Source organism: Pseudoalteromonas sp. MB47 (genome assembly GCF_011319765.1).
Lineage (GTDB): Bacteria > Pseudomonadota > Gammaproteobacteria > Enterobacterales > Alteromonadaceae > Pseudoalteromonas > Pseudoalteromonas simplex.
The window spans coordinates 1-57,671 of record NZ_VFBD01000022.1; the positions used below are offsets into that span (position 1 = coordinate 1).

Genomic DNA, 57,671 nt, shown 5'->3' on the forward strand with positions numbered 1-57,671 from the left:
CTTGGGTTCAGGGAAATGAAACAGTACTTGCTCAAAAATGAATTAACGTTACGTAGCAAAACCCCAGAGCTAGTAAAACAAGAGTTATGGGGCGTATTGCTCGCATACAATTTAGTACGATATATGATGACTAAGATGGCTTACAGCCTGAAAGGGATATGGCCTTATCAACTCAGTTACAGCAATGCTTCTGGCTATATCATCAAGGAGTTAATGATGTTGCCTCACACCTCAGCAGGAAAAGTACCGAGCGTAATAAATAAACTTATTGCAATGGCTGAAACCTTTGTGCTGCCAGAGCGAAGAGAAAGACATTATCCAAGATGTGTGAAAAAGAGACCCAGTCGGTACCCTGAACGAAAGCCCCAAAAAATGCCTGTCAGCTCTTAACTGACAGGCATTAGGCTTGCATGCCGGTTTTTTATTGCCTTGATCAAGGCGGATCAGCCATTTACTTACTCGTGCTTTTCAGGATCACTGTTTTACTAACATTCGCTTCCACGGATCATTATTTTACTAGTTGTATACTGATCATATGCTTTTCTTTGCTCAGCTTTTAAACGAAATGCTGAGTGTCTTAACATTAAATCAACAAGTTATCTTACTCTCTAAGTAAAAAACTGATCTGTGGGTGATCAACTTGGTAAAAACCTGATCTTGATCTGATAGAGTTAGTAGATCTGTGATCCGTGATTTTTATGTGAAATATAGTCACCTTGCCTTGACCAAAAGCCCTTTATGTTCGATTTTTAAGTTACTGCTTAAATTAAGGATCGCTACCATGAACAAACCTGCCATGATGTTGTCGAGCTTTGCAATATGCTTTATTTCTTTTCATAGTGTTGCCGAAGCTGTAGATGTGTATGGTCGGGCCCATTTAGGAATTGCTAATAGCGACACTGGCGATGGCAGCGAAACGTCTATTGAGAGCTACAGTTCACGTATGGGTATCAAAGGCAGTGGTGAAATAAGTGATGGATTAAAAGCTGTATATAAGTTTGAATTTGCAGTAAATGCGGCTGATCAAGATAGCGATGGTAAAACAGAAGAGAATATTACCGCTCGTAACCAATATGTTGGTCTTCAAGGCAGTTATGGGCAGGTAGTGCTTGGTCGACATGATACAGCGTTAAAAGTATCGCAGGGTAAAATTGATTTAATGAACGACTTTAATGGTGATGTTAAAGCCTTATTTAATGGCGAAAATCGCCTTGGCGATGTGGTTCATTATAGCTCGCCAATTGTCGGCAATATGCAATTTGTGGTCACCTATATTGCTGAAGATAATTCTAAACAAGACGAAGAAACCGGTATCTCTGCGGCCTTTATGTATGGTGATAGTAAATTTAAAAAAGCGCCTTACTTTGTCAGTGTTGCCCACGACAGTAAAGTAGCCGGTTATGATACAACACGGTTTACGGCGCAAGGTAAATTAGGCGATTTAACCTTAGGTGGTATGTATCAACAAAGCGAAAAAGTAGCTGGTTCTGATAAAGAAGATGGCTTTTTGGTAAGTGCATCCTACAAAATAGATAAATATAAGTTATTGGCGCAATACCAAGATACTGATGGTAACTTCGGTAAGTTAAAAGATTCGGGGAGTGGTACCTCTGTTGGCGTTGAACGAAGCCTGTCAAAACAAGCACGTATGTACATGTGGTATACGCAGTTTTCACTAGATAATAATGCTGACGAAGATCACTTGGCAGTCACTTTAAGGTATGACTTTTAATCCGAAATTTACTATTAAAGCGTAAAAAATGGCTATTTTTGCATTGATTTTTTTGCGCTTTTTGAATTACTCGTTAGACTTTCATAAAAATGTCATACTTAGTCATAATAATGAAACCAGTTCGCTAACGAAAGAGATAAATTGGAATGTCACGTAAAGTACTAGTCGTCGATGACGAAGCGCCTATCAGAGAGATGCTGGTTTTTGTTCTAGAGCAAAATGGTTTTCAAGCAATTGAAGCAGAAGATTATGACTCTGCAATTGAAGCTATGGTAGAACCATACCCAGATATGGTTTTATTAGATTGGATGTTACCAGGTGGTAGCGGTATTCAAATTGCGAAAAAATTTAAGCAAAACGAATACACTCGTCAAATTCCTATCATCATGCTAACAGCTCGCGGTGAAGAAGAAGACAAAGTACGCGGTCTTGAAGTAGGTGCTGATGATTACGTAACAAAACCATTTTCTCCTAAAGAATTAATGGCGCGCATTAAAGCGGTTATTCGCCGTGTTTCACCAACCTCATTAGAAGAAGCCATTGAAGTTCATGGTTTACGCCTTGATCCAATCTCACACCGTGTAACATCAGAAGGGAGTGAATTAGATATGGGTCCTACTGAATTTAGATTACTCCATTTCTTCATGACACATCCAGAACGTGTTTACAGCCGTGAACAATTACTTGATCATGTATGGGGAACAAATGTATATGTAGAAGACCGTACAGTTGATGTACATATTCGTCGTCTACGTAAAGCGATTGCACCATTAGGGCATGACCGTTTAGTACAAACCGTTCGCGGTGCAGGCTATCGTTTTTCAAGTAAATTATAAGTGTCATAGCAATGACCTTAACAAGCTAATTTACATACTTAAGGTAAAGTGAGTGTATGTATCGAGTAGTGAATAAACAGGCGTTAGCAAAACGCCTGTTTATGTATTTCTTACCCTTGTTATTAGTTGGCGTACTTGTAGGTGCGCCTTTTTTGCTTTTATTTTTAGGCTCTTTTGCACTGCTAATTTGGCATTATCATCAATTATATCGCCTCAGCGATTGGCTTCTTAATCAACGTAGTTTCAACCCACCCGAAGGGGAGGGAGCGTGGGAGCAAGTCTTTGAAGGGATCTATCACTTACAACATCGAAACCGTAAAAAACGTAATGAACTTGCAGACTTAATACGCCGCTTTCGTGATGGCGCCGAGGCTGTGCCTGATGCGGTAGTGGTTTTACAAAAAGATCTCAGCATCATTTGGTGTAACCAATTGGCTTTAAAGGTTTTAGGGTTACAGTGGCCTACCGATCATGGGCAACGCTTAGATAATCTTATTCGCGATCCTAAGTTTGCAAAGTACATGAATAAAGCCTGTTTCGATGAACCGCTCGAGCTTGATGGTGGCCACAGCTACGATCAAACCTTAGAGTTTCGTGTTATGCCCTATGCAAGTTCACAGTTGATGATGGTGGTGCGTGATGTTACTCGCTTAAAGCAACTTGAGCAGATGCGTAAAGATTTTGTGGCCAATGTTTCTCATGAGCTGAGAACACCACTTACAGTGGTAACCGGTTACTTAGAAATGCTTGATTCAGATAGCTTACCACCTCCTGCAATGTGGCAAAAAGCGCAAACTACCATGCTTGAACAATGTAAGCGCATGGACAGTCTGGTTAATCAATTATTGTCGTTGTCGCGTATTGAAGGGGCACGTCGTCAAGATAACGATAAGCCGGTTAATGTGCCGCAGTTACTTACCTATATTCAAACCGAAGCACAGTCATTAAACCAAGACAAAGGCCATGAGCTTATCTTTAATGTTGATGCGAGCTTAGACATTAAAGGGGCCGAAGATGAATTACGAAGTGCCTTTTCTAACCTTGTGTTTAACGCCATTCATTACACCAAGCCCGGTGGCAAGATTGTGGTTGATTGGCAGCTTAAAAATAACCAAGCCGCGTTTAGTGTGACCGATAATGGTGATGGTATTGCTGCTGAACATATTAACCGTTTAACGGAACGTTTTTATCGTGTTGATAAGGCTCGTAGCCGCACTACAGGTGGGTCTGGATTAGGTTTAGCGATTACAAAACATGTACTTACAAGGCATGACAGTCGTTTAGATATCAGCAGTAAATTAGGCCAAGGCTCGACCTTTGCGTTTGCATTTGGTAGCGAAAAAGTCGTGCGTTTAACAGATAATATTAAAAAAACTGCAAAGTCATAAAAATGTCATTTAAGGGTAATCTAACTGTCATCTAGTATCATTAGAGTAGACCGCAGTTAGGAAATGGGACGAACAAATCGGAGTAACCCCTATGAAATTCAAAAATCTCGTTGCCGCAATGGGTGTGGCTGTAACAACATTTGTATCAGCACAAGCAGCTGCAGTTGATAAAGATATGCCTGAGTACACTAAAGTAAGTGGTATCTCTGGTAACTTCTCATCTGTAGGTTCTGACACACTTGCAAACATGATGACGTTCTGGGCAGAAGAGTACAAGCGCTTCTATCCAAACGTAAACATTCAAATCCAAGCAGCGGGTTCTTCAACTGCTCCTCCAGCATTAACTGAAGGGACAGCAAACTTCGGCCCAATGAGCCGTCGTATGAAGTCAAAAGAAATTGAAGCATTCGAAAAGCGTTACGGCTACAAGCCAACTGAAGTACGCGTTGCAATCGATGCTCTTGCTGTATTCGTACACAAAGATAACCCAATCAAAGGTTTACGTATTGACCAAGTTGATGCGATTTTCTCTTCAACACGTAAATGTGGTGCTGATGCACAGGTTAATCGTTGGAGCGAAGTAGGTCTTGAGGGCGATTGGGCAGCAAAAGATATCCAGCTTTACGGTCGTAACTCAGTATCGGGTACTTACGGTTACTTCAAGAAGAAAGCACTTTGTAAAGGTGACTTCCGTAACAACGTAAACGAACAACCTGGTTCTGCATCTGTAGTACAGTCAATCTCTTCTTCAGTGAACGCGATTGGTTACTCAGGTATCGGTTATAAAACATCAGGTGTACGTACGGTTCCACTTTCTAAGAAAGGCGACAACTTTGTTGATGCAACATTAGAAAACGTAGCAACAGGTAAATACCCACTATCTCGTTTCTTATACGTTTACGTGAACAAGCACCCTAACAAGCCGCTTTCACCAATCGATGCAGAGTTCTTAAAAATGGTTCTTTCTGTAGACGGTCAAAAAATTGTTGAGAAAGATGGTTATGTGCCACTTTCAGGTAAAATGGCAATGGCTGAACTTAAAAAGCTAGGCCTTCTGTAACAACCATACAGACATAGACGAAAAAACCGCTCAGTGAGCGGTTTTTTTTCGTTTAGCTTTTAGCAAATAATTTTGCCTTAATGCGTTGCTGAGCAAGACGTACTTGCTTACGCTTTTTACCCGAGGGAGCCTTAAAGCTTTGAATTGGCATTACCGTTGGGTATTCATTAGGTAGTGCAGGTACACTAAAGTCAGCGTGCTCATCCTTAGGTAAACCAATTTCTTGTTGATGTACACGAAGTGCCGCTAAGGTATCATCGTTTTCAACTTCACTTGGACATAAGAATAAGCCCATTTTACGCATTTTCACACCTAAGCCGATGCTGCTTGAGTAACGTACAATTGGCGCTGCTAAAATAAGGCCCACTAAAATAGGTGATAACCACCAAAAGAAGGTCGGTGTGTAATAGTAAGCAACCGAGCCCCAAATAATCGCGGTAATAGTCGAAAATAACGTATAACCAATCGCTTCCTTCCACGGTACCATTCTACCTTCACGAGGCTGTGCATCCCAGCTCACTTTTTTGCCTAAAAATACGCACACGACAAAATAGCTATGAAACACCATCATTAGCGGCGCAATTACAATGGCAAAAACCGTTTCGATGAGTGAACCTGCAATTAGCTTCATCGTGCCACCAAAGGCTTTATTACGGTGTACTAAAGTCACAATAATACCCATTAATTTAGGTAGTAACAGTAATACGGCAGTAATGAATAACAACGAATCAATTAGATCCGTTTTGGCAATTTGCCAGGTTGGGAAAAGCTGATAAGCATGGTTAAAGTATACGTCGCTATTAAGAGCACGAGTCACTGCATCTAAGGTACTTAATGCCAGCATAGATAACCAAATTAACGATGAAATATACGCTGTGGCACCAAATAAAAAGTGCATTTTACTCATTAGCTTAAGGCCAGATTTAGGCAATAAACCTAAATGCTGGATATTTCCTTGCACCCATCGTCTATCTCGAATTGCGTAATCGAGAATGTTACTTGGCACTTCTTCGTAGCTACCTTCAACATCACTCAGCAGTAACACATCCCAGCCACTACGGTGTAGCAGTGAGGCTTCAACAAAGTCATGACTTAAGATTTCACCGCCAAATGGGGCATTGCCTTTTAAAACTGGCAGGCCGCAGCATTTTGTAAATGCTTCAACGCGAATAATTGCATTGTGACCCCAGTAGTTTGCTTGGTTTGTTTGCCAAAAAGCAGAACCAGTTGCCAACATTGGGCTATATAAAATCGATGCAAACTGTAAAAAGCGACCAAAAAACGTGTCTTGGCGAACCGGAATAGGGATCGTCTGGATCAAACCTGATTTTGGATTGCTGATCATGCTAGAAGTCAGTTCAAGCATACATTGACCCGTCATAATGCTATCGGCATCAAGCACAATCATATGATCGTATTGGCTGCCCCAACGTTCACAAAAATCAGTTAAGTTACCTACTTTACGGTGTTTGTTGTCTTCACGGCGACGATAAAAAGTATGCGCAGCTAAATCACCTAAACGCTTAGTGAGAGCATTCCATGCTTTTAGTTCATTACGTGCGATTTCAGGGTCTTGCGTATCACTAAGTAAGTAAAAATCGTAATGTGGCATTTGTCCTGTTTTGGCCAGCGAGCGAAGGCTAACCTCAAAACCGGCAATTACACGCTCTGTATCTTCGTTGTAGATAGGCATAACAATGGCTGTTTTCGTTTGGCTCAAGGCATGCTGATTAATCTCGATTGGCTTTTGACGTTTTAAGGTCAACGGGTCAATACGAAATAATTGCAAGATAAAGCCCATACAGCCACTACAAAAGGCTGTAACAATCCACGCGAAGGTGACTGTAAATAATGCCAGTAAAGCGTACTCAAGCGGTGTCATGCCGTTAGAATTTAAAATATCGAACATGATCCACACGCCATAGGCGGTAATGCTGAGCGCTAGGCTCGAAAAAAGCCAAGCGCGGGTTTTCTTAAATGGCATTGCTGTTGCTTCTAACGCTTTACTATTGGACGTCGTTTGGATACCAGACATAGCTCCATACCTCGCTGATTTCTTTATCACGTAGTTTTAACGATAAGCGCATATCAACTGGCTTATCTCCCTCTGGCGCCACTTTAAAGGCTACGCGCCATCCTTGATTGTTTGGTAACTGCTGTACCGTTTTATCGCTTATTTGCCCAGCAGAGAGTGTAAGATCCGCTTGCATGGCAAAATTAGCAGATAGTTGATTAATGGTTTCGCCACTAAAATCAACGGTAAATTGGCGGTGGCTTTTTGGTGGTGGATTGTCTTCACCAGGTAATGCTGCACTACCAATTCGAGTTCTTAACACACTCGCTTTATCTTGAGTTGCAAGCGTGGCATTGAAAGTCGAAAGCTTGTAACTAAAGCTTAAGCTGTCACCGGCTTTCATTGGCTGCTCTGGCACCCAGTAGCTAACAATATTGTCGTTGGTTTCTGTATCTGTTGGGATCTCTACTAACTCAACGCGCCCTTTACCCCAATTACCTTCTGGCTCAATCCACATACTCGGACGGTTGTGATAATGTGCTTCGGTATCAAGGTAGTTATTAAAGTCACGGTCTCGCTGTGCAAGACCAAAGCCTTTCGGGTTCTCGTAGCTAAACGAAGTGACACTTAGCTTCTTCGGGTTATTCAGTGCGCGCCAAACCCATTGACCTTGTTCTGATTGCATTAGAAGGCCGTCAGAGTCATGTACTTCAGGGCGGTAGTCGTCGAAGAACTTTGTACTGTTTTCACCGTGGTAGAACATACTTGTTAGCGGGGCAATACCAAGCTTTTTGATGTCTTTGCGGGCGAAAATTTGCATTTGAGTTTTCACTTCAGTGTTGGTCGAAGGTGTTAATTCAAAACGATAGGCGCCCGACACAGACGGGCTATCTAATAATGCGTAGAGCACGATAGTGGTATCTTCGGGTGCTGGTTTTACTAACCAGAACTCTTTGAATACAGGGAATTCTTCACCTGAACTAAGAGCAGTATCCACCGCAAGTCCACGGGCTGACAGACCATATACTTGGTGCGGACCAACTAAACGAAAATATGAAGCACCTTGGAACACAGCCACTTCATCTTTGTACTGGTTGTTGTTCAGTGGAAAATGCAAACGAAAACCTGCATGGCCAAGTTGTGTATTGGCAATCGCAGTACTGATCTCTTGCTCTAACGGGGCAGCAGTTGCATCATAACGATAGTAATCTGTTTTAAAAGGTAAACTTTTTACTTCAGCGTTTTGTTCAAGAGTATTAATTGCAACCGGTGAACGATATAAAAAGCCTGGGTGGAACAACTGCACTTCATAAAGGCTTTGATCTTTCCAAATCGCTTGCTCAGTACGAAAACGGATTGCACGGTAGTCTTGGTAATTGATGCTTGTGAGCGCCTCAAGTTCAAGATCTTTCGGGGCTACATAAGGCTCTGAAGCGAGTTTTTTAGCACGCGCAGTGATAACATCAAATAGCTTTTCTTGCGGAATAGTGATCATCTCAGGCTTAAGCTCAACAGCAGCCTTTTCCTTTGAGGCCAGTTTTTCATTTTCGGCTGCTTGAACTTTAACGGCTGTTTGTTCTGTTTTAGTTACGTTTGATTGCTCTTGTTCTTCAATTGCGTATGTATGACCTGCGCTCATGGCTAATAATACGCCCAATAAGGTCTTCTTTTTAGCAGCACTGAAGAGCTTGGTTCGAGTTTCTGGTCTCATTCAATTTTCCTTTAGCCGTAAATCACGTTAATTCATTCATATCCCTTAGCAATTACTGAACCCAAAATAAAAACTAATAATCTCAATGACTTTGAGTTGGTGCAGTTAAATGCGAAGAGTAAAATTTTGAAATTAGTGAGAAACAATTACATGGTTGCAGTTGTTTATTCGTCACCAATATAGAGAAGTTTAATGAACGAAAGCTTGCCCTAATATGAATAGATTAAAGGGTAAACAAAAATATGAACAAAATTACCAGAGGCTTAATTATGGAAATGAAATTGTAATCGAGAAGAGAAGTGCAGGCACCGAACAGGGTTCAGTGCCCTAATAAGCGAGCTAAAAGTGAGTATTATTTAACTTCACCTAATTTTTCGGCATTAGCTTTACATTGATTATAAGCTTCAATGCACTTGTTACTACACACCTTATGAACTAAGCCATCAGCAGTGCTTTGTTGTTCACAGCTTGCCTCGCATTGGTAGTTTTGTTGAGCACATTGTTGCATTTCTGGGTTTTCAATTTTATTTGAGCAAGCAGACAGTAATGTCATAGCAAATAATGTTGCTGCAATTGCAGGTAGTTTTTTCATGCTTATCCCTAGTTTATGTCTTTTCTTTGCAATCCATCTTACCCAGATTATTGCTATTTAATCCAGCTCAACTTGTAAATTGTCAATTAAACGTACTGAGCCTAAATAAGCAGCAGCTAAAATAACAAGTTGTTTATCAGCCGTTGTTGCCGGCTTTAATGTTGAGCGCTCTGCTACCGCATAATAGTCAGGTTTAAGGCCTGCACTTTCAAGCTGTGCTTTTGCATCAGCCTCAAGTGTAGCAATGTCTGCATTGCCTTGCTTCAGTGCTGTTGCTGTATTATTTAACGTGGCAAACAGTACTTTTGCAGTGTCTTTTTGCTCATCAGATAAATAGCCATTACGAGAGCTCATTGCTAACCCAGAGATTTCACGGCAAGTAGGTACGCCAATTATCTCTACAGGGATAGATAAATCGCGTGTCATGGTTTTAATCACCTGCAGCTGCTGAAAGTCTTTTTCGCCAAAACAGGCAAAATCAGGCTGTACTAAATTAAATAACTTAGTGACAACGGTTGCGACGCCTTTGAAGTGACCAGGGCGCGAGCCGCCACAGTAACCCATAGAAACACCCGGCACATCGACAAAGCTTTGCTCGCCTAAACCATTTGGGTAAATCGTTTCAACGGAGGGTGTAAACACGATATCAGTACCGAGTTCAGCTAAACCTTGTTTATCTTCGTTAAGTGTACGTGGGTAGCTATCAAGATCTTCGTTAGCCCCAAACTGCATTGGGTTCACAAAGATACTCACAACCACTTTATCAGCCAAGGTTTTGGCTTTTTCAACCAGTGAAAAGTGACCTTGGTGTAAATTGCCCATAGTAGGCACTAGTGCAATGCTCAGGCCTGCTTGACGCCAAGCTTTGATTTGGCTGCGTAACGATTTGATTTCAGTGATTGATTGCATTTATTTAAACTCGTGTTCGGTACTTGGGAAAGCACCACTTTTTACATCTTCACAATACTTTTGCACTGCTGCTGGCATATTGCCGGTTTCTAATAAAAAATTCTTTGAAAACTTAGGAATATAGCCTGCTGAAATACCAACTAAGTCGTGCATAACTAAGATTTGCCCATCAGTTTGATTACCTGCACCAATACCAATGGTAGGAATGTTCAGCTCATCAGTAATACGTTTAGCAAGCTCACTTGGAATACATTCTAAAACAAGTAACTGCGCACCTGCCGCCTCAAGTGCTTTCGCATCGCTAACCATTTTATCGGCTTGAGATTGCTCACGACCTTGAATTTTAAAGCCACCAAATACATGCACTGACTGAGGTGTTAAGCCTAGGTGGCCACATACTGGAATACCTTGTTGGGTCATCGCACGAATGCTGTCGTGCAGCCATTCGCCACCTTCAAGCTTGATCATGTTTGCCCCAGCACGCATCAGCTCTGCAGCATTTTTACAGGCATCAGTTGGGTTGGCATAGGTCATAAAGGGTAAGTCAGCAATTACAAATAATTCGCGGCTACCAGCACGTACGCAGCGTGTATGATAAGCAATCTCTGTGTTGGTTACTGCTAATGTGTCATCAGCACCTTGCAATACCATCCCTAAAGAGTCACCAACTAAAATCACCTCGACGCCATTATCATGAAACAATTTAGCAAAACTGGCATCGTAAGCTGTTAATGCGGTGATTTTTTGTTGTTCTTGTTTCATTTTATTCAAGGTTGAAACGGTGATTTTAGACATAATTTCCTCTAAGGCTTAGCCTTGGTTGATTACTGCTGAGGGAGTTGTTGTAAATCGTTTAAAGGCAACGTTTTTGTTATATCAGCAAGTGATTGATTATTCGGTAGTACAAGTGTTGGTGCAATTTCCAACAAGGGGTAAACAACAAACTCTCGCTCTGTTAGGCCATAATGAGGCACGGTTAAGCGAGGGGTGTCTATTACGTCATTACCGAACAATAAAATATCTATATCAAGGGTACGCGGACCCCAGCGCTGTTCTTTTCTAACACGGCCATGCTCAAGCTCAATGGCTTGCGTTAAATCAAGCAACTGCTCTGGCATAAGTGCAGTTTTAACACATGCGACCGCATTTACATAATCGGGTTGATCTTGTGGCCCCATGGGTTTGCTTGCGTAATCATGGGATACACAAACAAACTCAACATCTTCTAATGCTTTTAGGGCAGCGACAGCAGCATGAATTTGTTTACGTGGCGCGTTTAAATTGGCACCTAAACCTAAATAAACGGTATGCATACTTAGTCTACTTTTTTCTTGCGTGGGCGACGACGGCGCTTAGGGCCACCTTGGTGTCCTAAATTTTTAACCATCTCTTTTTGGCCGTTGATGTCTTGGCTTAGATAGGTTGTCCACCAATCAGCAAGCTCTTTTTGCTGCTCTTCGCCAGCTTGCACACGCAAAAGTAAGAAATCATAGGCTGCCTTGAAGCGAGGCTGTTGAGTCAGCCTATAAGCACGTTGACCACCTCGTTTATCAAGACGTTGCTGAATATGCCAAATATCGCGTGCACCCAGTGTGAAGCGTTTTGGTACTGCTACATGTTGTGCGTTTTCACTCAGTACTTTGTTCATCGCTTGTGCAAATGCATCGTACTCTGAAAGTTGATCGCGTTGTTGTAATTTTTTAGCAATGCTCAGTAATGGGAACCACAAAAGGGCTGCAAAAATAAAGGCTGGAGTGACTTTTTTATCAGCATTAATACGTTTATCGGTGTTTTTAAACATTTGCAGGATAAATGTATGTTCAAAGCCTTCAGGGGTGGCATCTAAGATCTTATCAAGCGCAGGGAATAATGCTTTGAATAAACCATACTGGCGAAGCATTAAGTAGTTTTCTTCTGCTTTGCCGTTTAAGAACAACTTGAGTGATTCTTCAAACAAACGAGCTGGCGGAATATGGTCGAGTAAATTAGCAAGGCCTTTAATTGGCTTTTCGGTGCCAGGTGCAATGATCATTCCTAGTTTGGTGGCAAAACGCACTGCGCGTAACATGCGCACAGGGTCTTCACGGTAACGTGTTTCTGGGTCGCCAATCAGCTCAATTTGTTTTGCTTTTATCGCGCTAATGCCATTGGCATAGTCATAAATACAAAAGTCGTTAATTGAGTAGTAAAGTGCATTAATCGAAAAGTCACGGCGCTCGGCATCTTCTTCGATGCTGCCATAGACATTGTCGCGCAGGAGTTGGCCGTGCTCGCTTGATTGGCTAATTTGATTTTTGCTTTCTTCGGCTTCGTGATGGCCGCGCATGGTCGCCACTTCAATAATTTCTCGACCAAACACGATATGGGCTAAACGAAAACGACGACCAATTAGACGACAGTTACGAAATAGCTTTTTGATTTGCTCAGGGGTTGCGTTTGTTACAACGTCGAAGTCTTTTGGTTGTTGGCCTAACAATATATCTCGAATACAACCACCTACAAGGTAGGCATCAAAACCACCTTCTTTAAGGCGGTACAATACTTTGATTGCATTTGGGCTAAATTGTTTGCGCGAAATACCATGTTCACTGCGCTCGATCACCAAAGGTAACTCGCTCGTTGGCAAAGCATCACTTGATGTCGTGGCATTTGGGCCAATAATCTGCCGACAAAATTGAAAAAGCTTAGAAATAATAATCTGTCTCCTACGACGCGGACTTTGCGACTCATCAAGTATAGCGTTTGTTTGATACTTCGCCGATGTGAGATTGACGTGTAATCAGTGTGTTTTAAATGGCGCTAAATTAAGGTGTTGATGATTCGCACACTTTGGGTCGCTATCATATACCAGCAGGGCTGAAAAATTAAGTTACTCGGCCTTTAAAATTGGCAATTTATTTTTCAATAGTAACAAAGTTACAAAAAGGAGAGTTAGGATCCTCGCTAACTTGTATTTCTTGCACCTTTGGTATGTGTTCAAGGCGGTAAGTTTCAACAGCCCAAGCTAACATCTGTTCGGTACTTAACGATAATAGTGAACTTTCTGGCTTTAAACCTAAAAAGCGCAAGGCATCGAACAACGCGGGCTTTGGATTTGATTTTGCTATTGCGGGGGCGTAATTTTGCTTTGATAACTTAAAACCAGGTTTAGCTACCGCTAAAGGAAGGTGGGCGTATTCTGGGGCCGGTTTATTTAGTTGCTTAAACAAACTGAGTTGTCGTGCAGTCGGCTCGAGTAAATCAGCGCCGCGAACGACTCTTGTAATACCTTGTGCGATATCATCGGCGACTACGACCAGTTGGTAAGCAAATAAACCATCGCTGCGCTTTATTAAGTAATCTTCTTTGGCAAGTTGGCTATCAACATACACTTCACCTTGAATTAAATCATGGTAGTGACTGGTTGCAAATTGCTGGGTTAAACGTAGCGCTGAATCAGTTAAAGCGTGGTTTTTATACCGGCAGTGGCCTTGGTATATTCCACCGATTGCTTTAATTTCTTTGCGCGTGCAATGACATGCATAAACAAGGTTTTGCGAAATTAACTCGTCAACAATGGCTTGGTATTGCTCATGACGCTGGGTTTGGTATATGACAGGCTCGTCCCAGTAAAGACCGTAAGCCTCTAAGGTATGTAATATATCGTCGCTAGCACCGCTTACAACACGCGTTGTGTCGATATCTTCAATGCGTACTAACCATTTTCCTTGATTTGCTTTTGCATCAAGGAAGCTACCCACAGCCGCTATAAGTGAGCCAAAATGTAATGGCCCTGAAGGGGATGGCGCAAAGCGGCCACGATATTCACGCATTGGCGTGTTAACGGCTGTGGTAGACATGGGCTAATTAAAGGATATTAACCGCGTCCAGATTGCTTTTCTTTAATTTCCGCAAGCGTTTTACAGTCTACACATAAATCAGCTGTAGGACGCGCTTCTAGGCGGCGGATACCAATTTCGATACCACATGATTCACAGAAACCAAAGTCATCTTCTTTGATTAATTGAATCGTTTTTTCAATTTTCTTGATCAGTTTACGCTCACGGTCACGAGTACGAAGTTCTAATGAGAATTCTTCTTCTTGTGCTGCACGGTCTACTGGATCCGGAAAGTTAGCTGCTTCGTCTTGCATATGCGATTTAGTACGGTCTACTTCGTTACGTAAATCGTTACGCCAAGCTTCTAAAATTGTTTTGAAATGAGCACGTTGTGCTTCATTCATGTACTCTTCACCTGGCTGTTCTTGGTATGGTTCCAACCCGGCCTGAGCCAATAACCCTAGTCTTTTTTGGTCTGGCATAACTTTCTCCTAAATCCTTAATATTTTGCCCAGCGTTAGCCGGCGGCTATAAATAGCAGAATCATTAGACTGAGGCAAATTTATTTTTAATTAATCCTCTTGACCTTGCACTAATGATTGCTCAAATAATTATGGGCGGTTTGGTAAGCCCTTAACTACTCGTCATTTTTTTAAATTTGCTAAGTTATATGGGCAAAAAAAAATAATACAACTTAAATAGTATATAAAGCTAAAAACTTTTTTGGCGTGGTTTTGTACCAACGCTTAAAGGCGCGTTGTAGAGCGCTTTGTTCAGAAAAGCCTAACTTGTTGCTAATTTCCAGTGCAGATAGGCCTTTTAGAAGCATCTCTTTTGCAAGCAGTTTTCGTTGCTGATCAATGAGTTTAGAAAAACTAAGTTGCTGATTTGAAAGGTGACGTTGTAAAGTGCGTTTTTTAATATTGAGTTGAATTGATGCTTGCTCAAGGGTCGGTATTTGAGGCAATTGGGTATTAATGAAAGTAACTAACTGCGAGGCATAATCATGCTGTGATACAGCTGTATCGACTTGAGATAATAAAATGTTTTCAAGCTCGGGGTTAGGAGATTGCAATCGACATTTAAGAATCGATTTACTAAAAATAAGAGAGTTTGAGTTAGCTGAAAACTCAATAGGGCAATTAAAAACCTGTTTATAAACAGTTAAACTTTCTGGGGTTGGGGTGGGTCTAGTCAACTGTACTTTTTCAAGGCTAACGTCGGTATGATTGTGACAACAGTGCTTAGCAAATGAAAGCCAACTGCTAAATAATTCATCTACCATGTAATGCTGTATGTTACTTTGAGCATGCCAGCTTAGACGACAAAACTCATCTTCAGAAACGAGTTCAATGTGACCAATATTTCGTATTGTTTTGCTTAATCTCTGTGCATGCTCCAGTGCTTTTTCTAAGTTTTTACTCACTAATGCAACATGACCTAGTAGCCCCCAATTTTGTGCTTTTAAAGAGTTGCCAAACTCCAGCCCAATATGCTCTTGTTGTAATATTTTATCGCCATAGTGCATGAGTGACTCGTAGTCAGCGATAGGAAAGCGGGCGCTTACATCGTCCAAATCTTTCAGTCGTTCACCGAGCAAAGCTTCAATTTGTTTGCTACACATGCCTTGGCGTTCTAAAAAAAATACAAGTGAGCGAATTATCTGGCAACTGATATAAAACATAGGTCATTCATAGTTATTATTATTTTAATAGAAGTAACGCTGCATTAGTTGGCGCACAAAGTCAATTTTTTGCGTGAAAGGTCAAGATTTAGCCTACTATTTAAGGCAAGCTGGGGGGTGGACATACAATCATAATAAGGATCCACAATGAAACTCAATCCCCTGCTAATTGGTATTGCTGCGGCTTTGCTCGTCGGCTGTAATTCAGATAAAGATAACAATGACACCACAGCTCCCGTTGTTACCCCTGACCCAGATCCAGTTGTAAAAGTAGATATTCCTGCATTTTCCGAAGACAATACGTTACAAGCGAATGTGCGATGGACAACCTATGGTGTACCCCATATCACAGCAGCAAATTTAGAGAGTTTGGCGTTTGGAGCAGGGTTTGCATATGCAAAAGATCATGCTTGCTTATTAATGGACCAAATTATTAAAGTGCGAGGCGAACGCTCAAAATACTATGGCCCAGATAAGGTTGCTGGAAGTGGAGATTCACAGCACTTAATATCAGACTTTGGTTATAAAGCATTAGGAGTGAATGAGTACGCACTGCAACATTATGATGAACTCAATGAAGACAGTCGCGCCCACTACGAGGGGTTTGTACAGGGGTTTAATAAATACGTAACAGACACCGGTGTTGAAAACCTTGCTCCAGAGTGTGCATCGCAACCTTGGGTTACCCAACTAACAGCACAAGATATGCTTGCCTATTCAATGGCTACCGTGCAGTTAGCCAGTTCAGCTAATTTTTTAGAGTTAGCTTTTTTTGCCAACCCTGGGGATAGCAATGAATATTTACCTGTACCAATGAGCGGTGCTCCTTCAGCTGTTTCTAGTATCACTAACAACATTGCTCAGCAAGCTGCGCAATTTAAACTTGAAAAAAAATATAAACATTTGGGTTCAAACGGTTGGGGCCTAGGTAAAGACATGATGGCCAATGGCAAAGGAGGATTACTCGCTAATCCACACTTTCCTTATGAGGGAAATTTGCGGTTTTGGCAGTCTCATTTGACCATACCTGGTGCTATGGATGTAATGGGGGGGAGTCTTCAGGGAATGCCGGGCGTTATTAATATTGGCTTTAACGAGCATGTAGCTTGGACGCATACTTTTTCGACTGCGCGTCACTTTTTAATTTATCAATTGGCTTTAAATGAAAATGATAGAATGAGCTATCGCGTTGAAGATGAGCAGTACTCAATTACTGAAAAAGTCGTTACTGTTGAAGTGGCTACTGGTGCTGGCAGCACAATTGAGTTGAGCAAGCCCTTTTATTATAGCCATCATGGATTAATGCTCGAAACACCTGTAGAAAATGGCTTAGGTTGGAGTGATACTCAAGCATTTACGATAAAAGATGCTAACGAATTTAATATGGATGTCGTTGCTCAGTGGTCGGCTTTAAACCAAGCTGTAAGCCTTGAAGATATGAAAGCAGCCTTTGCTGAGTTTGATGGTGTTTCTTTCAATAACACCATGGCAGCAGACAAAGAAGGTAATGTCTTTTATGTTGACGATAGCACGGTTTTAAAGCTTGACGATCAAGCGAACTTAGCCATTCGATTACAACCAGAGCTTGTTGCTTTGAGAGAGTCCGTCGGCTTTGACATTGTTCCTGGCAATATGAAGCTATTTGAAAGCCAAGGCAAAGTACCATTTAACGAAGCGCCGCAATTAACACGCACAGATTATGTACAAAATTCTAATGACAGCTATTGGGTTACTAATCTTAACGAGCCACTCATCGGCTTTGCGGCTCAATATGGTGATGTGCATAAACCCCTATCACTAAGAACAAGAATGGGATTGAAGCTTCTTCAGCAAGGAGGAGGCGAAGATGCTAAATTTACCTTGGATGAGTTAGAGCAGGCATTAGTTGGTAATCACTTTTACCTTGAGAGTTTAGTGTTTGAAGAGCTGGCATTACAATGTTTTGCACAAGGGGACTTACCAATTGAATTAAGTAACGGTACGCAAGTTGATATCAGCCAAGCATGTGATTTATTAGCTAATGCCGATGGTAAAATGAACATAGATACGCAAGGTGCTGCTTTATTTCGCGAGTTTGCGCACTTATTTAACGCAAAAGAGCACCTTTATGACAATTTTGATGTGACTAACCCTGCTAATACGCCAAATACATTACGCAAAGATAAAGTTGCTTTAACTGCATTGGCACATGCTGTTTATAATTTACAAGCAAATAATGTTGCACTGGATAGTCGCTTAGATGAATTACAATTTGTCGAAAAATCACTTGCCGGTGGCAGTGGCTCAGGTGAAAAGCTACCTTGGGCTGGTCCTATGCATGTGGAAGGTGGGTTTAACGTGTTCAGATATGATCGCAGTAACTTAACGCGTTCGACACTGATCCCTTACACGGATTATGCTGTTCTAAATGATGCTGTGACGGGTAAACCTCTTGCATCAAACTTAACGCCGCAGGGATACCCTGTTAACTATGGCTCTAGTTGGATGTTTGTAATGAACTTTACAGAAAATGGCCCTGAGGCAAAAGGTTTGTTAACCATGTCACAAAGTTCAGACTCACATTCAGAACATTTTGATGATCAAAGTCGCTATTATTCTCAGTCGGCTAAGCTTAGACCTTTACTTTTTAAAGATGAAGATATTGAGCTTAACCTGATTGATGAAGTCGACCTGTCAATGACTAAGCAATAAAAGGTACTTTTTCAGCCAGTCTGATCTGGCTGGCTGAAATTTCTGCTTTATAAGCAATCACTTCAACCCCTTTTTTTATAGCTTCAGTCAAAAGCTGGGCATATTTCGGATCGATATGTTCTGCTGCACTTACTTGATTGATACCGTCGTGTAAAACTGCAAAAAGCAGAACGGCACGATGCCCTTGCTGTACCATTTCTACTAATTCCCTGACATGTTTTTGGCCACGTTCAGTTTTTGCATCCGGAAAATACCCTTGTCCGGAGTGTGGTTCTGTTTGTGAAAGTAATGTCACAGATTTTACTTCTACATAGCAATGGGGTTTATGTTCATCTGTTAGTAAAAAGTCGATACGGCTATTTTCTTGGCCGTATTTTACTTCTGCAGCAATGGTTTGATAGTCAACAAGTTCAGCAATCGCGCCTGTATTTAAAGCTTCTAGCACAACCTGGTTTGCAATAGCGGTATTAACACAAATTAAGTGATTAAATTGGTTCTGAGTTAATTGCAAGGATTGAGGGTACTTACGTTTAGCATTATCACTGGTTGAATAAAAAGCCTTAAACCCAGGCTCTGCACAGCCCGTCATTTTGCCTGTATTAGCACAGTGAGCTGTAAACTCTGCGCCATCGGCAGTTTTTAAGTCGGCTAAAAAGCGCTTGTAGCGCTTAATTAAGGTGGCTGATTGTAATGCAGGAGTAAACTTCATGACTTTACCTGATTGGTTTTTCTTTATTGTAAGTGATTCATTACGCGGATTAAACCACACTTCATAACGCTATTTATCGCAAGCTGTTGGGAACTGACGTTGGCTGTAGTAAACTCAATCAACATTTTTAGCGCAAAGAGTATTCTAACATGTCAGAAAAATTTCTAGTTCAACTTAGCGAGCAGGGCGCTGCCGCACATTGGGGCGAAAAAGCCGCTCTTTCTTTTACTGAACAAGGCGCAACTGTTCATTTAACTGAGCAAGATACACTTAAAAACGTACAAAAAGCAGCACGTACGTTAGCTAATCAAGGCTTAAAAAATATTGCCTTAGTAGGCGATGTTTGGTGCACAGAAACACAGTGGGCTTTTTATCAAGGTTTTGTATCACCAAAGAATTTAGACGCAATTGAGTTTGTTGAAAATGCAAAAACAGACAGCAAAGAGCTGACTTCGTTAAAGCAAGCTGCGACGTGGGCTCGTCAAATGATCAATGGCACTGCGGATGATATTTTCCCAGAGAGCCTAGCTGGTAAAGCTGCTGAGTTTATTCAGTCATTAGCGCCTGAGCACGTAAGCTACCAAATCATTAAAGGCGATGCTTTATTAGAACAACAATGGATTGGTATTCACGCGGTAGGCCGTGGTAGTGAGCGTCCACCGGTATTATTGGCATTAGATTACAACCCAACGGGCGACGAAAACGCACCTGTTGCGGCCGCTTTAGTTGGTAAAGGCATTACCTTTGACTCAGGTGGTTACTCAATCAAAGCAAGTGAAGGCATGTTAGGCATGAAGTGCGACATGGGCGGTGCTGCTACAGTAACAGCTGGCTTAGCACTTGCTATTAGCCGTGGTATCAACAAACGTATTAAATTGTTCTTATGTTGTGCTGAAAACTTAATTTCAGGTCATGCCTACAAACTTGGTGATATCTTAACGTATAAAAATGGCACTACAGTTGAAATCGTTAATACCGACGCTGAAGGCCGTTTAGTCCTAGCTGATGGCTTAATGGCTGCAGGTGAGTCTGGCGCGCCATTAATCATTGATGCGGCAACACTAACAGGCGCTGCGCTTGTTGCTGTTGGTCAAGAGTACAATGCATTGTTCGGTCTTGATAAAGAGCTTGTACGTGACGTACAAGACTTTGCAGAGCAAGAAATGGAAGCTGCATGGCCATTACCACTTGAAAAATGGCATCAACAAAATTGCCCGTCGCCATATGCAGATACCGCAAATAGCCGTCCGCAAAAAGGTGGTGGCTACGGTGGTGCTTCTAATGCGGCTGGTTTCTTATCACGCTTTGTACCAAATGAAGGCAAAGGTTGGGTGCACATTGACCTTGCTGCTGCATTTAACATGGGTAGCACAAGCGAGTGGGCTGCAGGCGCAACAACACAAGGTATGCGTACCGTTGCAAGAACTTTACTAGAAAAAGCATAAGCAATTTACTTTTTCTGTAGCTAATTAAAAGCCCCTTAACTTTATCTAAGTTAAGGGGCTTTTTTGATCTAAAGGGGAATTTTACAAACTGATACAAGCTTTTTTGAGTAAATTAGTATAAAATCCCGCCCCACATTTTCTCATCCTGTGGTTAGTTTTTATTAAATTAGCTACACTAGAATGATCATTTCACACTGGGGTCTCTATTTATGTCAGATAAGTGCTATATCACTGCGCAGCAGCTTCTTGAAGATTCATTTCGTGTTGCGGCACAAGTTTATGAAGATGGTTTCCGTCCTGATTTCATCATTGGTATTTGGCGTGGTGGTGCTCCAATTGGTATCGCAGTTCAAGAATATTACGATTACAAAGGTATAGAAACTGACCATATCGCAGTGCGTACTTCTTCGTATTACGGTATTAACCAGCAATCTAAAGAGATTAAAGTTCACGGTTTGCATTACATCATTGAAAATGCCAATGCAGACAATTCATTACTAATCGTTGATGATGTGTTCGATTCTGGCCGCAGTATTTTTGCATTAAAAGAAAAGCTTTCTGAATTAATGCGCTTAAATCTACCACGTGATATTCGCGTTGCTTGCCCATACTACAAGCCAAAGAACTCAAAGGTAGACATGGTGCCAGACTACTTCATTCATGAGTCTGAAGAGTGGTTAGTGTTCCCTCATGAGCTTTCAGGCCTAACGCCAGACGAAATTATCGAAGGTAAGTCAGATTTAGCTAATATTCATGATTTACTTTTAGAAAAGTAAGTTTGAATACCCTTGCAGTTATGAGTGTGTCCTACACTTATAACTGCGCAAAACTATCGACGTAATCACTAAGCTTGTCGATATCTACTACTTGTAAACCTTGATTACTTCGCTGCACTAAGCCTTTTTCAACTAACTCTGTAACGACGCGTCTATATGCTCTTTCGGTGGTAGCAAAGCGCTCAGCTTCAGCATTGACGGTAGGGTAGGCACGCAGTAACGTTGGGTTGCTGTTTTCAGCTCTTAATAAGCAATCTTTAGCTATATTGTAGCTAAGAGGTAATAGCAGCTTATCTAAGTTTATTTTTTGGTTTTCTTGGAATTTAGCGGCAATTGTTTGCGCTGTGTACAAGCTTAACTCTGGCTTTTCTAACAGAAGGGCGCGCCAATGCTTGAGCTCTATTAGGTTATAGCTTACATCGCTAAAGCACGTAACTGTATAAATACACGGATAGTTATTCAGAGCTTCAATTTCACCTATCAGTGTGTTGTTACAATCAAGCTGGCCTAAAAGAAGGCGTCGGCCATTACCCACGTCATAGCTGAACGACACTGTGCCGCTTCTCACTAATACGAGTTTTGACAAGGGTTGATCTTGGTGGATCAGCACCTCTTTTTTAGCTTGTTGAAAACTGCTGCCAGCAAATGTCAGTAATTGGTCAACAAGGTAGCTTGAAAAATGATATTGAAACATTAACGCCGCTCTTCGGACAATTGTCCTATTTATTACATCTTAATGACGTTAGCATTAAGATTCTAAGAATTTACGCTAACTTGCTAGTAAGGTGTTTCACGTTACTGATACCTTCATTTCCCGTGTAATGATTTTAAAGCCAAGGTTATTCTTAAGCTTTACAAGGTTTTTAGTAAGTTAGCTTTTTTATTTTATTGTCAAAATAGCACAGAGTGCGTCAAAAAAAATGACAAGCTCCAATGCTAACCTAAAGCCTAGGAGAGAACAATTGAGTTGGGAATATTTAGGCTATTTAGCGTCAGCACTGTTGGTTGCTTCTTTGACAATGAGCGATGTAGTAAAACTACGTTGGCTTAACTTAGCAGGGTGTATTGCATTTACCTTCTACGGATTAGCAATAGGAGCCGTGCCCGTTGCCTTCACTAATGGCTTACTGGCGTTTGTGAATATTTACCACATCGTTAAATTAAAGCGTCAGCAAAAAGCTGACGCCGAGTAATATTATTCCTCTTTTTTATATTTCAGCTCGCCCGCAATCCAAGTTTGCGTCACATTTATATCGTGGATCTCTGAGATTGGCGCTTTGTAATAGTCTTTATCAATCAAAATAAAGTCAGCCCATTTACCTTGCTCTAAACTGCCTACCTTAAACTCTTGATGTGCAGCATAAGCACCACCTAAAGTAAATGCACGCAAAGCCTCATCACGCGATAGCAGCTCTTGTGGTCGCCAGCCGCCTTCTGGTAATTGATTATGATCCATTCGGGTGATGGCCGAATATAAACCATCAAATGGGTTAGCAAGCTCCACTGGAAAGTCAGAACCCGCTGCAATCACTGAGCCTTGTGCTAAAAAGGTCTTCCAAGCATACGCCCCTTCAAGCTGTTTTTCAGTCAGGCGCTGCTCTGCCATATGCATATCAGAGGTTGCATGAACAGGCTGCATTGATGGAATAATTTTTAATGTTTTAAAACGAGGAATATCTTCAGGAGTCACAATTTGTGCATGTTCAATTCGGTTACGAAGTAAAATCCCACCGGTTTTTTTGAACACATTTTCATACGCATCGAGTACTACGTGATTGGCTTTATCACCAATTGCATGAGTGTTTGCACTAAAGCCATGGGAAAAGCTTAGGTTAAATAGCTGCTCAAGCTTTTCTTGAGTTTCAAGCATTAAGCCATGATGATTTTTACGATCAGCGTACTCTTCAATGAGGGCTGCGCCTCGGCTTCCCAAAGCGCCATCCGCATACACTTTGACACTGCGAATCGACAGCATGTCATTCATGTCTTTATATTTACCCGCTTTGAGCATGGTTTCTAATTGAGGATCGGCAGCACTTAGCATGGCTACGATTCTGACAGGAAGAGTACTTTGCTCAGAGCGCTGCTTGTATACTTGCCACGTGTCGTAATCGATACCGGCATCATGGGTTGATGTGATGCCTAAACTTAGTAGATGTTTACCTGCATTATCTAAGGCTGTATTTATGCTGGCATGGCTTACTTTTGGTACATGCTGAGTAATAAGCGTTTCGGCTTTATCAATGAATACCCCTGAAGGTAAGCCAGAATCTAGCTTTAAAATTTCACCGCCAGCAGGAGAGGGAGTTTGTTTGGCAATACCTGCAAGTTCCATGGCTTTTGAGTTAACCCACACAGCATGACCATCAACGCGAGAAAGCACCACAGGTTTGTCTTTTACGTATTTGTCTAAATCAGCTGCAGTTGGAAACTCACCGCCAGGCCATTGCTCTTGGTTCCAACCGCGACCAATGATCCAACTTTGTTTATCTTTGGCAAACTCAGCCAGCATTTTGCCAACCTCATCTGCCGAGCGCGTATTCCTTACATCAAGTTGTGAAAGGTTATTTCCTAAACCAATCACATGGCCATGAGCATCGACTAAGCCTGGTAATAATGTGGCTTGCTTGCCATCAATTGCGGTGGCATCAGGGAAGCTATTTTTAATTGAGTCATTGCCTGTTTTTACGATTTTACCGTCTTTAAAAACCAGTGCAGAAAAGTGTTGGGTTTCGCCTTTATAGGTAGGCGTATAGCCATTTACATTATAAATAACAGTGGTGTTGGCAAAGCAGCTAAGTGAAGCTGTTGCGAGTAAGCTGATGATGAGTTTCATAATCTTCTAATAGTTTTTATTGATTTATGAAAACAGTATCAGAGTTGCAGTAAACTGCAACTCAGCAGAGATTAATAATTAACTATAACTCTTTATTTGCTCGCATAAATCTTAAACTCACTGAGGGATAATTTATTATCTTTATCACTGTCGTAATTTTTAAATCGCGACCACAGAGCTGGGTCTCTCGCAGACTCTGAGCGAGTCAGGTAACCATCGTCATTACGATCAAGTTGTTTAAATTTTTCACCAATACTATCTGCAGCAAAACTCATTGTGCTAAATGCACAACTTAAAACTAGGCTGGCAAAGGTTAATTTTGACATTACTTTAACTCTTGTTTGTTAAATAGTGTTTAAACTCAAGGAGCGAGATTTGTTGATCTTTATCTGTATCCCATTGCGCTATGCGTTTTTGCAAGTGCGGTTGCGATGACAGTTCCTGCTCAGATAAAAAGCCATTTTTATCTTTATCTAGGTGATCAAAGCGTTGTTTTACGTCCAATGCTAAGCTATTGAAGCTTATAGTAATTAAGGTGCATGGAGCAAGCCAGAAAATTCTCATAATTGCCTCCTAAATAAAAGTGCTTGCCATAATTTAACTCCCAAAATTTAAATCCGTTTACACATTCCCTCTGGGATTATGGCAAGCACTTTAAGCCGTTAAGGTTTGAATTTTTCAAACTCTTGTTCAGACAAAACCTGATCGCCGTTTTCATCCAGATCGGCAAATTGCTTAAGTAAGTTATCGTGTTTGGTTGCTTCAGTTAATGAAATCTCGCCATCGGCGTTTGTATCAAATTTAGCAAATCGAACATCCATTTGTGATGCTAAAACGGTGGCGCTGATAACTAAAAACATCAGCGAGAATGCAGCTAAAAGTTGTTTCATTACAATCTCCTATTGAATAAACGACTGAAACTCAGAAAATGAAATTTGGCCATTTTGATTACTATCAATTTGCGTAAAGTTGCCGTGCAACAAGGCATCTTCAGATGCTTCTGCCTCACTCAAAAAACCATTGCTGTCTTTATCTAGCTCATTAAATGTTGTCTGCAAATCAAGTGCGTAACTATGAACTGAGAACAGACTTATAAGCAGGGTGGCTACCGGGGCCGTTACTTTCATTTTGTGTCCTAAATAACTAATTTGCTTAGTACTAATCAAAATCAGTGCCAATATTAAAAGTTATTAATTATCAGTTAGTTATGGTTTTTGTGTGGTTTTGAATGCGAAATAGTTACAGGGTGTTGTGTCTTTTTTGCAACGATTTTCAGGTGTTAAAAGTTTATCTATTTTATTTCAATGAGTTAGTTTGTTGCCAAATAGCAACTTTGTATCGGTTTTTGGGGGAAAATCAGTACTTTTTAAGGTCGGATTCAGCGAGTGTCTAAGTTTGTTCGCTAATAATCAGCATCTGCAATTATGTTGAGAGTGAATATGCAAAATACAGTAGCGATAAAAATAAAACAGTTACTCAATTGGCGACCTAGTCTTATTGGCCAGTTCGTCTGTAGCATTTTGCTGTCTTTACTACCGTTATCTTTGGTGGTGATTTTATTTTTAAATGCGCTCAATAAGCAGCTTGCAGTGACTCAAGAAATCGTCGGTGACAATTACGAGATTACTAAAGCATTTAACAACCTCAAACAAGACTTAAATAGCCTTGAACGAGCAACTCGACAAAACTGGGTGCTTAAAAGTGAATCCCTCGATAGCTTGATTGCCAACAAGTGGCAATCGTCATTGCAAAGTGTCGATGAGCTCATTTTCTTAAGCCCAACCGCTGATTATGTCTCGCAGTGGCGGCAATTGGCTGAGGTGTTACAATTTGCGCATCAGCATTTATTAATAGAACAAAAGCAAGATGGTGAGCTGTTTGCACCCGCTAGTAAGCTTATCAGTGAGCAAACAAATTGGCTCAAAGAGCAAAATGAATTGCGCATCACAAAAAATCAGCAGCAATTAAAAGCGCTTCAAGCTTCATTTATTAATTGGTTAGTTGCGTTAATTCCACTCACGTTATTGGTCGGGGGCGGCTTTCTTTGGCGGATCAGCGGGCGGCTCAGAGAACTCACACATGTGATTGATAAACTTGGACAAGGTCACTGGCAGCAAAAAATTCAAGTTCGCGGCTCGTCAGAGTTAGTTGAATTAGGTAATAAATTAGAGTGGGTTCAAGCGCAGTTACATATGCTTGAGCAGCAAAAAGATACGTTTTTACGCCATGTGACACATGAATTAAAAACGCCCCTAGCTTCGATGGTTGAAGGCACAGACTTACTCGCAGATGAAATTGTTGGTCCTATCAATAGCGAGCAACAAGCCGTTCTTGAGCTAATAACGCAAAGTATGGTGCGACTCAGAGCCATGATTGAAAGCTTATTGAGTTACAACGCCATTCGCACCAGTAAGCAAAGCCTAAGCGAGCTTAACTTTAATTTGATGATGAACAAAATTGAGCGTCATTTTGAGCACCGATTATCAGCGCGTGACTTATCCATTGTGTGGGTGAATGAATTACCAAATAAAGCTTTGTTTATCTCAATTGAGCTACTTGAAATGGTGCTTATTCAGCTTACCTCAAATGCGTTAAAGTTTTCGCCAGAACATGAGTCAGTGACAATAAAAGCAAGCTTAAAGCAGGGACAGTTAATTTTGAGTGTCAGCGACTTAGGAATAGGCATAGAAGATACTGAAAAAGCCGCCGTGTTTGGGGCTTTTTACCAAGGTAAGAATGCAAAACAACATACTGAAATGGGCAGCGGGCTTGGTTTAACCATAGTTAAAGAAACCGTTGAACAATTAAACGGTAAGCTCTCTATTACTGATAATGACCCGCAAGGATGTGTATTTACAGCCATTTTACCAATTCAATTAACCCAAGGAGTTAACTGATATGGGCTTAGCGAATAAAGCCAGTTTTATGCTTGTTATAGGCACACTTTTTATAACAGGGTGCACGATCACGCAAAAGCATGTTGAGGCAGAGCAAATAGAGCCGGCAGCAGAAGTGAAACCTCAAGGGCAACCTAACCCCAAGCCTCGGCCGAAAAGTGAGCCGTTATATCCGCCTGCAAGTACAGTCATTGCTTGGCATGCTGCCAAGTGCGGTGGCTTTAAAGCAAGCTCTGATAAAGCAAATTATGTTGGCGAAAATGAGCTAAAGCGTCTGTTTGAGTCGATTTGTTTACTCGGTGCTTCAGAGCCAGAAAAAGCTCTTAGTCAGCTTGAAAAAAGTGACCATGCTTTTTATTGGCCAGATGATATTAAGCAGTATCTATGGTTACAAAAGCAATATTTACAACAGAATTTAGCGGCAAAACAAGCTAAGCAAGCACTGAGTGATGAAATGGAAAAAACCTTATCGTCGCTTGCGACTATCGAACAACAACTTCTGCTACGTGAAGAGACCAAGGAGCAGTAACCATGAATGAAGTAACAAAACCACGGGTTTTATTAGTAGATGACGATGCGAGTTTATTAAAGTTACTAGCGATTAGAATTGAGTCTAAAGGCTATTTGGTAAACACAGTTGAAAGTGGCATTGAGGCATTACAAACACTAAAAAACCAAACCTATGATGCGGTGATCACTGACTTAAGAATGGATGAAATGGACGGCATGGCTCTACATCGCCAGTTACAAAGTCGTTACCCTTCAATGCCGGTGATTATGATGACAGCACATGGTTCGATACCTGATGCAGTGGAAGCGACGAAGCAAGGTATTTTTGCATTTATTACCAAACCAGTTGATAAAGATGAGCTGTTCGACAGCCTTGCTAAAGCTATTGAGATCCATGGTGTACACGGTGATGAAACACCGACACAAACAAATATTGTCACCCGTAGCGGCGCGATGTTGCATTTACTTGAGCAAGTTAAATTGCTTGGTCCAACGCAAGTGAATGTGTTGATCTCCGGTGCTAGCGGCACAGGTAAAGAGCTGCTTGCACAAGCGATACATCAACATAGCCATGTTAGTGATGGGCCATTTGTGGCAATTAACTGTGGCGCTGTGCCGGGGGAGCTTTTAGAGTCTGAATTGTTTGGGCATAAAAAAGGCGCGTTTACAGGCGCAGTAAAAGACCATCAAGGTTTGTTTCAACAAGCTCAAGGTGGGACCCTTTTTCTGGACGAAATAGGTGATATGCCGCTAAATTTACAAGTAAAGCTGCTGAGGGTTTTACAAGAGAAAACCATTCGTCCTGTAGGCTTTCAAGAAGAAATCCCAATTGATGTGCGGGTGGTGTCAGCGACTCATAAGAACCTCCCAGAGGCAATCAATAATCAGCAGTTCCGTGAAGATTTATATTACCGATTAAATGTGGTGAACTTAAAACTGCCTCCGCTTTGTGAACGCCGAGAAGATATTAGTTTGCTAGCACAGCATTTTGCAGGTCTAATTGCTAAACGTATGGGGCAAGAGCAAAAGCAGTTTGCCAATGATGCGATGCATGCTTTGGTGCGCTATGATTGGCCGGGTAATATCCGTCAATTACAAAATGTGATAGAGCAGGTAGTAGCCCTTACACCTGGTAAAGTGATAGCTGCTCAGTTAGTTGAGAGTGCATTAAATAGTAATGTTAGTATTGCTGAGCCACTTTCGTTAAATGATGCAAAAAAAGAATTTGAGCGAGATTATTTAATTAATACGCTGAAAATGTCAGCGGGTAATGTTGCAGAAGCCGCAAAGCTTGCGAAACGTAATCGCTCAGATTTTTATAAATTAATCAAAAAGCACAACATTAATGTTGAAAGCTTAATATAAGGAAAAACATGGCGCTTTTTTTAGTCTATCTGGGCGGTCGTATTCAAGGTTGCCACATTGAAATGCACGACGTTCGATTTGTCGTAGGCGATAGCATTGAGCAAACCTACTCAAAACTAAAAGCACAATGGGTGGGTGATAAAAGCAACGTACACATGGATAGCTACATGCAAATTCAGCACATTGATGGTTATCAGGTCGAAGTGGTTGATAGTGCGCATCACCAAGCCGAAAAACTGTATTTTGTGAATTTGGGTGCTTACCGAGCTGATAGCCTTGCAGAGCAGCATGATTTTGCATTGTACGTTGCGCGTAGCAGTGAAGAAGCAAAGCAACGCGCTAAAGAGTCTTTATTGGCGGGAATGACTCATCTTCATAAAGATGACTTACACGATGTAGACGATTGTTTTGCGATTGATTTGTTAGATAGCAACTTATCAATCAAATTAACGCCAAGCGGGCAAGCTCAAGCAATGAAGCCCGATTGGTTTGGCTATCACGTGTTGTGATCTATTCTTGGTTATCGTTTTTACTGGCAACTTTAAAGGCGATAATCACCAATCCAAACAAGGCAAATGGCAGTGCAGCGAGTAAATACTCAACGGTATGGCTGTCTTGGTAGTTAGGCTGGAGTAGGAAGTGACCTGCAACACAAAGTAAAATAGCCACGAATAAAACGGGCAGTAAAATCAGTTCTTTTTTAGGTGAGTGTTTTTTCATTACAAGGCGTTATATTCCAAAGGTGCGCCATTGTAATGATCTCAGCTTACTCAGGTCAAATAAGTTGCTTTGTAGTTTGCTTTATATTGCGCTGTATCAACTTTTTTAGTGTCAGCTTTTACAGGCTGCTTTTTTGGAGCCGCTGGTTTATCGGTTGCTTCATTATAGCTAAACAGCCCCATAATGAATTCAATCTCTTCACGTTGTAATCCAGATCGCATGATGCCCTCCAAAGAATAATTTGCCTTTTGTATTACAAATATTACGTCCTGTAATCTGAATTATCGGTGAATACCCAGTCATTAAACTGTAATCATATGTAACGCAAATATGCTTATTTAATAGGCAGCTCCACAGTAAACACAACACCTGTGCCATCAGCTAAATTTTCGGCCAATACTTTACCGTGATGGTAATCGCAAATAAGCCTTACAATATAAAGACCTAAACCCAAGTGGGGCTGCTGCTGATGTTGCTGACTTCTCACCGAGACCATTGAGTCGAAAATGTGTTCAACTAAACCGTCAGGGAGCAGAGGTCCTTGGTTGCTGATTGTTAATAATGCATGGTGCTCTTGCTTGGTTAAGCTGACTGAAATTGTGCTTTGCGAGGTTTTAAACTCAAGTGCGTTGTTGATGAGCTTATCGAGTAATTGGGCAATAAATTCTGGTGCGCCACTAACATTTAACGGCTCTTTACAAAGCGACAATGTAAATAGGCTTTCACCATAGGTTATTTGATAGCCCTGCATGCAGCCGGTGATCACCTTGGTCAGGTCAAACTCTTCTGCCTCGGCACTTTGAATACTTTGTTCAAGGCGCGTTGCTTCACTCATGGTGGTAATAATTTTACCTAACCGCTCAACCCCTTCACTAGCACGGTCGAGGTATTTTTGACTCAGTTCAGATTGCGGCTGCATTTGTAAATTTTCAAGCGATGAGCGCACAACAGCCACGGGCGTACGAAGTTCATGGGAGAGTCGTGATGACATATTTTCTAAGTAATCAGTATAACCACTTAAACGGCTAACAATGTTGGCAAAGCTGCGAGAAAGATCGCCAATTTCGTCATTCGAATCGGCATAAGTAATTTTGCCGGTGATCCGCCCTTGAGCATCAATGGCTTGTTCGGCGTTGTCACGTAAGCGGCGAATACGGCTGGAAATTCTTGAAGCAAAAAAGAACAGTGTCACAGTACCAACAAGCATCACCGCTAAAATGACATTAAATAGCTTTTCTAACGATTTATTACGCAGAGTACGCACGCCGTTGGTGGTTTCTTCTGCGATTACTGCACCTATTACTTTGTCTTGGATCCAAATAGGGTAGGCCGCCGATAAAATAACGGCTTTGTTATCTGGGGTTAAGCGCCATGATGATGCGGGTTTACCATTTAAAGCGCTGGCTATGTGAGTACCTTGCATCGCTGCGACATCATGTAAGGTATCAATAAACTCATTTTCTGGGCGAGTTAAAATTTTATAGTAAAGTGGGTGTAAGTAATCTTGCTCAAAGCGTTGCCACCAGGTTGTTGCGGGCGCATCTTTTAGGCCGTCTGCCCAAACGCCATCGGCATGATGAATTGAGCCAGATTGTGCAAGTACACGATGATGGTTATCGACGACCCAAATTCGGCTGCCACTGTGGCCCATGCCTTTCAAGATACGGTTAATTTCTGGCGAAGGCACTAAAACAGAGCCGATATCATTGGGGTTTTGTAGATTTGAGGTCGACATAAGCTGAGGCTCAACCTTGTCTTCATCCCAATCTTCAATAGCAAAACCAAGCTTATTACCTAGCATCGAAAGTGGAAAACGCAGCTCTATGTTGTAACCCGCGTTGGTGCTTTTAAAATAGCCTTGGATTTTAGTGACCGGCTCTTGTGTAGCAGCATCAAAGGCATTAACCCAACCATCTTGGCGGGCGGCCACCACATAACGTTTAAATTCACCTTCAGGTGTTTTTAACATGATCTGTAAGTGATCATTACGGGTAAAGCTAAGCACATTTTTAGCACGATACACCAGTGAGCTGTCAGTGACTTTAAAAGCCGCATAGAGGTAGTTTTCGTATTTGCCCACCATATGATCAAAACTTAGATCACTATCATGATGCTCATGGCTTAACCCCTGTAAATAGCGCTCGTCGTAATGCCAAAATAGGTTTTGATAAGGCTGCCACTCTGACAATTTACCATCAAGTTGAATCGGGTTATTTAGGTTATAGGCATATAAATCTCGGCCTTTTACAACTTGATCTAAAAAGTTGGTTTGCGAGTCAAACAAAGCAGGGCGCTCATGTAATGCGGTTGCGAGTGCGCGGGTGGTGCCCACTAAGGTTTTTTCTTGCCCTTGTCTTAAGAACTTTTCCATTTCCCAAACATACTCATAGCCAAGCCAAGGCAATAAAAATAAAAAGCAGGATAAGAAAATGAACTTTGTTCTAAGCCCCAAACGCAGCATTAAGCTTGCTCCCAGCGATAACCCATACCGTAAACGGTATCAATGCAGTCAAATGCACCATCTAAAGCAATAAACTTTTTACGAATGCGTTTTACGTGTGAAGTAATAGTGCTGTCATCAACATAAATTTTCGCATCACTCATTAATTCGTTGCGGCTTTTTACATGGCCTGGACGCTGTGCAAGTGAATGTACCATCCAAAATTCTGTCACAGTTAAATCAACCAGTTGCTCTTGCCAAAAAACCTGCATGCGCTGGGTATCTAACTTTAACGGGCCACGATGCAAAAGAGCAGTTTGATCGGCGGGTTGATCGAAAGCATCAAGGCGTCTAAACAAGGCACCAATGCGAGCAGCAAGATGCGCCATACTGATGTCTTTGGTTAAGTAATCGTCAGCACCCATGCGCAGGCCACATACGGTATCAATTTCACTATCGCGGGCGGTTAAAAATATAATCGGTAAGGTTTTAGAAAGACCGCGTAATGTTTGGCAAAGTAAAAAACCACCATCTACTTCATGGCCAAGGCCAATATCAACAATGGCTAAATCTGGTAAAGATTGACTAAATGCCAGTTCAGCACTGGCTCTGTCAGCAAAGCCTACAACCTGATAGCCCTGAGCGCTGAGCATTTCTGTGTAGTTTTCGCGGATTGCTGTTTCATCTTCAACGATTGCTATTTTCTTCATTGTTAATACTTACTTAAATTCTTTCTATAGCGAACTATACCTAATTTTTTGCCTTGCGTACTGGCAAAAACGCGATTGCCATTTTTCTGCCACAATTGCTCAGCAGTTTGCCTTTTTTGATCCCCTTTATTGCCATTTCGACTTGTTTTAATAGCTCCATACCAAGTTCGCAACACCAACCAATGTTGCCAAGCAATTAAGTAGAAAAAGGATTAAACCATGAAAAAATTAATTATTGCCGCTGTTATCACGTCTGCTGTATCTGTAGCCCCTTTTGCAGACGCTGCGAGTCAAGCTAAACAAGAAACACCAAAAGAAACAGCCATTGGCTTAGGTGCAGGTGCCGTTGTTGGCGGCCTAGTCGGCGGCCCAGTGGGTGCATTTATTGGCGCGTTTGCTGGTGGCTTAATTGGCGAAAAAGAAGCGGCAGACAACACCATTGATGAACAAGCACACGCATTAGTTGTAATGAAAGAGCAAACCGCTGATTACCAACAAGTGATTGCCGATAACGCCGCCTTAAGTGAGCAGCTTGAATTATTAGCTGACGAAAAAGAGCAGTTACTACAAGCCCAATTGAACACCTTATTGGCCATGACGGTACAGTTTAAAACTGGCTCTAGCGAAATTGCCCCACACTTTGCTAACCAGCTTAATAAAGTCGCACAGTTACTTATTGCTCAGCCAAATCTGGCTATCGACTTAAATGGCTTTGCAGATCAGCGTGGTGATGAGTTGGCTAATTTAATGCTCTCAAAACAGCGTGTAAATGCAGTGCAAAGCTACTTAATTAAACAAGGTGTGCCTCATACGCGCTTAACCGCTACCGCCTTTGGTGAGCAGCAAAGTGTTGCCGATTCAAATAACTACGAAGACAACGTGTTTGACCGCCGCGTAACCTTAACGACACGCCCTGTTTCACAAAGCAGCTTACGCACAGCACAAAGTAACCACTAATTCATCGGTCGATGGAGTGACATATTATGTTGAGTAACCGTACCAAAAGGCTCCTTTTTGGGAGCCTTTTTATCCTCTTATTAGGTTATGCAGTTAACCCTGCATTTGCAGCCAATGCCAGTGCCGAACTACGTTTTTATGATGATTCTAATAGCCAAGTGTCGTCGGGCTTATTAGTGAAAAACGATGTCACTATGACGCTCACTGGGCTTATTAATCATGTTGTTGTTAAACAGCGTTATCAAAACCCGCACCCGTTTGCGGTTAATGCCCGATATGTGTTTCCGTTACCAGATGAAAGCGCAGTTCATGCCATGCAAATGCAAATTGGTGAGCGCATTATCACCGGTAATATTGCCCTTAAGCAGCAGGCTGAACAGCAATTTGAGCAAGCCCAAAAACAGGGTAAACGCGCCGCTTTAGTACGTCAGCAACGCGCGAACATTTTCTCTACTGATGTAGCAAACCTTGGAGCAGGGGAAGAGATTGAAATTACCTTGCAATACCAAGAGATAATCGGTTTTCGAGATGGTGTGTTTTCACTGCGTTTTCCAACCACTATTACTCCGCGCTACGAACCTTTAACGGCAGAACTGCAGCAAAAAGTGAATCTAGAAACAAAAGGCACAGAACAACAGAGCGACGCAACAGCTGATACAGCGCAATTGGCATCAGCGTGGCTAAAGCCTGTTTTTCATCGTGCACAAAGCCAAGAGTCTGATGCGAGCCTAAACCTTGCTATTTCGATGGATATAGGCCTTGAGCTGAGTGATATCAGCGCTAATTTAGCGGGCATGCAAATCGATAACCCAAGCTTTGGTCGGTACCAGTTATCACTTAATCGTGATGTTCCAATGGATAGAGACTTTGAGCTGACATTTAAGCCCCTTGATAAAGCCCACTCTCAGGCTGCATTTTTTACCGAAACAGTAGCAGGGCAAGAATATGGTTTACTGATGTTAGTACCGCCAAGCGATCACTTTACTTCGCAAGCTCGTCTGCCTCGCGAAATGGTGTTTGTTGTAGATACCTCTGGCTCAATGCATAGCCAATCAATGGAGCAGGCTAAACAAGCCTTGTTTTATGCCCTTTCATTATTGGATGAAAATGACAGTTTTAACATCATAGGCTTTGATAATGAAGTGTCGGTATTAAGTGACACGCCAATGATTGCCAATGACTTTAACATTCGCCGTGCAGAGCGCTTTATTTATGGCTTACAAGCCGATGGCGGCACCGAAATAGCAAAAGCACTGACTCAGGTACTTGATGGTAAACAGCATGATGGCTTTGTACGCCAAGTGGTGTTTTTAACCGATGGCAGTGTGGGTAACGAAACGCAGCTATTTAAACAAATTCAAACAGATTTAGGTGACAGCCGACTCTTTACCGTCGGTATTGGTAGCGCACCTAATAGCTTTTTTATGACCAGAGCTGCTGATATTGGCCGTGGTACATTCACTTTTATAAGTAGCACCAGCCAAGTACAGCCCAAAATGCAGCTGCTATTTGATAAATTAGCGCATCCCGCGGTTACAGAACTTGCACTTGAAGGTGATAAAGCAGTCCTTGAGTATTGGCCATCGCCATTACCTGATTTGTATTTTTCAGAGCCGGTTTTGGTTGCCATAAAGCTTGATGGCAGTCAGCACTTAACATTAAAGGGGCAAACAAACACAGGGCCAATGACGATTAATTTAGCAACGGCCAATGCTGCAAACGGCGAAGGTATCGCTAGACTCTGGGCAAGACAAAAAATTAAGTCACTACTGCTTTATAATGAAAAGGATGCGGTACGCGCAGAAGTCGAGACATTAGCACTTCAGCATCATTTACTTAGCCCTTTTACAGCCTTTATTGCAGTTGATAACTATGCGGATAATGAGATTGCAGAGCGTTCAATGCAAGTACGCAACAAACTTCCTAACGGCATGACGCTACCGCAAACCGACGGACAAAGCCGGGTGTTTATGTTACTAGGATTGTTGCTGCTTTCATTCTCGTGGTTATGGCAATGGCGACGCTAAAAAAAGCGCTGCCAGTTTGCAGCGCCTTACTTGGCATCGCATTGTTTGTGAATGGTGGCTATATGCAGGCGAAAGCTTGGCTGGCTCAGGCTCTGATTGAATCTGCTTGGCAGCAAGCTTTGCAAAGTCCTAATCAGCAAGTAAGGCCTTGGTTTTACGCCGATGGTTATGTCACTGCACACATAAATTGGCCAAGCCAGCAGCAAGAGTTGACTGTACTTGCTGGTGCATCGGGGCGAAACCTCGCGTTTGCCCCGGGGCATTTTTTGCCAAGCGGTGAACTAGGCAGCTCAAAAGGGGTGTTAATAGCTGGCCATAACGACACCCACTTTGCATTTCTAAAACATGTCGCAGTGGGGGAGCAGTTCAGTATGCAGTTGCAAAGTGGCCAGATTGAGCACTATCAAGTTCGTAGCATTGATGTTATTCATCAAAGCGAACAGGGCTTTTTAGCACAATCAGGCCTTTATTTATTAACCTGTTACCCTTTTGACTCGTTAGCTTCTGGGACTGATTTTAGATTATTGGTGTCGGCTGATAAATTATCGTCTACGTCAACTTTCAGTTCTTGATGACGTTGGCTAACAATAACACCGGCAAATACCACCGCAATACTCACCCATTGCCAAAGTGTCAGAACTTCGCCAAGTAAAATGGCAGACAAAATCAACGCAAAAATTGGAATGAGGTTTGAGTAAGCGGCAGCGGTTAATACCGACACCTTACTGATGGCGTAATTGTACATGCCATAGCCGCCTAAAGTGACACATGAGCCTAAATATAAAATGCTCAGTAGGGCACTTAAATCGTGCTGGTTTTCGCTGGGTAGTTCGATGAAAAATAAAAAAGGCGCGAAGAACAAGCTACCACTAAACCCTTGAATTGCTATTAAGGTCAGCGGTGAGTAACGAGCGACTAAGTGTTTTACGCTCACGGTATAAAACGCGGCGCATACCATCGCCATCAACTCTAAAAAGTTACCAAGCAGTGGGTTAGGGGCTTGCTCTGTGCTTGGTGATAATAGCGTTAATAAAATACTGCCACCAATACATAAGGTAAAGCCAACGACGATGGCTTTACTGATGTACTCTTTTAATATTAAGAACGCCAAAATAGCGACGATAATTGGTAAACAAGAGACAATTACCCCAGCTTGCGATGCTGAAGTGTATTCAAGAGCATGCCCTTCAAATAAATAATAGAAACAAGGCTCAGCCAGTGACATACCAATTAAGTACTTCCAGTCGCCTGGTTTGAACTCAAAGCGGATTATATAGCGCCATAAACATAAGCTAATCAATAGGGTGGTTAGCATTCTTAAAAAAATCACTAACACAGGATCATAAACATTGATTGCATGCTTTAAAGCAATGTAAGAGCTACCCCATAAAAAGGTCGCAATAATTAAGCATAAACTGGCTGGCATAGGTGTCGCTATTGAGTAAAAAAACGAGAGCGCGATCCTAGCATGAATTTTTTTAACTTGTTCAAAAACTGTTAGCTGGTATAAATATACCCAAACTACCTCAATATGCGAGTTTCAGTTGGAATTAAAAGCGATTTAGGCAAGGCATTGATTGCAAATAATAGTGGTTCTATTGTTAAAATCAAGAACGCAGTATAAATCGCTTTTAAACCAACCCTTTGGGCGCTTCACAGGCACTTACTCTCATCGTTGTTACTTCTTAAAAGGGACTGCCATTCTTGCAAAGTAACGCCTTGATATTAAATACCTGTGAAACGCTGAATTCTGCATATTGAGGTAGCTTGGGTATAATCTTTCTACTTTAATTACAGAATATAAGAATCAAATGCAAAGGCCACACGTCGTTGTTGTAAAGCTGGGCACAAGCGTGCTGACAGGCGGTACCGACAAATTAGATAAAGCACACATGGTTGAACTTGTTCGCCAATGTTGTGAATTAAAAAAACAGGGTTATCAGGTTGTTTTAGTATCAAGCGGCGCGGTTGCTGCAGGTCGCGAGCAACTCATTACCCCCTGTGGTCGCTCTTTGATTGAAAAACAAATGCTTGCCGCAATTGGCCAAGGGCAGCTTATTCATATTTGGCAGAGTCTGTTTGCTTTGTATGGTGTGAATGTAGGGCAAATGCTACTGACCCGCGCCGATGTAGAAGACCGTGAACGTTACTTAAATGCTCGCGATACTTTAAATGCACTACTCGCTCACAATGTGGTGCCAATTATCAACGAGAACGACGCTGTAGCCACCGCCGAAATTAAAGTCGGTGATAACGATAACTTATCTGCTTTAGTCGCAATATTAGCGAATGCTGAAAAGCTGTTATTGTTAACTGACCAAGAAGGCTTATTTACAGGCGATCCTCGCTCTGATGCCAATGCAACACTTATCAATGAAGTTGAGCATATTAATGATGAGCTCAGAGAGCTCGCTGGTGGCAGTGGCACCACCCTAGGTACCGGTGGTATGGCAACCAAACTGCAAGCAGCCGATATTGCACGTCGCGCCGGTGTTGAGGTAATTATTGCCAAAGGCGCAGGCAAAAATGTGATTTTAAATTGCATGGCCGACAAGCTCCCTGGTACACGCTTTTTAAAACTCACCGCACCAAAAGATGGCCGCAAAAAGTGGTTACTTGCAGGACCTAAAAGTACGGGGCAATTAGTAATTGATGATGGCGCAAGCCTTGCGCTTAGAGAACGTGGCGCAAGCTTACTGGCAAAAGGCGTAAAGACTGTGAAAGGGCAGTTTGAGCGTGGTGATGTGATTGAAGTGGTGACCTGCCAAGGGCAATGTATTGCTAAAGGCCTTGTTAACTTTAACCATCAAGAAATTGATCAAATTAAAGGCTGTCATTCATCGCAAATAACTGAGTTGCTTGTATTTGCACCAAGCAGTGAAGTCATTCACCGAGATGATATGATTTTGTTATAGTTTTTTAGTAATTCTAGCAAACTTAACTAAACTAAAGTTATGTTTTATTTTGGGGGCTTCTAAATGGCTTCTAATGCTTGCGGGCATGACTGGGTAGTCACTATAACGCAACAGGAAGAAGAGCCTGAGTTAGACAGTGCACTGATAAATGCTGTTGCTGAATTAGGTGAGTTTACACGTTTTGCAATCTATATTAATAAAACCTTTAATATTGGTCTTCCCGCACGGCTGTTAAATAAGAACACAGCCATTGAGGAGCTTAGCGAGCAAGAAGTCCTAGACTTATTGGCAAAAGTCAGTCGCAATAAAATTCGGATTAGCCGTGATTGTGGGGTGATATCGACATATGTGCCAATTTATTACACTGGCAATGTTGTCGGTATACTTGTTGTTGAATCTGATAAAGAGTTAACCGAGCGCTGCAGTATGCTAGCTATTTATATGCTGAATATCTATGCGAATCAGCTCTCTTTATTACATAAATCACAGCAGGATCCACTTACTGAACTTCTTAACAGGCAAACATTTGATAAAAAAGTGATTGAGATAGCTGCCAATACAGCGGTCGAGCATGACTCTAAGCAGTGTCATTGGTTCCTTGCTATGGTTGATATTGATCATTTTAAACGTGTTAATGATAACTATGGTCATGTAATTGGTGATGAGGTTATTTTACTTGTGGCACAGCTTTTAAAAAATAACTTTCGTATTGAAGATTACGTTTTTCGCTACGGCGGCGAAGAGTTTTCTGTGTTATTTCAAGCAAGTGACGAGTTAGATGCACGAAATGCACTTAATCGTTTTCGCTCCTGTGTTGCTCAATACCCATTTCCTCAAGTAGGCAACTTAACAGTGAGTAGTGGTTTTATGCCAATCTACGAGTTTGAAATGGTTGCCAGCCTTGTGCAAAAAGCCGACCAGGCCTTATACCATTCTAAAAACAGCGGTCGTAATTGTGTCACTGCCTATTCCGAACTAGATATTCAACAAAGCCAACCTCAAGATGATTCAATTGAGCTGTTTTAAGGTGTTGCAGCGCGCTTAGCTGTGTTAAAATTGCCCACTATTTTTTTGAACCCTATGAGAAGGTAAGATGAAGTTTGTTCGTTGGTTGTTAGGCCGCATCATTTTGTTTTTTGATTTTGTATTCACGCCACGTAGTAAAAAGCGCCCAGCAGCAGAGCAAGCCGCGCTTGATTCAGTGACATCACAATTTAAACTATATCAATTTAAAGCCTGTCCATTTTGCGTGAAAGTACGCCGTGCCATTAAACGTCAAGGCCTTTCAGTTGAAACCCGTGATGCCAAAGATAACGAGCAATTTCGCCAAGAGCTATTAGAGCAGGGCGGAAAAGTAAAAGTTCCTTGTTTACGCATTGAAGAAAACGGCCAAGTGACTTGGTTGTATGAATCAAACGATATCATTGCTTATTTAGATAAAGTCGCGGCATAAAGCGGCTTTTCACTTCGATTATAGCCCGTGCTGTGCTAGCATTTGGGCAAATTTTTTAATTGTCTTTTGAGAGATATAACCATGACAATTCGCACCCGTGTTGCTCCGTCACCGACTGGCGACCCGCACCTAGGTACTGCATATATCGCATTATTTAACTACTGTTTTGCTAAGCAGCAAGGCGGTGAGTTTGTGTTACGTATTGAAGATACAGACCAAGTTCGTAGTACGCCAGAATCAGAGCAAGCTATTATGGATAGCTTACAATGGTTAGGCTTAAACTGGGATCACGGTCCAGATGTAGGCGGTGAGTTTGGCCCATACCGTCAATCTGAGCGTAGCGATTTATATAAAAAATTCGCGCATCAGTTAGTTGAACAGGGTAAAGCTTTTTACTGTTTTGCTACGAGCGAAGAACTAGACCAAATGCGTGAAGAGCAAATGGCCGAAGGTCTACGCCCTAAATACGATGGTCGTGGTTTAAATCTTTCTGAAGATGAAATTAAAGCAAACCTTGAAGCGGGTAAGCCTTACGTAATCCGTATGAAGATCCCAAGCGAAGGCACGTTTAAGTTTAACGACTACCTACGTGGCGAAATTGAGATCCCATGGGAAAATGTAGACATGCAAGTGCTACTTAAAGCAGATGGTTTCCCAACTTACTTCCTTGCCAACGTTGTTGATGATCATCACATGCAAATTAGCCACATTTTCCGTGGTGAAGAGTGGATCAATTCAGCGCCTAAGCTATTAAAATTATATGAAGACTTCGGTTGGGAAGCGCCAGTACTAGGTCACTTACCGTTACTGCGTAACCCAGATAAGTCAAAATTATCGAAGCGTAAAAACCCAACTTCAATCAACTACTATAAAGAAATGGGTTACCTTCCAGAGGCACTATTAAACTATTTAGGCCGTATGGGTTGGTCAATGCCAGACGAGCGTGAAAAGTTCACCTTAGCAGAGATGATTGAACACTTTGATATGAAACGAGTGTCGCTTGGCGGCCCAATTTTCGATATCGATAAGCTTAGTTGGTTAAACGGTATGTGGATCCGTGAAAACTTATCTGATGCAGAGCTAATGCAGCGTTTTGTTGATTGGAAATTTAATACCGAGCTATTCGCTAAAGTATTGCCAGAAGCTAAAACACGTATTAATACGCTTTCTGACATGGTTGACCTTGCGGGCCACTTTGTAGGTGGTATTCCAAGTTATGATCCTGCGCTATTAACAGCAGGTAAAGCTGATGAAGATGTAATCCGTCAAGCATTACAGTTCTTCATCTGGCAATTAGAAGGTTTACGTAGTTGGGAAAAACCAGCGATTTTTGCTATCGCAAAAGAAGTGGCGACTTTCCATGAGTTGAAGATTAAAGACTTCCTAGAGCCAATCTTTGTGGCTATCACAGGTAAGACATCTTCAACATCAGTACTTGATGCGATGGAAATTTTAGGCTCTGACTTATCGCGTGCTCGTTTACGTGTTGCTTTAGCACATCTTGGTGTGTCTAAAAAGCAAGCGAAAAAAATTGAGCGTGCATACCGCGATTATCCGCAAGCTTAATCATCCCTTAGTTTTATAAACCGAGCTTTATGCTCGGTTTTTTTATATTTAAATCAAAGTTACCCCATATTTAACTTGTAAATAGGGACTGCTCTAATAGTATTAAACATGCACAATTTATCACTTGTATGAATATCTTAAGAAAGCAGTATAAGGTGACTGCAAGCGAGGGATTTTTGAAGCTAAGGCAAATGCTTTAGTCAGTTTTCAAGGAGAAAGTGATGTTTAAATACATACTGGCCTGTGTGGCCATTTTAGGCTTAAGTTTACCAAGTGTCGCTGCAGAAAAACCCAATGTACTTGTTATTTGGGGCGATGATGTTGGTATGTGGAATATTAGTGCTTACCATCGAGGTATGATGGGAGGCAGTACACCGAACATTGATAGCATTGCGAATGATGGCATGATATTTATGGATCATTACGCACAGGCCTCGTGCACTGCTGGCCGCGCTGCATTTATTACTGGTCAGTATCCTATGCGTACAGGTCTCAGTACAGTAGGTCTTCCTGGCGCACCACAAGGTTTGCAAGAGAAAGATCCAACCTTAGCAACCATGCTCAAATCAAAAGGTTACGTTACAGGCCAATTCGGTAAAAATCACTTAGGTGATCGTGATGAACACTTACCTACAAATCATGGCTTTGATGAATTTTTTGGTATCTTATATCACCTCAATGCAGGTGAGTATCCAGAGCAGCAAGATTATCCTCAAGACACTAAAACGCAAGAAAAGTTAGGCTTAAAAATGCGTGGAGTCATTCATTCAAAAGCGCTTGGAAATGGCAAACAAGAGATTAAAGATCTTGGCCCATTTGGGAAAGAGCGTCAGCGTAATTTAGACCAAGAAGTACTTGTAGAGTCAAAACGCTTTATTCGTGATGCAGTAAAACAGAATAAACCTTTCTTCGTGTGGCATAACACAACTCGAATGCATTACCAAACTAACCTTAATAAAGCTTATGACGGTAAAACTGGCTTTGGTTTATATGCTGATGGTATGACCGAAATGGATGATGATGTAGGTGAGTTACTTAACTTACTTGATGAACTTAAAGTCGCTGATAACACAATAGTGATGTTTTCTACCGACAACGGTGCCGCATCAAACTCATGGCCAGATGGTGGTAATCAGCCATTTCATGGTGAAAAAGGCGTTGGTGGCTGGGAAGGTGGCTTCAGAGTACCTATGGTTGTTAAATGGCCGGACCATATTCCTAAAGGTGTGAGCACAGGTGAGTTCATGACAATGGAAGATTGGATGCCAACGATTATGTCGTGGGTTGGCGATAAAGATTTAAAAGCTAATTTATTAAAAGGTACCAAAATCAATGGTCAAAAGTATAAGGTTCATTTAGATGGTTTCGATCAAAGTGATATCTTACTGAACAATGGTAAAACAAAGCGTAAAGAGTTCTATTACTTCACCGAAACTACCTTTCATGGAATGCGTTACGGTGACTGGAAGTTAATCTTTACAGAACAAAATCATTGGTTTAGGTCTACACAGCAAGCTCTTACTTCACCTTACATTATTAACTTAAAAATGGATCCATTTGAGCGTTTCATTGATGCTAGGGGTTATGATGAGTGGGCTGAAAACCGTAGTTGGATTTTAGGCCCTGCAGGTAATCAAATTTCAGAGTTTGTAAAAACCTTTAAGGCATTTCCGCCTAGTCAAGAGAGTATGTCAGTACAAGTGGGTAGTGTTGCTGAAATGATTTCTCAGCAAGCGTTAAACCGCTAAAAACGATAGGCTTTACCAGAACACAATGTTGCAAAATGACAGTTTTGCTCATCGCTGGTAAAGCCTTTACTGCTTCGAATTTGAAAACCATGAGCCAGCTCAAGTAATAGTTGCATAAGAATTATGCAATTTACCACTGCATAATCATAATTAATTGATTAATAAATAAATTTTATCTTCATTTCTTACCTAAATAAAATATGCTACTTCTATTTTGTACTCAGAGATATTGTATATAGAAACGCTATATTAGCCCACCTTTGGTAACTTTAATGTTAACAGTGTGTACAAAACGCTACACGAATGTACGTCATTTTTGATTCTCCCTGTGGTTATATTGTTACTACAAGCGTTGAAATGGAAATTCAAAAAGCTTGAATAACTATTCAAACTAACTATCCAGGGGATACTTTATGAAAGTCAAAACACTTTCGATCGCTGTTGCTGCAGCTCTCTATAGTGCTAGTGCTGCACATGCAGTCGGTGTTGAGAACAATCAAGTTAAGCACCAATTAAAAGCACCAAATATTACATTTGAAGAAGTGAAAGCATTTTCCAAAGAGTTCGAGCAAGGTAACTCTTCAAGCATGCTACAAAACGATGGTTTAAATGTTCAATTAAATAGCCAAGCAAGCAAATTTAAAGAAGAAGGTCTGGGTGGCGAACATATTTATATTATTCGTTTACGTGATAACTCTGTTGCTCTTGAAGCTAGAGACTTAACTTCGTCTTTATCAAAATCTATGCAAGCTCAAGGTATTACCAAAGTTTTTGAAAAAGGTCAGGCTGCAATTTCAGCCGTTACAGAATATCAAAACAAGCTTTATTCGAAACAACGTGCTGTTATGCAAAACGTAACGGCAGTTACAGGGCGTACAGAGATGCGCCGTCAATTCACTAAAGCGCTAAATGGTTTCTCTGTAAAAATGACAGAGCAAGAGGCATTACAGGTCGCTTCGCTTGGCTCTGTTGTATCAGTAATGCGTTCTAAAAATTATGATTTACTTTCAGATGAAGGCCCTAAGCACATCGGTGCTGATCAAATTTGGGATGGAACAAGTGTTCCAAGTGGGATCAAGGGCAAAGGTGAAGGCCAAATCATAGGTATTATTGATACAGGTATTAACTCAGATCACCCGTCATTTGCAGCTGTGGGTGCTGATGGTTATGAGCATGAAAACCCATTTGGTGCGGGCGTTTATGTTGGTGACTGTGTTGAAGAGCCAGAAGAGATTCAATGTAATAACAAACTAATTGGTGTACGTTCTTACGATGTGATCACAGATGCGTTTGATGCCATGATCCCAGGCTGGCCAGCGATTGGTGAAGATTATCAAGGTCATGGTTCGCATGTTGCGTCAACTGCGGCAGGTAACGTAGTCAAAGACGTTCCATATATGCTACCTAGTTTTGGTGAAAATACTGATGGCAATATCTTGAAAGAGGGTTTATTCCCTGAAATCTCAGGTGTTGCACCGCATGCAAATATTATTTCTTATCAAGTATGTTACCCATCAAGTGAAGAATATGCAGGTTGTCCTGGTGAAGCGTTAGTTGCTGGTATTGAAGATGCAATTTCTGATGGGGTTGATGTAATCAACTTCTCAATTGGTGGAGCCGATTCAAACGTTTGGGCCGATCCAGTACAACTTGCATTCTTAGCAGCGCGTGAAGCGGGCATCAACGTTGCCGCGGCAGCAGGTAACAGCGGTCAGGGGTGTGGCGCAGCTGAATGTTTTGGCTATTTAGATAACTCGTCGCCGTGGCTTGCGCAAGTTGCAGCAACAACACATGGTCGTACTGTTGTCGTTGAAACTGCTGTTGAATATGCGGGCTTTGCTGATGAAACGATGGGTTCTGAAGTACCAAGTTGGTCAGATATGGGGTTAGTTGGCGGTGCCATTAATAGCGAAGAAATTACCGGCGTTGTTGTCTGGGCTAAAGACTATGAAGACGTCAATGGCTTTAAAGACTCTGATGGATACTGTACTGCCGATTATCCTGAAAATACGTTTAATTTCTACAAAGATGGGACAGAAATAGCTGGTGCGGCTGATGGCAGCACGAATGTTATTGTAATCTGTCAACGTCACTCAGCTACAGATACAGCTGCCAATGCCCGTACCGCAAAAGTAGATCATGTAAAAGCCGGTGGCGCTGATGGTTTCATTATGTTCAACCGTGACAGTGATCAAGCTACAGTACCTGAGGCTTACTCATTACCAGGCGTTCATTTTACCTATGATCAATGGAATGGTGTGTGGCCCGATGACGGTTTAGAAGATTGGGTTGATAGCACATCAGAGAAAGGTCATATGATCACTATTAAGCCAACAGTGATTGAGCGCCGTGTTGATGCTGAAGATGCTGATTGGTTAGCAACCTTCTCATCGCGTGGTCCATCTTATTCGAATGTTGAAGTACTAGCTCCAACACTTGCAGCTCCTGGTGTTGATATTTATGCGGCATACTCTGATGAGCATCCTTTTGTGGCACCACATGGTCAAGATTATGCAGCGATTAGCGGCACGTCTATGGCATCACCTCATGTTGCCGGTGCAATGGCATTACTGCGTCAGATTCATCCTGAGTGGAGTGCGGCCGAGATTCAATCTGCACTATCAATGACTGCCGAAAACGTAGTTAAGTACCATCGTTTAAACAGTGAAAATGATGTTGTTGCTGATGCTAAAATTTACCGTGCTGGTGCAGGTCGAATCAATGTTGCATTAGCAGCTGAAGCAGGTTTTGTTATGGACGAAACAGCCGACAACTTCTTAGCGGCTGATCCATATAATGGCGGTACACCTCACAAACTTAACTTACCAAATTTGGTTAACTTTTCTTGTGCACCAGAGTGTCAATGGGTTCGAACTATCAAAGCAACAGAAGATGGAACCTGGACTGTAAGCCATGAAGATGTTGAAAACTGGGCATTTGATGTTAATTCACAAACCGCTCAAAATGGTGTGAATATTGATATCTTCCCGAAAACTTTCACACTGAAAAAAGGTGAAACGCAAACAATCATTGTTAAAGCATCAATCATGGATACCCAAGATTGGTTTAGTAACTCAGAAGTTGAGCTTCATACCAACCTTGTGTTCCAAGCTGAAGAAGCTGGTATCCCAGATGCACATTGGCCAGTAGCGTTTAAATATGACCGCGGTAATTTACCATCTTCATTAGAAACAACTGCTCATTCAAATGTAGGCACTTATGTTGCTAAAGGTATTGTATTACCGAGTGTTGAAGCACCTGTTGCACGCGCATATGAGCCGGTTAAAGCAGATATCACTACAGTAACTTTGCCAAAAGATGATGAGCGTACTTTCCCGTGGGCTATGAATCGAACAGAAGAAGTTGATGCTAGTGATATTCTAGATGAAGCAACATTTACTAAGTTTGTTACTGTGCCTGCGAACGCAAAACGTTTTATTGCTGAAAGCGTAGGTGTTGAATCCGAGTTAGAAGGTACTTTAAAAGTCGGTAATGCTATCGTCTATGTAGGTAAAGATTATAACGGTGATGGTATTGTTCAGCCGCAAGACGAGATCTTATGTGTATCTAACCATATCATTTACAATAACTTCTGTAATATTAACAACCCAGAAGAAGGTGAATACTGGGTTGTAATTTACAACTCAAATGAATCATCGGTTGGTGCGTTAGAAGAAACCTTTAAACTTGCCACAGCCGTTGTGTCTGACCAAGAGGCGTCAGGAATGACAGCCAGCCTTCCTAGCAGTGATGGCCAAAACACTGTTGAAATGACTGTTAATTGGGATATGGAATTTGATTCAGACAGCGTTTACTACTCTTTGCTTGATGTGGGCACATCGGCCGTAAATCATGGCAACCTAGGCTCTATTCCATTTAAGCTTAACCGTGGCAATGATGTTGCTCACCTTGATGCGCCATATACAGGTGCAAAAGTGGGCGATATGGTGCCTTACACATTTGAAGTATTAGCGAATAACTCAGGTATAGATCGTGAGTTCTCACTAGAACTTGATATTCCTGCTGGTCTTGATATCAAAGCAGAAAATGTAATGGTTTCAACAGCATCTGAAATCAACGTTGAAATTGCTGACGGTAAAGTGATTGTAACGGGCACACAAGCGGATACCCGAGATGTAGAGCCAGATTACATCGTCACTGATAACATCACTGATGAAATGTGTCGTACACCTGATTTTGGTAACTCAAACCCAGGCGGTTATGTCGACTTATCTGAGTTTGGCATTATGCCTATGCTTTCAGGCTTCGATGAAAGTAATCTATATAATTCACGAAGTGGTTATTCGTTACCAATAGCAAGCTTTTACAATGGTGCATTTGACACATTCAGTCTGTATAACAATGCTGATAATACAAATATCCAAAACTCGATAATTCAAATTCGTGGTATGGGGACAGTGAATACAGGCGGTAGTCGTTACTTCTTCCCAGTGCATAATCCGTTTCCTTATGAAACATTCCCTTATGAGAATATGGGTCCATTATGGCGTGGTTGGGAGTTTGCAGAGAGCGGCTTATTACGTTCAGTAATGTCAGTGGGTTTATCGTCTAACGAAGGGATCTCACTTGCAAGTACAACAACAGGTTGGGGTATTATTGAGTGGGATAACGCGTCAGATTACGACAACCCTGTTTATGATCGTGAAACGGGTCAATACACTTACACTAAACGTGATAACTCATTTGACTTCCAAGTGCTGTTTAATGCCAATACGCGCTTTGGTAAAGGCGAGCATGAAATTTACTATGCATACGATAATTTAGATTTTGGTACTACTCGTCCTGCTGGAAGTATCGGTTTACAAGGTTTCCGCGGTGCACAATATCAATACGGTCCTCTTGAAAGCTATCGCGGTATTCAGATTGCTTATAACAACTTAGATGAAGTAATCAGCGATGGATACGTAGTATGTATGGACTATGTTGGTCCAGAGTCATCACAATTTGAAGTCACCGCATGGGCCGAAGTTATGCCAACCGCTACAGGTCAAACACTTGAAGTTGCGGCTAAAGCAGCAATCTCGGGTCTGAATGACATGACTTCAACTGCAACACTGGCGATCCCTGGTAACATCACAGTGATTGCACTTGATGATATGGTGACAACTGAGGAAACACCGATTAGCTTCGACGTTCATCACATTGATGAAAAGAACTCGAAGAATGAAATCTCGGTAATTTCTGATGATGTAAGCTACGAAGTTGATGGCGATACAGTAACTATTACACCAAATGAAAACTTCTCTGGTGAGACAGAAGTAACTGTAAAGGTGTCTGATATTGAATACCCATCAGACGCAGCAAGCACAACCTTTATGTTAACAGTCGAGGCAGTAAACGACGCACCTGTTGTGGTTGTTGAAGCAAGTTCTCAGCAAGTCACTGAAGGCAGCGTTATTACCCTAGATGCCTCAGCATCTCATGATTTAGATAACGATGAGTTAACTTTCTCATGGCAAGGCCCAGGTACTATCGCAAGTCCAACATCAGCAATCACTGAAGTATCAGGTCTAACGGCTGGTGAGCATCAGTTTACCGTATTGGTAAGTGATGGAATAGAAGCGATGGAACTAGGAGTTGCTGTGACAGTAACGGCTGAAGAAACAACGGTCGTTCCTGAAGAAGCGCAATCAAGCTCTGGCTCAAGCGGCTCTTTAGCATGGATAACAGTGTTATTAGCTGGTTTTGCCGGTCTTCGTCGCCGTATGAAACGAGACTAAACACTCCCTAAGTGTGTTATGTAGCAAAGGGCCTTCGGGCCCTTTTTTTGTCATTGAGTAAATTAAATAATGGAATTTAATAACTAAAACTGAAAACCTATGTAGCAAAATGTACAAGCTATTTAATATTTCTTTCAGTATGTTAGTTTGACGATAGTAGATAAAATAAGTCATTTTACTGCGTTGTGTGGCAAAAAAATTATACAAAAATGTATGCAAACGCTATGATCGCCCCAGCACAGAAAGGGCTAAAAGAGTTTTAGTTTATTAAGTTAGTATAGTAGTCGTTTATTTCGGCATTAAGGTGAGTTACGTTAATGAAAAGGTTGTTTGGTTCAATGTGTTGCTTAGCTGCATCAACTGCATTTGCGCAGGATGATGTTAAGCAGCCGCAATTGATTAAAAAGTCTACTTTTCATGCAAGCGTTACGCTAGGCTACGGTGGTATTGAGAACCCAGTACTTGATGCCGATGATGTTATTTCGCCAATTCTGCCAAGCTTGGCTTATTATGGTGATAGCTGGTATTTCGATGATTTTTCTATTGGTTACAGCTTATTTGAATCTGAGAAATTTTATATTGATTTACTGGGGCGCTTTAATGATGATGGCTTTTTCTTTGAGTTAGATGGGGTAGATAAACTCTACGCGACAGGTGTGGTACGTTCTAGTTCAGGTCGACCTACAATTCCAAGTGCTTCACCAATTAACTTAACACCGATAGAGCGTAACCTTTCTTATATGGCTGGCTTTTCATCAGCTTTAAATGTTTATGACGACATTTGGTTGAGTGCGGCATACGTGCACGATATAACCAATGTTCATAATGGCTATGAAATCTTATTCAATGGCTACCAAGCATTTACACTGTTTTCCGGTATTGCTGGCATTGAGGCTGGTATAAACTACAAAAATGAAGAGTTAATTGACTATTACTACACGGTTAGCCCCACTGAGAGCAAAACTCGCTTATTAAGTTATAATTTAGAAAGTGCCACCAATTACTATTTAAAAGTAAGCTACGAGTATCCGATCAGTGATAATTTTAGTGTTGATTTCAAACTAAAGCACACTTGGCTTGATAGCAATTTAGCTAACTCACATATGATTAATAAAAATGGCTATTTCTCAGGTTTTACTGGCATTACATACCATTTTTAGGCCAGCTGATTGAAATTTGAGCACCGCCCGTTTCGAGGTTATTGGCTAAACCAATTTTACCGCCATGCCAGCTAGCAATACGATGCACGATATAAAGTCCTAATCCATAACCACTCGCCAATTTATCTCCTTCACCTTGTTTGAATGGTTCAATTAACGCATCAGCATTTATAGGCAACCCTGGTCCATCATCTGTGACGCTTATCAAGTAATTACCTGCTTTCTCTTCAGTGCTTATATAAATAGTGTGTTTTGCGTATTTTGTGGCGTTGATCAGTAAGTTTTGTACCGCGATTGCCATAAAGCTTGTTTCGCAAAAAGCAGCGTCAACCCCAAGAGTTGGAATAAATTTGAGTTCTTTGTATAAATCAAATTTAGCTATTTCCGTGTTGATCAGTTTAGTTAAGTTAACTTTCTCCTGATTAAACACACTTTGTTGATGCTCTAAACGAGCAAACGATAAATATTGTTCTAAGCGCAATTCAATCTCATCTATATCACGCTCTATTTGGCTACTTTCTAACGAATCTAGTTCTGCGATTGATAACGCAAATCGCATACGCGAGAGTGGGGTACGAATTTCATGAGAAATAATGCGGGATAAATCGCTATGAAGCTGCACAAATTTGTTGATACGCTCTGACATATCAGTAAAGGTGTTTGCAAGCGGTGCAATGGATGAATTTGGCTTTATATCGAGCTCTATTCGTTGCGGTTTTTTGCTGAAGCGGTAGGCTGCACGTTGCAATAAGCTCAAATCACGAAACACTGGGCGTATAAACAATAAAATCATCACACCAAGCAAAAAATAAAAGGCGAAAAAAGCAAACCAGTCAGTTTTTGCGTGTGAAATCAGGTTAATGGGGCCAACTTTTTGAATGCTACCATTACTGCCCTTGAGATATATAAATTGCTGATTATGCTCAGTGACACTGATAATACCGTCTTGATTAAACGTGTCGAGCAAAGAATCAGGCAATGCAATTTCACTTATGCTTAGGCTACTGATCCGCGAGTCTTTTTGCTCTGCTATTTGCGTAAGTTCAGCAACACTAATTTGTATACTCGGCACATGCTTAGAAAAAAACTCATTATAAAGCTGACCAAACGCAAGAACTAAAGCAATTAAGCTTACTGTGATAATCAGGTAAAGCTTAAAAAATTGCTGCTTCATAGTTTTGAAATATCCAAACTGTAGCCTTTGCCTCGCACCGATTTAATATCCAACGAATTTTTGTGGCTGCTTATCGTATCTTTGAGTTTTTTACGTAATCGGCTCACTTTTAAATCTATAGCGCGGTCTAGTCCGTCATACTCACGGCCAATGACATGTTTAAACAGCACTTCGCGAGAGACTGGCTGCGGCATATTCTTCGCTAGATAGGCGATAATATCAAATTCACTCTCATTTAGGTTCAGAGCAGTATTATGAAAGTAGATATCACGCTTTTTACTGTCTATGCGTAAACAGTCGCTGTGATCTGAAAAGTTATCTTGGTTTACAGTGTGGGCGATGATTGTTTTAATTTTCGCTAATAATAGCTCAGGTTTAATGGGCTTTATTAAGTAGTCGTAAGCACCTAAGTTTAGGCCTTTAATTTGTGATTGCACTGAGTCTAAAGCTGTTAAAAAAATAACAGGACAGGTGTATTTTTCTTTTAGTTGTGAAATTAATTCAAAACCATTGCCATCAGGTAACATCACATCACAGATAATCAATGAGGGAATAAAGGTAATTTCACTACTACGGTAATCTTCAGCTGTATTAAATACATCAATGGTATAGCCGTGTTTTAATAAAAATGTTTGAATTAAATTGGCTAGTTTCACATCATCTTCAATTAAAAAAATATGCTGCATCATAAACTCCAGCCAAAGCGCCGCTTTATACGGTAATCTTTGGCTTCATAGCTAACTATTGAGAGACGCTGCTGTTTAACAACGTTGCTGCTCAAAGGGTTAATTAACTTAACGGTAAGAGGGTATTCTGTTTTGATTAAAAACTGTTTGGCTATTAATCCTGTTTGCGTGTAGCACTGAGTGTAATGAGGGCGTTGGGTTACTTCTAAACAAAGTTCTTCATAAGGAGCAACTCGAAAATGAACTTGCACATTAAACTCGCAGGCTTTTTGTTTTGCTTCTGTCACACAGACTGTTGGTGAAACTTTAAAAAAGACCTGTTCAGCTTTATCTTCAGCTTGAGAGTAGCAGCAAAAACAAAAAAGCAGAGCCGCCCAGCTTAATCGGTTTATCATTTAACCAAGTCCCTGAGCGATTGGTCGTCTAAATTTCAAAGCAATATTTACCATTAAAAACAGATGAAACCATTCAAAATCATAGTGAGTATTCATTTATTTACCGCTTATTATCATTATTATTTATGCAGTCTATATGAGTTATTTCATGATAAAAAAGCGCGCTTATCATACCTCATTTATTTCATTAGCTACAAATTGCCTTACATTAAAGCTTGTGTTTCAGAGTTTTTTGTAGTGCCTCGTTCAGATCTTTATTAGCTTGTTGTTTTAAAAGATAAAGTGAATTTATATTTGTTTTTATGTAATAATTTTTCACTATATAAATGCGCTATTAGTTTTTACTATTCACGCTTATTTGTTAATTGTTTCGTACAAATTGATACAATTTGGTGCGCGCTCTGAAAGTAATTAGTCTTTCACAAAGTTAATATAGAAAATGATACTCAACAGATTCGACCTCTGTGTGCTTTTTTTTCTGATAGTATAGATAGGTTATAAGTAGTTTAAGCAGTGAACAAATATGTTAAGTCCTTATTATCAGCAGCATGCTGATTACGTTTCTATCTCACGCGAGCAAGGCTGTCGCTTTGCTAAGTTAGTGGCGGATGATTTCAATCCGTTACACGATAAAGATGCTAAAAAGTTTTGTGTGCCGGGCGATTTACTTTTTTCGCTGGTTTTAAACCGCTATGGTATTAGTGAAAAAATGGAGTTCACTTTTGCCGGTATGGTTGATGAAAATTCAAAGCTGACTTTTCCTGAAGGTGCTGATGAGTTTGCTATCACCGATGGCGAAAAAGTGATGCTAAAAGTAAAGCGTGAAGGGGCTGTTAGCCAATGTCCTGAGTTAACAAATAGCTTAATAAAAAACTATGTTGAGTTTTCTGGTACTACCTTCCCACATGTCATCATTCCATTAATGGGCAAGCAAGATGTGATGATCAACCCAGCCCGCCCAATGGTGATTTACGAATCAATGTTGATTAACCTTGACCGCCTTGATATCAGTGCACCTGAATTAGAGTTTGCTGAGCCTGATTTTGAGTTTACTGGCAAACGCGGAAAAATTACGCTTCGCTTCAACCTGTTAGAAAATGGCGAAAAAGTAGGGGCGGGTGAAAAGCACATGCTTGTATCTGGCATTCGTGATTATTGCCAAACAACGGTTGATGACCTAATTAGTTTTTATAATCACCGTAAAGAGTCACTTAAACCGGCGTAATCTTTACAATTACGACAAAGGGCGCTTATTGCGCCTTTTTTGTTGCTGATGTTCCGCGTACAATAGCGTTTTTATAGCTAAATATACTTCAGACTATGTCAGTAGCGACCTTTTCAGAGTTAAATCTTGCACCTGCATTGCTAACAGCCTTGCAAGAAGAGAATTATCACACACCCACAGCAATTCAAGCGCAAACCATCCCACTTATTTTAGCGGGTGCAGATGTAATGGGCAGCGCACAAACTGGTACGGGTAAAACTGCTGCCTTTGTTTTACCACTACTGCACAATTTGTTATCTGCTGAAGTACTCCCTGATGCTGTTAAAGTCCTAATTTTAACGCCAACCCGAGAGCTCGCACAGCAAGTCTTTGCAAGTGTAGAGCGTTATGCTGCGCATACTGAAATAAAAGCGGCATTGGCTTATGGCGGCGCTAGTATTGGGCCACAAATTAAAGCCATAAAAGGGGCGCAGGTTGTTGTTGCAACTCCGGGGCGTTTACTTGATCATCTGATCAAAGGCAGTATTAAACTTTCTAGAATAAATGCCTTGGTATTTGATGAAGCTGATCGCATGCTTGATATGGGGTTTATTGACGAGATAAAACGTATCTTGCGTCATGTGCCGAAAGAACGCCAAACCTTACTTTTTTCAGCCACATTTGATGACAGTATCTTTAAGCTTAGTAAGCAGTTACTAGATGATCCTAAACTAGTTGAAGTGAATAAACGCAACTCGGCAGCGGTTGAAGTTGAGCAGCTAGTTTATGCGGTTGATGAAGACCGTAAACGTGAGCTGGTGTCACACATGATTGGCATGAAAAATTGGCAGCAAGTACTGATATTTACCCGAACTAAACAAACTGCTGATGTGCTTGCTAAAGAAATGTCTAAAGATGGCTTAAAAACCGAATCAATTCATGGTGATAAAAGCCAAGGGGCGCGAGATAAAGCATTACAAAACTTTAAATCTGGTGTAACTCGGGTATTAGTCGCGACTGATGTGGCCGCTCGCGGCCTTGATATTGCCTCTTTAAAATATGTCATTAACTATGAGCTACCTTATGTGGCTGAAGATTATGTGCATCGAATAGGTCGTACAGGTCGTGCAGGCGAAAAAGGGTTAGCGTTGTCGCTAGTTAGCATTGATGAACAATGGTTATTAGATGAAATAGACATTTTACTGGGCACCAGACTTACTCCTCAGTGGTTACCGGGGTATGAGCCAGATTTAACGAAAGAGCCTAAAAATATAAGAAAAAACACTAATAAAGCTCGTCGCTCGCGAGATAAAAAGCGTATTTTGGGTCAAAAAAGTATGAGACACCGTAAAAAGTGACGTATATTTATACTATCCACTGACTAAAATAAGTGTGTAGTATGTTAGAAGTTAATAAATGGTCATTTTGTCAGCCTGACAACCAGTTTTCTTTGCAAAAATGGCAAAAAACAGTCGATTTAATGACCGAGTTATTCTCAGCGCCTGCAGGCTTTATTGTTCATAAGACAGATGAAGCATACCGCATAATTGTTTCTAGCGAACAACGAGAAAACCCTTACCATGCTGGAATCGAGTTAGCCATTGACGACAATATCTTTTGCAAAAAGGTATTAAAAGATATGGCTCCTTTATACATTCCACAAGTTAGTCTAGATAATCAATGGGATGATTGTCCACTTACTGTCGATGGCGTTGAATCCTATTTAGGTGTGCCTATAACTTGGCCGAGCGGGGAACCGTTTGGTACTTTTTGTGTAATGGATTTTAAGAAAACTGATTATCAGCATAGTCTTTTAGAACTCATCGAACAGCTTAGGGATATGGTGGAAGATGATTTAGCTCTACTTGATAATTTCACCCAAATGCGTGAAATTGCGATGCTAGACCCCCTCACAAATATTTATAATCGCCGCGCACTCAATTTACTTTGTCAACATAAATTAAATCTTGCCGCCCGGTTGGGCTTTAATATCTGTTGTTTGTTTATCGATATAGATAACTTTAAACCACTCAATGATAAGCATGGTCACGAAGTAGGAGATAAAGCACTGATATGTCTGGCTGATACATTGAAGCAATATCTCCGAGAGGCTGATATTATTGGCCGCTTAGGAGGAGATGAATTTATTGCGGTTCTGCAAGTGAAAAGTAACGACTGTATCGAAGCGATTAGCTACAAACTTAATGAAGCGTTTAAAGAAAACCTTAAACATATGGCAATACCTGAACTTAATTTGAGTATAGGTTCAGGTATTGTAGCTCAACCTAAAGAAACATTTGCTGAGCTATTAAAGCGGGCTGATGAAGATATGTATGAGAAAAAGCAAGCCTCTAAACTTGCCCGCTAAGCTATTTGCTTTTCAGCTAGGTTTAATTCCATGGTTGCTTTAAGTAGACGGTAAAGGTTAATTGACGCATCAATTTCTTCTTTACGGTTAGTTAAGCTCTCAATATTTAAACCTAGCGGTACATCTAAATGCGCACAGCTTTGTAAAATTAAATCGAGATTCTCACGGCAAATACGCACTGATTCACTCAATGTATTTGCAGAATCTAACATGCGGTACTTAGTTGCTTCTGGTACTGAAATACCTAGCCACTCCATAAACTCTAAGGTTTTTTCACCACCACATGGGGTAAACGTTAGAATAATGCGTTTTGGTGCTGTGCCTTGTGCTTTACAGCTACGTGCATAGCTGGTGATCAAATCAATCGTCGCTTGCGCATTATAAACCGCTTGCGAGATGAAAAACTTACAACCTTGTGCTGTTTTTTCAACTAAGCGCTCATGTTCATTGCGTTTGCTAGCGTGACGTTCGGCAATGGTAACGCCACCTAAAAACACATCACTGCTTTGCTTTGCAAGCGTTTTATATGCATCAGGAAGGCTTAGTTTGATATCGCCATGAGATGATGGACTACCCACTAACACTAAGTTTTTTAATTCGAAGTCGTTACGTGTTTCGTTTAGCCATTCGGTAAACTCAGCTTCACCTCGTTGCGCTACGCTTTTGTATGTGATCACATCTAGTTGTGACAAGCTGCGCAGTAATTGACTGTATTCACGTGGATCCACTGTTTCTTTAAATGGGAAAGGACGAGGCTTTGCAATGCGGCTACTTTCATCTTGAATGTCGTAAATAATCACGCCATCGTATTCAATTTCGTGTAAACGACCAAGTAGCTTTTGGGCAATGGTTTCAAGCTGTGCTTTATCAGTCCCTGACTTTGGAGGTGTGGTACCGATCAGGTAGACGCCTTGGTTGGTGTCTTCAATTTTCTCTTGTAATGATAAAGCCATAATCCTCATTCCAGCTCGTGCTAATGTTTATGACAAATAATATAGCAGCCACTTAGACGTCTAGATAGATTTTTTTCATGAAAGTTTTTCAATGACTATGAATTTTACTCAAGTTTAAAGCTGAGCGTTTAGTTAAATTGACACACCTGTTTACATAAATTATTGCGCTGACCCTCATATTTTCTGGCGCTTTGATGCATAATCAAGCAGCAATGATTATGAGAAAAATAACTAACAAGGGAACATTATGAAATTTAGATTATTAGCAACCAGTGTTGCTGTAACACTGGCGCTGAGTGGCTGCGCAAGTAACTCACATTCAACTATGGTTAAAGAAGTCGAAATTGAGCAGCGAGTCAGCCAAGGTGATAACCGTGTATTTAGCCAAGATTACCTATTAGAAGAGCTTGAGAATGGCCTTCGCGTGATGGTCGTTAAAACGGATTACCCAGATGTTGTGTCACTGCAAATTCCGGTATCG

General features: G+C 41.2%; 52 protein-coding genes and 1 pseudogene (1 of these 53 running past the window's edge). 27 read left to right on the top strand and 26 right to left on the bottom strand.

Annotation, left to right across the window (positions count from 1 at the left end):
• From IMPJCBKJ_RS12620 to IMPJCBKJ_RS12640, 5 genes and pseudogenes are all read left to right on the top strand, one after another.
• Window positions 1–390 (top strand): annotated as a pseudogene (locus IMPJCBKJ_RS12620) (IS4 family transposase); the annotation flags it as partial.
• A gap of 391 nt (window positions 391–781) precedes the next feature.
• On the top strand, window positions 782–1,732 hold the full coding sequence (locus tag IMPJCBKJ_RS12625) for a porin (protein WP_166340619.1): 951 nt from the start codon (window positions 782–784) through the stop codon (window positions 1,730–1,732).
• Between the two features lie 146 nt (window positions 1,733–1,878).
• Window positions 1,879–2,568 (top strand): phosphate regulon transcriptional regulator PhoB, encoded by a 690-nt coding sequence (gene phoB / locus IMPJCBKJ_RS12630; RefSeq protein ID WP_054551169.1) that lies wholly within the window; start codon window positions 1,879–1,881, stop codon window positions 2,566–2,568.
• Window positions 2,569–2,624: 56 nt separating this feature from the next.
• Entirely contained in the window at window positions 2,625–3,956 is a 1,332-nt protein-coding gene (phoR, locus tag IMPJCBKJ_RS12635; RefSeq protein WP_054551170.1) for a phosphate regulon sensor histidine kinase PhoR, read from the top strand.
• Between the two features lie 91 nt (window positions 3,957–4,047).
• Window positions 4,048–5,016, top strand: a complete 969-nt coding sequence (locus tag IMPJCBKJ_RS12640) for a phosphate ABC transporter substrate-binding protein PstS family protein (protein WP_054551171.1) — start codon at window positions 4,048–4,050, stop codon at window positions 5,014–5,016.
• Between the two features lie 52 nt (window positions 5,017–5,068).
• Here the strand turns inward: IMPJCBKJ_RS12640 and mdoH are convergent, their stop codons facing one another.
• The 10 genes from mdoH to IMPJCBKJ_RS12690 all read right to left on the bottom strand — a co-directional run bounded on the left by mdoH (window position 5,069) and on the right by IMPJCBKJ_RS12690 (window position 15,744).
• Window positions 5,069–7,051, bottom strand: a complete 1,983-nt coding sequence (mdoH, locus tag IMPJCBKJ_RS12645) for a glucans biosynthesis glucosyltransferase MdoH (RefSeq protein ID WP_138599593.1) — start codon at window positions 7,049–7,051, stop codon at window positions 5,069–5,071.
• Window positions 7,023–8,741, bottom strand: coding sequence for a glucan biosynthesis protein G (locus IMPJCBKJ_RS12650; RefSeq protein ID WP_054551173.1), 1,719 nt, complete (start codon window positions 8,739–8,741; stop codon window positions 7,023–7,025). Before IMPJCBKJ_RS12650 ends, mdoH begins: the two co-directional genes overlap by 29 nt.
• A 352-nt stretch (window positions 8,742–9,093) precedes the next feature.
• Window positions 9,094–9,333 carry a hypothetical protein gene (locus tag IMPJCBKJ_RS12655; RefSeq protein WP_054551174.1) on the bottom strand — a complete coding sequence of 80 codons (240 nt, stop codon included), beginning with the start codon at window positions 9,331–9,333 and terminating at the stop codon, window positions 9,094–9,096.
• A 57-nt stretch (window positions 9,334–9,390) separates the two neighbouring features.
• Window positions 9,391–10,242: a pantoate--beta-alanine ligase gene (panC, locus tag IMPJCBKJ_RS12660; protein WP_054551175.1), complete on the bottom strand. Its 852-nt coding sequence runs from the start codon at window positions 10,240–10,242 to the stop codon at window positions 9,391–9,393.
• The gene (gene panB / locus IMPJCBKJ_RS12665) at window positions 10,243–11,037 is read right to left on the bottom strand and encodes a 3-methyl-2-oxobutanoate hydroxymethyltransferase (protein ID WP_054551176.1); all 795 of its coding nucleotides are present in this window, start codon (window positions 11,035–11,037) and stop codon (window positions 10,243–10,245) included.
• 29 nt (window positions 11,038–11,066) lie between these two features.
• Window positions 11,067–11,555, bottom strand: coding sequence for a 2-amino-4-hydroxy-6-hydroxymethyldihydropteridine diphosphokinase (folK, locus tag IMPJCBKJ_RS12670; protein ID WP_054551177.1), 489 nt, complete (start codon window positions 11,553–11,555; stop codon window positions 11,067–11,069).
• A 2-nt stretch (window positions 11,556–11,557) separates the two neighbouring features.
• A complete protein-coding gene (gene pcnB / locus IMPJCBKJ_RS12675; protein ID WP_346774163.1) occupies window positions 11,558–12,844 on the bottom strand; it encodes a polynucleotide adenylyltransferase PcnB in 1,287 nt (428 codons plus the stop codon).
• A gap of 292 nt (window positions 12,845–13,136) precedes the next feature.
• Window positions 13,137–14,081: a tRNA glutamyl-Q(34) synthetase GluQRS gene (gene gluQRS, locus IMPJCBKJ_RS12680; protein ID WP_138599596.1), complete on the bottom strand. Its 945-nt coding sequence runs from the start codon at window positions 14,079–14,081 to the stop codon at window positions 13,137–13,139.
• Window positions 14,082–14,098: 17 nt separating this feature from the next.
• Window positions 14,099–14,542 (bottom strand): RNA polymerase-binding protein DksA, encoded by a 444-nt coding sequence (gene dksA / locus IMPJCBKJ_RS12685; protein ID WP_054551179.1) that lies wholly within the window; start codon window positions 14,540–14,542, stop codon window positions 14,099–14,101.
• Window positions 14,543–14,754: 212 nt separating this feature from the next.
• A complete protein-coding gene (locus tag IMPJCBKJ_RS12690) occupies window positions 14,755–15,744 on the bottom strand; it encodes an AraC family transcriptional regulator (RefSeq protein WP_166340620.1) in 990 nt (329 codons plus the stop codon).
• A gap of 147 nt (window positions 15,745–15,891) precedes the next feature.
• Between IMPJCBKJ_RS12690 and IMPJCBKJ_RS12695 the strand changes: the two genes are divergently transcribed.
• Entirely contained in the window at window positions 15,892–18,435 is a 2,544-nt protein-coding gene (locus IMPJCBKJ_RS12695; RefSeq protein WP_166340621.1) for a penicillin acylase family protein, read from the top strand.
• Here IMPJCBKJ_RS12695 and sfsA read toward each other — a convergent pair.
• Window positions 18,425–19,144, bottom strand: coding sequence for a DNA/RNA nuclease SfsA (sfsA, locus tag IMPJCBKJ_RS12700; protein WP_166340622.1), 720 nt, complete (start codon window positions 19,142–19,144; stop codon window positions 18,425–18,427). The genes IMPJCBKJ_RS12695 and sfsA overlap by 11 nt on opposite strands.
• Window positions 19,145–19,293: 149 nt before the next feature.
• Here sfsA and pepB point away from each other — a divergent pair, with 149 nt between their 5' ends.
• Window positions 19,294–20,589: an aminopeptidase PepB gene (gene pepB / locus IMPJCBKJ_RS12705; protein ID WP_054551182.1), complete on the top strand. Its 1,296-nt coding sequence runs from the start codon at window positions 19,294–19,296 to the stop codon at window positions 20,587–20,589.
• 209 nt (window positions 20,590–20,798) lie between these two features.
• The gene (locus tag IMPJCBKJ_RS12710; protein WP_138616378.1) at window positions 20,799–21,365 is read left to right on the top strand and encodes a phosphoribosyltransferase family protein; all 567 of its coding nucleotides are present in this window, start codon (window positions 20,799–20,801) and stop codon (window positions 21,363–21,365) included.
• Window positions 21,366–21,402: 37 nt separating this feature from the next.
• On the opposite strand, the gene IMPJCBKJ_RS12715 is transcribed toward IMPJCBKJ_RS12710, so the two are convergent.
• Window positions 21,403–22,059, bottom strand: a complete 657-nt coding sequence (locus tag IMPJCBKJ_RS12715) for a Crp/Fnr family transcriptional regulator (protein ID WP_054551184.1) — start codon at window positions 22,057–22,059, stop codon at window positions 21,403–21,405.
• Between the two features lie 268 nt (window positions 22,060–22,327).
• Between IMPJCBKJ_RS12715 and IMPJCBKJ_RS12720 the strand changes: the two genes are divergently transcribed.
• Entirely contained in the window at window positions 22,328–22,558 is a 231-nt protein-coding gene (locus IMPJCBKJ_RS12720; protein WP_054551185.1) for a YgjV family protein, read from the top strand.
• 2 nt (window positions 22,559–22,560) lie between these two features.
• Here IMPJCBKJ_RS12720 and IMPJCBKJ_RS12725 read toward each other — a convergent pair whose 3' ends face one another.
• The 5 genes from IMPJCBKJ_RS12725 to IMPJCBKJ_RS12745 all read right to left on the bottom strand — a co-directional run bounded on the left by IMPJCBKJ_RS12725 (window position 22,561) and on the right by IMPJCBKJ_RS12745 (window position 25,328).
• Window positions 22,561–24,201 (bottom strand): amidohydrolase, encoded by a 1,641-nt coding sequence (locus tag IMPJCBKJ_RS12725; RefSeq protein ID WP_166340623.1) that lies wholly within the window; start codon window positions 24,199–24,201, stop codon window positions 22,561–22,563.
• Window positions 24,202–24,293: 92 nt separating this feature from the next.
• Window positions 24,294–24,527: an EF-hand domain-containing protein gene (locus tag IMPJCBKJ_RS12730; RefSeq protein WP_054551187.1), complete on the bottom strand. Its 234-nt coding sequence runs from the start codon at window positions 24,525–24,527 to the stop codon at window positions 24,294–24,296.
• Window positions 24,528–24,531: 4 nt separating this feature from the next.
• Window positions 24,532–24,765 carry an EF-hand domain-containing protein gene (locus IMPJCBKJ_RS12735; protein WP_054551188.1) on the bottom strand — a complete coding sequence of 78 codons (234 nt, stop codon included), beginning with the start codon at window positions 24,763–24,765 and terminating at the stop codon, window positions 24,532–24,534.
• Between the two features lie 98 nt (window positions 24,766–24,863).
• Window positions 24,864–25,091: a hypothetical protein gene (locus tag IMPJCBKJ_RS12740; RefSeq protein ID WP_054551189.1), complete on the bottom strand. Its 228-nt coding sequence runs from the start codon at window positions 25,089–25,091 to the stop codon at window positions 24,864–24,866.
• Window positions 25,092–25,100: 9 nt separating this feature from the next.
• A complete protein-coding gene (locus tag IMPJCBKJ_RS12745; protein WP_054551190.1) occupies window positions 25,101–25,328 on the bottom strand; it encodes a cag pathogenicity island protein Cag25 in 228 nt (75 codons plus the stop codon).
• Window positions 25,329–25,640: 312 nt separating this feature from the next.
• Between IMPJCBKJ_RS12745 and IMPJCBKJ_RS12750 the strand changes: the two genes are divergently transcribed.
• From IMPJCBKJ_RS12750 to IMPJCBKJ_RS12765, 4 genes are read left to right on the top strand one after another with little or no spacing between them, the layout of a single operon-like run.
• Entirely contained in the window at window positions 25,641–27,098 is a 1,458-nt protein-coding gene (locus IMPJCBKJ_RS12750; protein ID WP_166340624.1) for a HAMP domain-containing sensor histidine kinase, read from the top strand.
• A 1-nt stretch (window position 27,099) separates the two neighbouring features.
• Entirely contained in the window at window positions 27,100–27,627 is a 528-nt protein-coding gene (locus IMPJCBKJ_RS12755; RefSeq protein WP_166340625.1) for a hypothetical protein, read from the top strand.
• Window positions 27,628–27,629: 2 nt separating this feature from the next.
• On the top strand, window positions 27,630–28,973 hold the full coding sequence (locus tag IMPJCBKJ_RS12760) for a sigma 54-interacting transcriptional regulator (RefSeq protein WP_054551193.1): 1,344 nt from the start codon (window positions 27,630–27,632) through the stop codon (window positions 28,971–28,973).
• A gap of 8 nt (window positions 28,974–28,981) precedes the next feature.
• Window positions 28,982–29,482 carry a DUF1543 domain-containing protein gene (locus IMPJCBKJ_RS12765; protein WP_054551194.1) on the top strand — a complete coding sequence of 167 codons (501 nt, stop codon included), beginning with the start codon at window positions 28,982–28,984 and terminating at the stop codon, window positions 29,480–29,482.
• 1 nt (window position 29,483) lies between these two features.
• On the opposite strand, the gene IMPJCBKJ_RS12770 is transcribed toward IMPJCBKJ_RS12765, so the two are convergent.
• The 4 genes from IMPJCBKJ_RS12770 to pdsR all read right to left on the bottom strand — a co-directional run bounded on the left by IMPJCBKJ_RS12770 (window position 29,484) and on the right by pdsR (window position 32,843).
• Window positions 29,484–29,693, bottom strand: a complete 210-nt coding sequence (locus IMPJCBKJ_RS12770; RefSeq protein ID WP_054551195.1) for a hypothetical protein — start codon at window positions 29,691–29,693, stop codon at window positions 29,484–29,486.
• Window positions 29,694–29,743: 50 nt separating this feature from the next.
• The gene (locus IMPJCBKJ_RS12775) at window positions 29,744–29,914 is read right to left on the bottom strand and encodes a hypothetical protein (RefSeq protein ID WP_156426462.1); all 171 of its coding nucleotides are present in this window, start codon (window positions 29,912–29,914) and stop codon (window positions 29,744–29,746) included.
• 113 nt (window positions 29,915–30,027) lie between these two features.
• Window positions 30,028–32,154, bottom strand: a complete 2,127-nt coding sequence (gene pdsS, locus IMPJCBKJ_RS12780; RefSeq protein ID WP_166340626.1) for a proteobacterial dedicated sortase system histidine kinase — start codon at window positions 32,152–32,154, stop codon at window positions 30,028–30,030.
• The gene (gene pdsR / locus IMPJCBKJ_RS12785; RefSeq protein ID WP_138616368.1) at window positions 32,154–32,843 is read right to left on the bottom strand and encodes a proteobacterial dedicated sortase system response regulator; all 690 of its coding nucleotides are present in this window, start codon (window positions 32,841–32,843) and stop codon (window positions 32,154–32,156) included. Before pdsR ends, pdsS begins: the two co-directional genes overlap by 1 nt.
• A gap of 219 nt (window positions 32,844–33,062) precedes the next feature.
• Between pdsR and pdsO the strand changes: the two genes are divergently transcribed.
• From pdsO to IMPJCBKJ_RS12800, 3 genes are read left to right on the top strand one after another with little or no spacing between them, the layout of a single operon-like run.
• On the top strand, window positions 33,063–33,800 hold the full coding sequence (gene pdsO / locus IMPJCBKJ_RS12790) for a sortase-associated OmpA-like protein PdsO (RefSeq protein WP_054551198.1): 738 nt from the start codon (window positions 33,063–33,065) through the stop codon (window positions 33,798–33,800).
• Between the two features lie 26 nt (window positions 33,801–33,826).
• Complete coding sequence (locus IMPJCBKJ_RS12795; RefSeq protein WP_166340627.1) at window positions 33,827–35,827, top strand: marine proteobacterial sortase target protein; 2,001 nt, start codon at window positions 33,827–33,829, stop codon at window positions 35,825–35,827.
• Window positions 35,815–36,399 (top strand): class GN sortase, encoded by a 585-nt coding sequence (locus tag IMPJCBKJ_RS12800; protein WP_166340628.1) that lies wholly within the window; start codon window positions 35,815–35,817, stop codon window positions 36,397–36,399. Before IMPJCBKJ_RS12795 ends, IMPJCBKJ_RS12800 begins: the two co-directional genes overlap by 13 nt.
• Here the strand turns inward: IMPJCBKJ_RS12800 and IMPJCBKJ_RS12805 are convergent.
• Complete coding sequence (locus tag IMPJCBKJ_RS12805) at window positions 36,309–37,253, bottom strand: DMT family transporter (RefSeq protein ID WP_054551338.1); 945 nt, start codon at window positions 37,251–37,253, stop codon at window positions 36,309–36,311. The genes IMPJCBKJ_RS12800 and IMPJCBKJ_RS12805 overlap by 91 nt on opposite strands.
• A 385-nt stretch (window positions 37,254–37,638) precedes the next feature.
• Between IMPJCBKJ_RS12805 and proB the strand changes: the two genes are divergently transcribed.
• The 7 genes from proB to IMPJCBKJ_RS12840 all read left to right on the top strand — a co-directional run bounded on the left by proB (window position 37,639) and on the right by IMPJCBKJ_RS12840 (window position 50,410).
• The gene (gene proB, locus IMPJCBKJ_RS12810; protein ID WP_054551200.1) at window positions 37,639–38,742 is read left to right on the top strand and encodes a glutamate 5-kinase; all 1,104 of its coding nucleotides are present in this window, start codon (window positions 37,639–37,641) and stop codon (window positions 38,740–38,742) included.
• A 63-nt stretch (window positions 38,743–38,805) separates the two neighbouring features.
• Window positions 38,806–39,768, top strand: a complete 963-nt coding sequence (locus IMPJCBKJ_RS12815) for a GGDEF domain-containing protein (RefSeq protein ID WP_054551201.1) — start codon at window positions 38,806–38,808, stop codon at window positions 39,766–39,768.
• A gap of 67 nt (window positions 39,769–39,835) precedes the next feature.
• Window positions 39,836–40,195, top strand: coding sequence for a glutathione S-transferase N-terminal domain-containing protein (locus IMPJCBKJ_RS12820; protein WP_054551202.1), 360 nt, complete (start codon window positions 39,836–39,838; stop codon window positions 40,193–40,195).
• An 81-nt stretch (window positions 40,196–40,276) separates the two neighbouring features.
• Window positions 40,277–41,761 carry a glutamate--tRNA ligase gene (gltX, locus tag IMPJCBKJ_RS12825; RefSeq protein WP_054551203.1) on the top strand — a complete coding sequence of 495 codons (1,485 nt, stop codon included), beginning with the start codon at window positions 40,277–40,279 and terminating at the stop codon, window positions 41,759–41,761.
• Window positions 41,762–41,982: 221 nt separating this feature from the next.
• Window positions 41,983–43,509, top strand: coding sequence for an arylsulfatase (locus IMPJCBKJ_RS12830; protein ID WP_166340629.1), 1,527 nt, complete (start codon window positions 41,983–41,985; stop codon window positions 43,507–43,509).
• A 413-nt stretch (window positions 43,510–43,922) separates the two neighbouring features.
• Window positions 43,923–49,250: a S8 family serine peptidase gene (locus IMPJCBKJ_RS20840; protein ID WP_166340630.1), complete on the top strand. Its 5,328-nt coding sequence runs from the start codon at window positions 43,923–43,925 to the stop codon at window positions 49,248–49,250.
• Between the two features lie 317 nt (window positions 49,251–49,567).
• Window positions 49,568–50,410, top strand: a complete 843-nt coding sequence (locus IMPJCBKJ_RS12840) for a MipA/OmpV family protein (protein WP_138616352.1) — start codon at window positions 49,568–49,570, stop codon at window positions 50,408–50,410.
• Here the strand turns inward: IMPJCBKJ_RS12840 and IMPJCBKJ_RS12845 are convergent.
• From IMPJCBKJ_RS12845 to IMPJCBKJ_RS12855, 3 genes are read right to left on the bottom strand one after another with little or no spacing between them, the layout of a single operon-like run.
• Window positions 50,394–51,584 (bottom strand): ATP-binding protein, encoded by a 1,191-nt coding sequence (locus IMPJCBKJ_RS12845; protein ID WP_138616350.1) that lies wholly within the window; start codon window positions 51,582–51,584, stop codon window positions 50,394–50,396. The two genes, IMPJCBKJ_RS12840 and IMPJCBKJ_RS12845, sit on opposite strands and share 17 nt — an antisense overlap.
• Window positions 51,581–52,273: a response regulator transcription factor gene (locus tag IMPJCBKJ_RS12850; RefSeq protein ID WP_082389161.1), complete on the bottom strand. Its 693-nt coding sequence runs from the start codon at window positions 52,271–52,273 to the stop codon at window positions 51,581–51,583. Before IMPJCBKJ_RS12850 ends, IMPJCBKJ_RS12845 begins: the two co-directional genes overlap by 4 nt.
• Window positions 52,270–52,665 carry a DUF3019 domain-containing protein gene (locus tag IMPJCBKJ_RS12855; protein ID WP_054551209.1) on the bottom strand — a complete coding sequence of 132 codons (396 nt, stop codon included), beginning with the start codon at window positions 52,663–52,665 and terminating at the stop codon, window positions 52,270–52,272. Before IMPJCBKJ_RS12855 ends, IMPJCBKJ_RS12850 begins: the two co-directional genes overlap by 4 nt.
• A 523-nt stretch (window positions 52,666–53,188) precedes the next feature.
• Here IMPJCBKJ_RS12855 and IMPJCBKJ_RS12860 point away from each other — a divergent pair.
• The 3 genes from IMPJCBKJ_RS12860 to IMPJCBKJ_RS12870 all read left to right on the top strand — a co-directional run bounded on the left by IMPJCBKJ_RS12860 (window position 53,189) and on the right by IMPJCBKJ_RS12870 (window position 56,237).
• Entirely contained in the window at window positions 53,189–53,890 is a 702-nt protein-coding gene (locus IMPJCBKJ_RS12860) for a DUF3581 domain-containing protein (protein WP_138599615.1), read from the top strand.
• Window positions 53,891–53,985: 95 nt separating this feature from the next.
• A complete protein-coding gene (locus IMPJCBKJ_RS12865) occupies window positions 53,986–55,227 on the top strand; it encodes a DEAD/DEAH box helicase (protein WP_166340631.1) in 1,242 nt (413 codons plus the stop codon).
• 41 nt (window positions 55,228–55,268) lie between these two features.
• Complete coding sequence (locus IMPJCBKJ_RS12870; protein WP_138599617.1) at window positions 55,269–56,237, top strand: sensor domain-containing diguanylate cyclase; 969 nt, start codon at window positions 55,269–55,271, stop codon at window positions 56,235–56,237.
• Here the strand turns inward: IMPJCBKJ_RS12870 and IMPJCBKJ_RS12875 are convergent.
• A complete protein-coding gene (locus tag IMPJCBKJ_RS12875) occupies window positions 56,234–57,190 on the bottom strand; it encodes a hypothetical protein (protein WP_138599618.1) in 957 nt (318 codons plus the stop codon). The two genes, IMPJCBKJ_RS12870 and IMPJCBKJ_RS12875, sit on opposite strands and share 4 nt — an antisense overlap.
• 247 nt (window positions 57,191–57,437) lie before the next feature.
• On the opposite strand from IMPJCBKJ_RS12875, the gene IMPJCBKJ_RS12880 reads away from it, so the two are divergent.
• Window positions 57,438–57,671 carry the start of a M16 family metallopeptidase gene (locus tag IMPJCBKJ_RS12880; protein WP_166340632.1) on the top strand. 2,652 nt of this gene lie beyond the right edge of the window, so only the first 234 of its 2,886 coding nucleotides appear in the window; the start codon lies at window positions 57,438–57,440; its stop codon lies off the right edge, out of view.

Bases quoted from the DNA above. Each gene is read 5' to 3' on its own strand.
- IMPJCBKJ_RS12625 (WP_166340619.1), top strand. From the start codon at position 782: ATGAACAAACCTGCCATGATGTTGTCGAGCTTTGCAATATGCTTTATT.
- phoB (WP_054551169.1), top strand. From the start codon at position 1,879: ATGTCACGTAAAGTACTAGTCGTCGATGACGAAGCGCCTATCAGAGAG.
- phoR (WP_054551170.1), top strand. From the start codon at position 2,625: ATGTATCGAGTAGTGAATAAACAGGCGTTAGCAAAACGCCTGTTTATG.
- IMPJCBKJ_RS12640 (WP_054551171.1), top strand. From the start codon at position 4,048: ATGAAATTCAAAAATCTCGTTGCCGCAATGGGTGTGGCTGTAACAACA.
- mdoH (WP_138599593.1), bottom strand. From the start codon at position 7,051: ATGTCTGGTATCCAAACGACGTCCAATAGTAAAGCGTTAGAAGCAACA.
- IMPJCBKJ_RS12650 (WP_054551173.1), bottom strand. From the start codon at position 8,741: ATGAGACCAGAAACTCGAACCAAGCTCTTCAGTGCTGCTAAAAAGAAG.
- IMPJCBKJ_RS12655 (WP_054551174.1), bottom strand. From the start codon at position 9,333: ATGAAAAAACTACCTGCAATTGCAGCAACATTATTTGCTATGACATTA.
- panC (WP_054551175.1), bottom strand. From the start codon at position 10,242: ATGCAATCAATCACTGAAATCAAATCGTTACGCAGCCAAATCAAAGCT.
- panB (WP_054551176.1), bottom strand. From the start codon at position 11,037: ATGTCTAAAATCACCGTTTCAACCTTGAATAAAATGAAACAAGAACAA.
- folK (WP_054551177.1), bottom strand. From the start codon at position 11,555: ATGCATACCGTTTATTTAGGTTTAGGTGCCAATTTAAACGCGCCACGT.
- gluQRS (WP_138599596.1), bottom strand. From the start codon at position 14,081: ATGTCTACCACAGCCGTTAACACGCCAATGCGTGAATATCGTGGCCGC.
- dksA (WP_054551179.1), bottom strand. From the start codon at position 14,542: ATGCCAGACCAAAAAAGACTAGGGTTATTGGCTCAGGCCGGGTTGGAA.
- IMPJCBKJ_RS12690 (WP_166340620.1), bottom strand. From the start codon at position 15,744: ATGTTTTATATCAGTTGCCAGATAATTCGCTCACTTGTATTTTTTTTA.
- IMPJCBKJ_RS12695 (WP_166340621.1), top strand. From the start codon at position 15,892: ATGAAACTCAATCCCCTGCTAATTGGTATTGCTGCGGCTTTGCTCGTC.
- sfsA (WP_166340622.1), bottom strand. From the start codon at position 19,144: ATGAAGTTTACTCCTGCATTACAATCAGCCACCTTAATTAAGCGCTAC.
- pepB (WP_054551182.1), top strand. From the start codon at position 19,294: ATGTCAGAAAAATTTCTAGTTCAACTTAGCGAGCAGGGCGCTGCCGCA.
- IMPJCBKJ_RS12710 (WP_138616378.1), top strand. From the start codon at position 20,799: ATGTCAGATAAGTGCTATATCACTGCGCAGCAGCTTCTTGAAGATTCA.
- IMPJCBKJ_RS12715 (WP_054551184.1), bottom strand. From the start codon at position 22,059: ATGTTTCAATATCATTTTTCAAGCTACCTTGTTGACCAATTACTGACA.
- IMPJCBKJ_RS12725 (WP_166340623.1), bottom strand. From the start codon at position 24,201: ATGAAACTCATCATCAGCTTACTCGCAACAGCTTCACTTAGCTGCTTT.
- IMPJCBKJ_RS12730 (WP_054551187.1), bottom strand. From the start codon at position 24,527: ATGTCAAAATTAACCTTTGCCAGCCTAGTTTTAAGTTGTGCATTTAGC.
- IMPJCBKJ_RS12735 (WP_054551188.1), bottom strand. From the start codon at position 24,765: ATGAGAATTTTCTGGCTTGCTCCATGCACCTTAATTACTATAAGCTTC.
- IMPJCBKJ_RS12740 (WP_054551189.1), bottom strand. From the start codon at position 25,091: ATGAAACAACTTTTAGCTGCATTCTCGCTGATGTTTTTAGTTATCAGC.
- IMPJCBKJ_RS12745 (WP_054551190.1), bottom strand. From the start codon at position 25,328: ATGAAAGTAACGGCCCCGGTAGCCACCCTGCTTATAAGTCTGTTCTCA.
- IMPJCBKJ_RS12750 (WP_166340624.1), top strand. From the start codon at position 25,641: ATGCAAAATACAGTAGCGATAAAAATAAAACAGTTACTCAATTGGCGA.
- IMPJCBKJ_RS12755 (WP_166340625.1), top strand. From the start codon at position 27,100: ATGGGCTTAGCGAATAAAGCCAGTTTTATGCTTGTTATAGGCACACTT.
- IMPJCBKJ_RS12760 (WP_054551193.1), top strand. From the start codon at position 27,630: ATGAATGAAGTAACAAAACCACGGGTTTTATTAGTAGATGACGATGCG.
- IMPJCBKJ_RS12765 (WP_054551194.1), top strand. From the start codon at position 28,982: ATGGCGCTTTTTTTAGTCTATCTGGGCGGTCGTATTCAAGGTTGCCAC.
- IMPJCBKJ_RS12770 (WP_054551195.1), bottom strand. From the start codon at position 29,693: ATGAAAAAACACTCACCTAAAAAAGAACTGATTTTACTGCCCGTTTTA.
- IMPJCBKJ_RS12775 (WP_156426462.1), bottom strand. From the start codon at position 29,914: ATGCGATCTGGATTACAACGTGAAGAGATTGAATTCATTATGGGGCTG.
- pdsS (WP_166340626.1), bottom strand. From the start codon at position 32,154: ATGCTGCGTTTGGGGCTTAGAACAAAGTTCATTTTCTTATCCTGCTTT.
- pdsR (WP_138616368.1), bottom strand. From the start codon at position 32,843: ATGAAGAAAATAGCAATCGTTGAAGATGAAACAGCAATCCGCGAAAAC.
- pdsO (WP_054551198.1), top strand. From the start codon at position 33,063: ATGAAAAAATTAATTATTGCCGCTGTTATCACGTCTGCTGTATCTGTA.
- IMPJCBKJ_RS12795 (WP_166340627.1), top strand. From the start codon at position 33,827: ATGTTGAGTAACCGTACCAAAAGGCTCCTTTTTGGGAGCCTTTTTATC.
- IMPJCBKJ_RS12800 (WP_166340628.1), top strand. From the start codon at position 35,815: ATGGCGACGCTAAAAAAAGCGCTGCCAGTTTGCAGCGCCTTACTTGGC.
- IMPJCBKJ_RS12805 (WP_054551338.1), bottom strand. From the start codon at position 37,253: ATGCCAGCCAGTTTATGCTTAATTATTGCGACCTTTTTATGGGGTAGC.
- proB (WP_054551200.1), top strand. From the start codon at position 37,639: ATGCAAAGGCCACACGTCGTTGTTGTAAAGCTGGGCACAAGCGTGCTG.
- IMPJCBKJ_RS12815 (WP_054551201.1), top strand. From the start codon at position 38,806: ATGGCTTCTAATGCTTGCGGGCATGACTGGGTAGTCACTATAACGCAA.
- IMPJCBKJ_RS12820 (WP_054551202.1), top strand. From the start codon at position 39,836: ATGAAGTTTGTTCGTTGGTTGTTAGGCCGCATCATTTTGTTTTTTGAT.
- gltX (WP_054551203.1), top strand. From the start codon at position 40,277: ATGACAATTCGCACCCGTGTTGCTCCGTCACCGACTGGCGACCCGCAC.
- IMPJCBKJ_RS12830 (WP_166340629.1), top strand. From the start codon at position 41,983: ATGTTTAAATACATACTGGCCTGTGTGGCCATTTTAGGCTTAAGTTTA.
- IMPJCBKJ_RS20840 (WP_166340630.1), top strand. From the start codon at position 43,923: ATGAAAGTCAAAACACTTTCGATCGCTGTTGCTGCAGCTCTCTATAGT.
- IMPJCBKJ_RS12840 (WP_138616352.1), top strand. From the start codon at position 49,568: ATGAAAAGGTTGTTTGGTTCAATGTGTTGCTTAGCTGCATCAACTGCA.
- IMPJCBKJ_RS12845 (WP_138616350.1), bottom strand. From the start codon at position 51,584: ATGAAGCAGCAATTTTTTAAGCTTTACCTGATTATCACAGTAAGCTTA.
- IMPJCBKJ_RS12850 (WP_082389161.1), bottom strand. From the start codon at position 52,273: ATGATGCAGCATATTTTTTTAATTGAAGATGATGTGAAACTAGCCAAT.
- IMPJCBKJ_RS12855 (WP_054551209.1), bottom strand. From the start codon at position 52,665: ATGATAAACCGATTAAGCTGGGCGGCTCTGCTTTTTTGTTTTTGCTGC.
- IMPJCBKJ_RS12860 (WP_138599615.1), top strand. From the start codon at position 53,189: ATGTTAAGTCCTTATTATCAGCAGCATGCTGATTACGTTTCTATCTCA.
- IMPJCBKJ_RS12865 (WP_166340631.1), top strand. From the start codon at position 53,986: ATGTCAGTAGCGACCTTTTCAGAGTTAAATCTTGCACCTGCATTGCTA.
- IMPJCBKJ_RS12870 (WP_138599617.1), top strand. From the start codon at position 55,269: ATGTTAGAAGTTAATAAATGGTCATTTTGTCAGCCTGACAACCAGTTT.
- IMPJCBKJ_RS12875 (WP_138599618.1), bottom strand. From the start codon at position 57,190: ATGGCTTTATCATTACAAGAGAAAATTGAAGACACCAACCAAGGCGTC.